The sequence below is a fragment of the Bradyrhizobium huanghuaihaiense genome, from assembly GCF_007830635.1.
Classification (GTDB): Bacteria; Pseudomonadota; Alphaproteobacteria; order Rhizobiales; family Xanthobacteraceae; genus Bradyrhizobium; species Bradyrhizobium huanghuaihaiense.
This window is the reverse complement of sequence record NZ_VLLA01000019.1, coordinates 111442-168683: the sequence shown is the minus strand read 5'-3', so window position 1 is coordinate 168683 and position 57242 is coordinate 111442. Positions and strand designations below refer to the sequence as shown.

49 protein-coding genes (1 of these 49 running past the window's edge) are annotated in these 57242 nt (G+C 65.6%); 27 read left to right on the top strand and 22 right to left on the bottom strand.

The window, feature by feature from the left end; genetic code table 11:
* Positions 1-448 carry the 5' portion of a cupin domain-containing protein gene (locus tag IQ16_RS31135; protein WP_018646206.1) on the bottom strand. 101 nt of this gene lie to the left of the window's left edge, so only the first 448 of its 549 coding nucleotides appear in the window; it begins with the start codon at positions 446-448; its stop codon lies beyond the left edge, outside the window.
* 148 nt (positions 449-596) lie between these two features.
* Here IQ16_RS31135 and aptA point away from each other — a divergent pair, with 148 nt between their 5' ends.
* Positions 597-1925 carry an omega-aminotransferase AptA gene (gene aptA / locus IQ16_RS31130; RefSeq protein ID WP_035667457.1) on the top strand — a complete coding sequence of 443 codons (1329 nt, stop codon included), beginning with the start codon at positions 597-599 and terminating at the stop codon, positions 1923-1925.
* A gap of 70 nt (positions 1926-1995) precedes the next feature.
* Positions 1996-3261: a D-amino acid dehydrogenase gene (locus IQ16_RS31125; RefSeq protein WP_018646204.1), complete on the top strand. Its 1266-nt coding sequence runs from the start codon at positions 1996-1998 to the stop codon at positions 3259-3261.
* Between the two features lie 335 nt (positions 3262-3596).
* Here the strand turns inward: IQ16_RS31125 and IQ16_RS31120 are convergent, their stop codons facing one another.
* Positions 3597-4253: a helix-turn-helix domain-containing protein gene (locus tag IQ16_RS31120; protein WP_035667454.1), complete on the bottom strand. Its 657-nt coding sequence runs from the start codon at positions 4251-4253 to the stop codon at positions 3597-3599.
* Between the two features lie 181 nt (positions 4254-4434).
* Between IQ16_RS31120 and IQ16_RS31115 the strand changes: the two genes are divergently transcribed.
* The 4 genes from IQ16_RS31115 to IQ16_RS31100 are packed head-to-tail and all read left to right on the top strand — an operon-like array spanning position 4435 to position 7906.
* Complete coding sequence (locus IQ16_RS31115) at positions 4435-5193, top strand: ABC transporter substrate-binding protein (RefSeq protein WP_018646201.1); 759 nt, start codon at positions 4435-4437, stop codon at positions 5191-5193.
* A 32-nt stretch (positions 5194-5225) separates the two neighbouring features.
* The gene (locus IQ16_RS31110) at positions 5226-5879 is read left to right on the top strand and encodes an amino acid ABC transporter permease (RefSeq protein WP_018646200.1); all 654 of its coding nucleotides are present in this window, start codon (positions 5226-5228) and stop codon (positions 5877-5879) included.
* Positions 5876-6607: an amino acid ABC transporter ATP-binding protein gene (locus IQ16_RS31105; protein WP_018646199.1), complete on the top strand. Its 732-nt coding sequence runs from the start codon at positions 5876-5878 to the stop codon at positions 6605-6607. Before IQ16_RS31110 ends, IQ16_RS31105 begins: the two co-directional genes overlap by 4 nt.
* A 12-nt stretch (positions 6608-6619) precedes the next feature.
* Positions 6620-7906, top strand: coding sequence for an NAD(P)/FAD-dependent oxidoreductase (locus IQ16_RS31100; protein ID WP_018646198.1), 1287 nt, complete (start codon positions 6620-6622; stop codon positions 7904-7906).
* A 50-nt stretch (positions 7907-7956) separates the two neighbouring features.
* Here IQ16_RS31100 and IQ16_RS45900 read toward each other — a convergent pair whose 3' ends face one another.
* Complete coding sequence (locus IQ16_RS45900; RefSeq protein WP_167526363.1) at positions 7957-8181, bottom strand: hypothetical protein; 225 nt, start codon at positions 8179-8181, stop codon at positions 7957-7959.
* A 193-nt stretch (positions 8182-8374) separates the two neighbouring features.
* A complete protein-coding gene (locus tag IQ16_RS31090; protein ID WP_026312488.1) occupies positions 8375-9964 on the bottom strand; it encodes a gamma-glutamyltransferase family protein in 1590 nt (529 codons plus the stop codon).
* Between the two features lie 124 nt (positions 9965-10088).
* Here IQ16_RS31090 and IQ16_RS31085 point away from each other — a divergent pair, with 124 nt between their 5' ends.
* Complete coding sequence (locus IQ16_RS31085; RefSeq protein WP_018646195.1) at positions 10089-10862, top strand: enoyl-CoA hydratase-related protein; 774 nt, start codon at positions 10089-10091, stop codon at positions 10860-10862.
* Positions 10863-10949: 87 nt separating this feature from the next.
* Here IQ16_RS31085 and IQ16_RS45895 read toward each other — a convergent pair whose 3' ends face one another.
* Together IQ16_RS45895 and IQ16_RS31080 are read right to left on the bottom strand one after the other, a co-directional pair.
* Complete coding sequence (locus IQ16_RS45895; protein ID WP_020608040.1) at positions 10950-11126, bottom strand: hypothetical protein; 177 nt, start codon at positions 11124-11126, stop codon at positions 10950-10952.
* A gap of 10 nt (positions 11127-11136) precedes the next feature.
* Positions 11137-11370: a DUF6894 family protein gene (locus IQ16_RS31080; RefSeq protein ID WP_018646193.1), complete on the bottom strand. Its 234-nt coding sequence runs from the start codon at positions 11368-11370 to the stop codon at positions 11137-11139.
* Between the two features lie 200 nt (positions 11371-11570).
* Between IQ16_RS31080 and IQ16_RS31075 the strand changes: the two genes are divergently transcribed.
* The 3 genes from IQ16_RS31075 (at position 11571) to IQ16_RS31065 (ending at position 15695) form a co-directional block, all read left to right on the top strand.
* Positions 11571-13643, top strand: a complete 2073-nt coding sequence (locus IQ16_RS31075; protein ID WP_018646192.1) for a PQQ-dependent sugar dehydrogenase — start codon at positions 11571-11573, stop codon at positions 13641-13643.
* On the top strand, positions 13600-14538 hold the full coding sequence (locus IQ16_RS31070; protein WP_026312487.1) for an SMP-30/gluconolactonase/LRE family protein: 939 nt from the start codon (positions 13600-13602) through the stop codon (positions 14536-14538). Before IQ16_RS31075 ends, IQ16_RS31070 begins: the two co-directional genes overlap by 44 nt.
* A gap of 131 nt (positions 14539-14669) precedes the next feature.
* Positions 14670-15695 (top strand): histone deacetylase family protein, encoded by a 1026-nt coding sequence (locus IQ16_RS31065; RefSeq protein ID WP_018646190.1) that lies wholly within the window; start codon positions 14670-14672, stop codon positions 15693-15695.
* Between the two features lie 137 nt (positions 15696-15832).
* Here the strand turns inward: IQ16_RS31065 and IQ16_RS31060 are convergent, their stop codons facing one another.
* The 4 genes from IQ16_RS31060 to IQ16_RS31050 all read right to left on the bottom strand — a co-directional run bounded on the left by IQ16_RS31060 (position 15833) and on the right by IQ16_RS31050 (position 24543).
* Positions 15833-16813 (bottom strand): LLM class flavin-dependent oxidoreductase, encoded by a 981-nt coding sequence (locus tag IQ16_RS31060; protein ID WP_018646189.1) that lies wholly within the window; start codon positions 16811-16813, stop codon positions 15833-15835.
* On the bottom strand, positions 16810-17541 hold the full coding sequence (locus IQ16_RS31055; RefSeq protein WP_018646187.1) for a 4'-phosphopantetheinyl transferase family protein: 732 nt from the start codon (positions 17539-17541) through the stop codon (positions 16810-16812). The genes IQ16_RS31060 and IQ16_RS31055 overlap by 4 nt, the downstream gene beginning before the upstream one ends.
* Positions 17542-17786: 245 nt before the next feature.
* Positions 17787-17954 carry a hypothetical protein gene (locus IQ16_RS45890; RefSeq protein ID WP_018646185.1) on the bottom strand — a complete coding sequence of 56 codons (168 nt, stop codon included), beginning with the start codon at positions 17952-17954 and terminating at the stop codon, positions 17787-17789.
* A gap of 142 nt (positions 17955-18096) precedes the next feature.
* On the bottom strand, positions 18097-24543 hold the full coding sequence (locus IQ16_RS31050; protein WP_018646183.1) for a non-ribosomal peptide synthetase: 6447 nt from the start codon (positions 24541-24543) through the stop codon (positions 18097-18099).
* A gap of 136 nt (positions 24544-24679) precedes the next feature.
* Between IQ16_RS31050 and IQ16_RS31045 the strand changes: the two genes are divergently transcribed.
* The 3 genes from IQ16_RS31045 (at position 24680) to IQ16_RS31035 (ending at position 29986) form a co-directional block, all read left to right on the top strand.
* Positions 24680-28150 carry an ATP-binding protein gene (locus IQ16_RS31045; RefSeq protein WP_018646182.1) on the top strand — a complete coding sequence of 1157 codons (3471 nt, stop codon included), beginning with the start codon at positions 24680-24682 and terminating at the stop codon, positions 28148-28150.
* Positions 28147-28941, top strand: coding sequence for a protein-L-isoaspartate O-methyltransferase family protein (locus IQ16_RS31040; RefSeq protein ID WP_018646181.1), 795 nt, complete (start codon positions 28147-28149; stop codon positions 28939-28941). Before IQ16_RS31045 ends, IQ16_RS31040 begins: the two co-directional genes overlap by 4 nt.
* 94 nt (positions 28942-29035) lie before the next feature.
* Positions 29036-29986 (top strand): DUF6492 family protein, encoded by a 951-nt coding sequence (locus IQ16_RS31035; protein WP_018646179.1) that lies wholly within the window; start codon positions 29036-29038, stop codon positions 29984-29986.
* Between the two features lie 20 nt (positions 29987-30006).
* Here IQ16_RS31035 and IQ16_RS31030 read toward each other — a convergent pair whose 3' ends face one another.
* Positions 30007-31074: an endo-1,4-beta-xylanase gene (locus IQ16_RS31030; protein WP_018645942.1), complete on the bottom strand. Its 1068-nt coding sequence runs from the start codon at positions 31072-31074 to the stop codon at positions 30007-30009.
* The gene (locus IQ16_RS31025) at positions 31071-32159 is read right to left on the bottom strand and encodes a glycosyltransferase (RefSeq protein WP_018645943.1); all 1089 of its coding nucleotides are present in this window, start codon (positions 32157-32159) and stop codon (positions 31071-31073) included. Before IQ16_RS31025 ends, IQ16_RS31030 begins: the two co-directional genes overlap by 4 nt.
* Positions 32160-32421: 262 nt before the next feature.
* On the opposite strand from IQ16_RS31025, the gene IQ16_RS31020 reads away from it, so the two are divergent.
* Together IQ16_RS31020 and IQ16_RS31015 are read left to right on the top strand one after the other, a co-directional pair.
* On the top strand, positions 32422-33858 hold the full coding sequence (locus IQ16_RS31020; protein WP_018645944.1) for an oligosaccharide flippase family protein: 1437 nt from the start codon (positions 32422-32424) through the stop codon (positions 33856-33858).
* A gap of 276 nt (positions 33859-34134) precedes the next feature.
* On the top strand, positions 34135-35697 hold the full coding sequence (locus IQ16_RS31015; protein ID WP_018645945.1) for a L,D-transpeptidase: 1563 nt from the start codon (positions 34135-34137) through the stop codon (positions 35695-35697).
* A gap of 37 nt (positions 35698-35734) precedes the next feature.
* Here IQ16_RS31015 and IQ16_RS31010 read toward each other — a convergent pair whose 3' ends face one another.
* The 5 genes from IQ16_RS31010 to IQ16_RS30990 all read right to left on the bottom strand — a co-directional run bounded on the left by IQ16_RS31010 (position 35735) and on the right by IQ16_RS30990 (position 40424).
* Positions 35735-36547: a class I SAM-dependent methyltransferase gene (locus IQ16_RS31010; RefSeq protein ID WP_018645946.1), complete on the bottom strand. Its 813-nt coding sequence runs from the start codon at positions 36545-36547 to the stop codon at positions 35735-35737.
* 139 nt (positions 36548-36686) lie between these two features.
* The gene (locus IQ16_RS31005) at positions 36687-37226 is read right to left on the bottom strand and encodes a VOC family protein (RefSeq protein WP_018645947.1); all 540 of its coding nucleotides are present in this window, start codon (positions 37224-37226) and stop codon (positions 36687-36689) included.
* 110 nt (positions 37227-37336) lie between these two features.
* A complete protein-coding gene (locus IQ16_RS31000) occupies positions 37337-38305 on the bottom strand; it encodes a Bug family tripartite tricarboxylate transporter substrate binding protein (RefSeq protein ID WP_018645949.1) in 969 nt (322 codons plus the stop codon).
* A gap of 11 nt (positions 38306-38316) precedes the next feature.
* The gene (locus IQ16_RS30995; RefSeq protein ID WP_018645950.1) at positions 38317-39210 is read right to left on the bottom strand and encodes an MBL fold metallo-hydrolase; all 894 of its coding nucleotides are present in this window, start codon (positions 39208-39210) and stop codon (positions 38317-38319) included.
* 2 nt (positions 39211-39212) lie between these two features.
* Positions 39213-40424, bottom strand: a complete 1212-nt coding sequence (locus IQ16_RS30990) for an ABC transporter substrate-binding protein (protein WP_018645951.1) — start codon at positions 40422-40424, stop codon at positions 39213-39215.
* Between the two features lie 167 nt (positions 40425-40591).
* On the opposite strand from IQ16_RS30990, the gene IQ16_RS30985 reads away from it, so the two are divergent.
* Genes IQ16_RS30985 through IQ16_RS30975 form a run of 3 tightly spaced genes read left to right on the top strand, consistent with a single transcriptional unit; the run spans position 40592 to position 42675 of the window.
* Positions 40592-41290 (top strand): TetR/AcrR family transcriptional regulator, encoded by a 699-nt coding sequence (locus IQ16_RS30985; protein ID WP_018645952.1) that lies wholly within the window; start codon positions 40592-40594, stop codon positions 41288-41290.
* Positions 41268-41828: a carboxymuconolactone decarboxylase family protein gene (locus IQ16_RS30980; protein ID WP_018645953.1), complete on the top strand. Its 561-nt coding sequence runs from the start codon at positions 41268-41270 to the stop codon at positions 41826-41828. Before IQ16_RS30985 ends, IQ16_RS30980 begins: the two co-directional genes overlap by 23 nt.
* Position 41829: 1 nt before the next feature.
* Positions 41830-42675: an SDR family NAD(P)-dependent oxidoreductase gene (locus IQ16_RS30975; RefSeq protein ID WP_020608025.1), complete on the top strand. Its 846-nt coding sequence runs from the start codon at positions 41830-41832 to the stop codon at positions 42673-42675.
* A gap of 271 nt (positions 42676-42946) precedes the next feature.
* On the opposite strand, the gene IQ16_RS30970 is transcribed toward IQ16_RS30975, so the two are convergent.
* From IQ16_RS30970 to IQ16_RS30955, 4 genes are read right to left on the bottom strand one after another with little or no spacing between them, the layout of a single operon-like run.
* Positions 42947-43456, bottom strand: coding sequence for a DoxX family protein (locus tag IQ16_RS30970; protein ID WP_018645956.1), 510 nt, complete (start codon positions 43454-43456; stop codon positions 42947-42949).
* Positions 43453-44235 carry an HvfC/BufC N-terminal domain-containing protein gene (locus IQ16_RS30965; protein WP_018645957.1) on the bottom strand — a complete coding sequence of 261 codons (783 nt, stop codon included), beginning with the start codon at positions 44233-44235 and terminating at the stop codon, positions 43453-43455. Before IQ16_RS30965 ends, IQ16_RS30970 begins: the two co-directional genes overlap by 4 nt.
* Entirely contained in the window at positions 44225-45133 is a 909-nt protein-coding gene (gene bufB / locus IQ16_RS30960; RefSeq protein WP_145831937.1) for an MNIO family bufferin maturase, read from the bottom strand. The genes IQ16_RS30965 and bufB overlap by 11 nt, the downstream gene beginning before the upstream one ends.
* A 50-nt stretch (positions 45134-45183) precedes the next feature.
* Positions 45184-45489, bottom strand: a complete 306-nt coding sequence (locus IQ16_RS30955; protein WP_018645959.1) for a BufA1 family periplasmic bufferin-type metallophore — start codon at positions 45487-45489, stop codon at positions 45184-45186.
* Between the two features lie 311 nt (positions 45490-45800).
* Between IQ16_RS30955 and IQ16_RS30950 the strand changes: the two genes are divergently transcribed.
* Positions 45801-47888 (top strand): adenylate/guanylate cyclase domain-containing protein, encoded by a 2088-nt coding sequence (locus IQ16_RS30950; RefSeq protein WP_026312453.1) that lies wholly within the window; start codon positions 45801-45803, stop codon positions 47886-47888.
* A 54-nt stretch (positions 47889-47942) separates the two neighbouring features.
* On the opposite strand, the gene IQ16_RS30945 is transcribed toward IQ16_RS30950, so the two are convergent.
* Positions 47943-48467, bottom strand: a complete 525-nt coding sequence (locus IQ16_RS30945; protein WP_167526362.1) for a MarR family winged helix-turn-helix transcriptional regulator — start codon at positions 48465-48467, stop codon at positions 47943-47945.
* Between the two features lie 94 nt (positions 48468-48561).
* Between IQ16_RS30945 and IQ16_RS30940 the strand changes: the two genes are divergently transcribed.
* From IQ16_RS30940 to IQ16_RS45265, 8 genes are all read left to right on the top strand, one after another.
* A complete protein-coding gene (locus IQ16_RS30940; RefSeq protein WP_018645962.1) occupies positions 48562-49509 on the top strand; it encodes an alpha/beta fold hydrolase in 948 nt (315 codons plus the stop codon).
* 37 nt (positions 49510-49546) lie between these two features.
* Positions 49547-50755, top strand: coding sequence for an ABC transporter substrate-binding protein (locus tag IQ16_RS30935; protein ID WP_208751649.1), 1209 nt, complete (start codon positions 49547-49549; stop codon positions 50753-50755).
* Positions 50756-50855: 100 nt separating this feature from the next.
* Complete coding sequence (locus tag IQ16_RS30930; RefSeq protein ID WP_018645964.1) at positions 50856-51440, top strand: HutD/Ves family protein; 585 nt, start codon at positions 50856-50858, stop codon at positions 51438-51440.
* A 108-nt stretch (positions 51441-51548) separates the two neighbouring features.
* Positions 51549-52739: an adenylate/guanylate cyclase domain-containing protein gene (locus IQ16_RS30925; RefSeq protein WP_026312455.1), complete on the top strand. Its 1191-nt coding sequence runs from the start codon at positions 51549-51551 to the stop codon at positions 52737-52739.
* 615 nt (positions 52740-53354) lie between these two features.
* Positions 53355-53579, top strand: a complete 225-nt coding sequence (locus tag IQ16_RS30915) for a hypothetical protein (protein WP_035667371.1) — start codon at positions 53355-53357, stop codon at positions 53577-53579.
* A 1-nt stretch (position 53580) separates the two neighbouring features.
* Entirely contained in the window at positions 53581-53793 is a 213-nt protein-coding gene (locus tag IQ16_RS30910; protein ID WP_018645967.1) for a hypothetical protein, read from the top strand.
* A 110-nt stretch (positions 53794-53903) separates the two neighbouring features.
* Entirely contained in the window at positions 53904-54701 is a 798-nt protein-coding gene (locus IQ16_RS30905) for an adenylate/guanylate cyclase domain-containing protein (RefSeq protein ID WP_018645968.1), read from the top strand.
* Between the two features lie 580 nt (positions 54702-55281).
* A partial coding sequence (locus tag IQ16_RS45265; RefSeq protein WP_244635926.1) for a DUF5801 repeats-in-toxin domain-containing protein occupies positions 55282-57242 on the top strand: 1961 nt, incomplete at its 3' end.

Here is a 57242-nt window from a genome sequence, read left to right as displayed (position 1 = left end):
CTGGATTGAGAATGCGGCGCTCGTCCTCGACGGTGACTTCGAGCTTGCCTGATATCACGATGCCGCCTTCCTCGCCGTCATGGACGAGATGCACGCGTCCGGTGTCGCTGCCGGGCTCGTAGCGCTCCTTCAAGATCTGCAGGCTGCGGCCGAACAGATTGTCGCCGACCTGCCGATACGAGATCGGCTTCTTGCCGACCTCCGTCAGCTCCTCCGCGCGGTAGAAGATCTTGCGCCTGGACTCCGGCTCCAGGGCGAAGAACTCGGCGAGCCCCATCGGGATGCCGTCGAGGATGCGCTTGAGCGCGCCGACCGACGGGTTCATCTGGTTGGACTCGATCAGCGAGATCGTCGAGTTGGTGACGCCGGCGCGCTTGGCAAGCTCGCGCTGCGACAGCTTGTGGCGCGCCCGGATGAATCGCAGCCGTCCACCGATGTCGACGCTCATAGCCTAATCCCGTGTTGCAGGTGTTGCGGATCGAGCAAATATGGACCGGCTGCCCCAGCAAAATCAATGGCTTGCAGGTCACCAGAAAAGGACTTGTTGCGCTTTCCAAGCCGTGGCTCTGCTAGTGGGTCAGCAAAGGAGCGCGGCCGTGACCCTTCATCAGATTCCGAACACTATCAAGACCGACTCGTTCTGGATGCCGTTCACGGCCAACCGGCAGTTCAAGAAGGCGCCGCGCCTGTTCTCCTCGGCCGAGGGCATGCACTACACCACCGTCGACGGCCGCAAGGTGATCGACGGCTCCGCCGGCCTCTGGTGCGTCAATGCCGGCCACGGCCGCAAGCAGATCGCCGCCGCGGTCGAGCGGCAGCTGATGACGCTGGACTTCGCGCCCACGTTCCAGATGGGTCATCCGCTGGCATTCGACTTCGCCGAGCGCCTTGCCGAGATCGCGCCCAAGGGCCTCGATCGCATCTTCTTCACCAACTCCGGCTCCGAGTCGGTCGATACCGCGCTGAAGATCGCGCTCGCCTATCATCGCGCCAACGGCCAGTCGAGCCGCACCCGCCTGATCGGCCGCGAGCGCGGCTATCACGGCGTCGGCTTCGGCGGCACCTCGGTCGGCGGCATGGTCGCCAACCGCCGCGCCTTCGCGACCCTGCTGCCGGGCGTCGACCACATCCGCCACACCCACGATCTCACCCGTAACGCCTTCGCCAAGGACCAGCCCGAGCACGGCGTCGAGCTCGCCGACGATCTCGAGCGTCTGGTCGGCCTGCACGGCGCCGAGACCATCGCCGCCGTCATCGTCGAGCCGGTCCCCGGCTCGACCGCGGTGCTGCCGCCGCCGAAGGGCTATCTGCAGCGCCTGCGCGAGATCTGCGACAAGCACGGCATCCTCCTGATCTTCGACGAGGTCATCACCGGCTTCGGCCGCCTCGGCACGCCGTTCGCCGCCAACTTCTTCGGCGTCACGCCGGACCTGATGACGACGGCCAAGGGCATCACCAACGGCACCATTCCCTGCGGCGCCGTGTTCGCGAGCCGCAAGGTGCATGACGGCATGATGGTCGGCCCCGAGAACCAGATGGAGCTGTTCCACGGCTACACCTATTCGGCGCATCCGACCGCCTGCGCCGCGGGCATCGCGACGCTCGACATCTACAAGGACGAAGGCCTGCTCACGCGCGGTGCGTCGATCGCCGAATACTGGCGCGATGCGCTGCATTCGCTCAAGGGTCTGCCCAACGTCGTCGACATCCGCAATTGCGGCCTGATGGGCGCGGTCGAGCTGGCGCCGCGTGACGGCGTCGTCGGCGCGCGCGGCTATGACGTCATGGTCGACTGCTTCAACACCGGCCTCTATCTGCGCATGAGCGGCGACAGCTTCGCGATGTCGCCCCCGCTCATCGTCGAGAAGAGCCACATCGACCAGATGGTCTCGATCCTCGGCGACGCCATCAAGAAGGTGGCCTGATAATTGCTACCGCCGTTGCGAGTTGTTCCCTTGCAGCGGCGAGCGTGATGCCGCGGGAGTTTGACGAAGCGTGAAAGTTCTGATCCTCGGCAGCGGTGTCATCGGTGTCACCTCTGCCTACTACCTCGCACGTGCCGGCCACGACGTGACGGTCGTCGACCGTCAGCCCGAGCCGGCACTGGAGACCTCTTTCGCCAATGCCGGCGAGGTGTCGCCCGGCTATTCCTCGCCCTGGGCCGGCCCCGGCGTGCCGGTGAAGGCGGTCAAGTGGCTCTTGATGAAGCACGGCCCGCTGGTGATCCGGCCGAAGCTCGACCCCGTCATGTGGGTCTGGCTGCTCAAGATGCTGCGCAACTGCACCAGCGAACGCTATGCGATCAACAAGAGCCGGATGATTCCGATCGCGGAATACAGCCGCGATGCCTTGCGCGATCTGCGCCGCGACATCGGCATCCAGTATGACGAGCGCTCGCAGGGCACGCTGCAGCTGTTCCGTTACCAGTCCCAGCTCGACGGCACCGGCGAAGACATCGCCGTGCTCAAGCAATATGGCGTGCCCTTCGAAGTGCTGAGCCGCGAAGGCTGCATCGCGGTCGAGCCGGCGCTCGCCGGCGTGAAGGAGAAGTTCGCCGGCGGGCTCCGCCTGCCGCAGGACGAGACCGGCGACTGCCACATGTTCACGCAGGCGCTGGCCAAGCATGCCCAGGCGCTCGGCGTGCGTTTCATGTTCAACACCGGCATCGATCGCATCGTCACCGACGGCGCGCGTGTCAGCGGTGTCGCGACCAGTGCCGGCCTGTTGCAGGCAGATAGTTACGTGCTCGCGCTCGGCAGCTGGTCGCCGCGGCTCGTCGCGCCGCTCGGCATCTCGCTGCCGGTCTATCCGGTGAAGGGCTATTCGATCACGGTGCCGATCAAGGACGCTTCCGGCGCGCCGGAATCGACCGTGATGGACGAGAGCTACAAGGTCGCGATCACCCGCCTCGGCAATCGCATTCGCGTCGGCGGGACCGCCGAAATCTCGGGCTATTCGAGCAAGCTGTACGACGCGCGCCGCGCCACGCTCGATCATTCCCTGACCGACCTGTTCCCGCGCGGCGGCGACCTGTCCAAAGCGACCTTCTGGAGTGGCCTGCGTCCGATGACGCCGGACGGCCCGCCCGTGATCGGCCCGACCCACTTCGCCAACCTGCACCTCAACACCGGCCACGGCACGCTCGGCTGGACCATGTCCTGCGGCTCGGGGCGCGTGCTCGCCGACATGCTGTCGGGAAAGAGGCCGGACATCGATGTGAGTGCGCTGTCGGTGGAGCGGTACAAGTACCGGTTTGGGTGAGACTCTATCTCCTCGTCATTGCGAGGAGCCCTTGCGACGAAGCAATCCAGGCTGTCTCCGCGGCAAGACTCTGGATTGCTTCGCTGCGCTCGCAATGACGGTGCGCGGAGGCGTGGCGTACCTGCTCCATCACCGTCACCCTGAGGCGTGAGCTGCGCGGCGCAACGCGCCGTGCGGCGAGCCTCGAAGGGCGACGGCCCGGCTGTGGCCGTGCATCCTTCGAGGCTCGACTTGTGATGCGATCGCATCGCAAGTCTCGCACCTCCAGCGACAACGGCTTCGCCGTTGCGCGGGGATGACGGGGATGGAGTTGCGTTCGCGGTCCGACGAGTGAGCTACCCGGCCCCCGTCACGCAATTCACCCACAGCACCACGGCCTTCGCATCGTTCGCCGGGTTCGAAAACCGGTGCGGCCGCCGGCTCGCAAATCGAAAGCTGTCGCCGGTCTTCAGCGACCACGTCTCGCTGTCCACGGTCAGCATCATCCCGCCCTCGAGCACGAGGCCGGCTTCTTCGCCGTCATGGGTGTAGAGCTCGTCGCCGGTCGAGCCGCCGGGCTCCAGATGCACCAGGAACAGGTTGAGCCGGTTGTCGGCGCTCGCCGGGCTCAGCAGCTGCTTCGACACACCAGTGCGCCAGAGCTTCAGCTCGGGGCGCTGCAGGCCGCGCGTCACCACCTGGTCGGATGCGCCGTCAGCACTTGGGCTCGCGCCGAACAGCGCGGCGATGCCGACGCCGAGCACGTCGGCGAGCGTCGCCAGCACGCGCAGCGACGGCGACGACAGGCCGCGCTCGATCTGGCTGAGGAAGCCGATCGAGAGCTCCGTCCGGGCCGCGACTGTCTCCAGCGAGAACTGCCTGACGCGTCTGAGATCCCGGATACGGCGGCCGACCGCGATGTCCATCGCGGGTTCGGCCGGCTTGGTGACAGGCTTGGCGACGGCCTTGGCTTTCACCTTCCTGGCCGGCTTCGCGGCGGCCGGTTTGCGCATTCTTTTGCCACCGCTCACGTCAAACCGCTTCCTTCATGTGCATGAAAACCGCTTGCATCATCAGCGAAAGTGTGACCAGATTTTCATATTGGTGAAAATAGGCCGAAACGGCTTGGCCCGCAACGTCTGCGATCGAGACATCTGCGAGCGCCGGCACCGGTCGGACCCAAAGGGGGATGCGATGAAGCGTTTTGTTCAGGCCGCAGTTGCGGCGCTCGCGCTGTTTGCCGCCGCGCCAGGGTCGGCGCAGCAGGTGCTGAAGGTCGGCTCGACGCCGACGGGCATCCCCTTCACCTTCCTCGACACCAAGACCAACACCATCCAGGGCATCATGGTCGATATCATCACCGAGGTCGGAAAGGACGCCGGCCTCAACGTGCAGATCGAGCCGATGGCGTTCTCGGCGCTGATCCCGTCGCTGACCTCGAGCAAGATCGACATCATTGCCGCCGCGATGTTCATCACCGCGCCGCGCAAGGAGGTCGTCGACTTCTCCGACCCGATCTACAGCTACGGCGAAGGCCTCGTGGTGCCGAAGACCGACACCAAGGCTTACACCACGCAGGAAGACCTGAAGGGCGAGACCGTCGGCGCGCAAGTCGGCACCGCCTTCGTCGACGCGCTGAAGAAGACCGGCCTGTTTGCCGACGTGAAAGCTTACGACACCATTCCCGACATCCTGCGCGACGTGAACACCGGCCGCCTCAAGGCCGGCTATGCGGACTATCCGATCCTTGCCTACAATCTGAAGCAGGGTGGCTTCCCCGAGGTGCGTCTCGTCGACGGTTACAAGCCCGTCACCGTCGGCTCGGTCGGCATCGGCGTCCGCAAGGGCGAGACCGCGCTGCTCGGCAAGATCAATGCCTCGCTGGCAAAGCTGAAGGCCAACGGCACCATCGACAAGATCCTCGAGAAGTGGGGCCAGAAGGCGCAAGGTTGATTGGCAAGACCTGATCGATCGAAGGCTGCCCGATGAAAGGCTTCTTGCACGACGCCGCCGAGTTCTTCCCGATCCTGATGAACGGCGTCGCGCTGACGATCGTCGTCACCATCGGCTCGCTGCTGCTCTCGACGGTACTTGGTCTGATCTGGGCGATGATGCGGGTCTCCGGCATCAAGGCGCTGTCGATGCTCAGCGCCAGCCTGATCAACGTGATCCGCGGCATCCCGATCATCGTGCTGTTGTTCTACCTCTACTTCGTGATGCCGGATCTCGGCGTCACGCTGTCGGCCCTGCAGGCCGCCATCCTCGGTCTCGGCATCGCCTATTCGGCCTATCAGGCGGAGAACTTCCGCGCTGGCATCGAGGCGATCGACAAGGGGCAGATCGAGGCAGCGCAGTCGATCGGCATGGGGTGGTGGCTCACCATGCGCCGCGTGGTGCTGCCGCAGGCGGTGCGTATCGTGCTGCCGCCCTACGGCAACGTCATGATCATGATGCTGAAGGACTCCTCGCAAGCCTCGACCATCACAGTCGCCGAGCTTGCGCTGCAGGGTAAGCTGATCGCGTCCTCGACCTTCAAGAACACCAACGTGTTCACGCTGGTTGCGCTGATGTATCTCACCATGAGCATCCCGCTGATCCTGCTGGTCCGTCACTTCGAGAAGCGGGCCGGCAAGCGATGATCGAGCTGAGCGACGTCCACAAGAGTTTTGGCAAGGTCGAGGTGCTCAAGGGCATCACGGCTTCCGTCGAGAAGGGCGAGGTGGTCTGCATCATCGGCCCCTCGGGCTCGGGCAAGTCCACCATCCTGCGCTGCATCAATGGCCTCGAAAGCTACGACCGCGGCGAGATCAGCGTCGAAGGATTGAAGGTCGATCGCGACGCGCCGTCGATCGTGAACATCCGCACCCAGGTCTCGATGGTGTTTCAGCGCTTCAACCTGTTCCCGCATCGCACCGCGCTGGAGAATGTGGTCGAAGGTCCGCTCTTCGTGAAGAAGGAGCCGCGTGCCCAGGTGCTCGAGCGCGGCCGCGCGCTGCTCGCCCAGGTCGGGCTCGCCGAGAAGGCCGATGCCCATCCGCCGCAGCTCTCCGGCGGCCAGCAGCAGCGCGTCGCGATCGCGCGGGCGCTGGCGATGCAGCCCAAGGCCATCCTGTTCGACGAGCCGACCTCGGCGCTCGATCCCGAGCTGGTCGGCGACGTCCTCGGCGTGATGCGCAAGCTCGCCGACGACGGCATGACCATGGTGGTCGTCACCCACGAGATGGGCTTTGCCCGCGACGTTGCCGACCGCGTGCTGTTCATCGACGGCGGTGTCATTGTCGAGCAAGGTCCGGCGAAATCGGTGCTCAATCAACCGCAGCACGCGCGCACGCAGGACTTCTTGCGACGCGTGCTGCATCCGCTCTGATCGGTTCTCGCCATGAATGCGCGCCTGCCTCTGCCGCCCTCGCTCTATGCCGACACCGCCGTCGCGCCGGTTGCGACGCCGCCGCTCGATACAGACACAAGCGTTTCCGTCGCAATCGTCGGCGGCGGCTATACCGGCCTGTCCACTGCGCTGCATCTGGCCGAGCAGGGCGTCGAGGCGCTGGTGCTGGAAGCGCAGGAGCCGGGCTGGGGCGCATCCGGCAACAATGGCGGCCACACCAATCCCGGATTGAAGCACGACCCCGATCAGATCGAGGCGGATTTCGGCGCGGAGCTTGGCCGCCGCATGATCGAGTTCTCCTACGGCACCACGAACTTCACGCACGATTTGATCCGCCGCTACCAGATCCCCTGCGAAGCGCGGCAGAACGGCACGCTGCGCGCGGCCTATCATTTGGCCAGCGCTGCTGCGATCGAAAACACCGCGCAGCAATGCATCCGCCGCGGCATGCCCGTGACGTATCTGAACCGCGAGCAACTGCGCGAGATGACCGGCACCGACCGCTACGTCGGCGCGATGCTGGACACACGCGGCGGCGATCTGCATCCCCTCAGCTACGCCCGCGGTCTCGCGCGCGCCGCGATATCGGCGGGCGCTAAAGTCCATGGCGAAACGCCGGCGCTATCGCTTCGCCGCGACGGCAGTCGCTGGCGTATCGAGACGCCGCGCGCGGTCGTGCATGCGGACAAGGTTCTGCTTGCGACCAACGGCTTCACCGACGATCTCTGGCCGGCGCTCCGCCGCACCATCGTGCCGGTGTTTTCCTCGATCGCCGCCACCGCGCCGCTGTCGGACGAGGTCGCCCGCTCGATCATGCCGACGCGGCCCGTGCTCTACGAGAGCGGACACATCACCGTTTACTATCGCATCGACCAGCAGAACCGCCTGCTGATGGGGGGCCGCGGCCCGATGCGCTGGATCAACTCACCGCACGACGTCGCCTATCTCATGCGTTATGCGGAGAGGCTGTGGCCCCAAATCAAGGGCGTCGCCTGGACCCATGGCTGGAATAGCCGGCTCGCCATTACCGGGGATCATTATCCGCACGTGCATGAGCCGGCGGAAGGCATCCTGATCTCGCTCGGCTGCAACGGCCGCGGCGTCGCGCTCTCGACCGCAATGGGCGCGCAGCTTACTCGCCGGCTGATCGGCGGCGCCAAGGCCGAGCTCGACATGCCTGTCACGGGCATCAAGCCGATCCCGATGCACGCGTTCTGGCCGGTCGGCGTCGCGACCGCCGTGATCGCGGGCCGCGTGCGGGACCGGCTGGGCATTTAAAAAGGCGCCGCCTTGTTACGGGCAGCGCCTTGCAGGAATGGCAGATCGCGTCAGCAGCGGCCCTGCTTCCACAGTCCGGGCGGGCACCCGTGACCGCGCCAGCCGACCTTGCGCCCATGGTACCATCCGTACGGCGCGCCATGGTGATGATGGCCCATCGCATGGCCATGACCATGACCGTGCCCGCCGCCATGGCCGCCTTTGGCCATCACGGGACTGGTGAGTGTGAGGCCAGCTGCAACGATCAGCGACGCGGCGAGCGCAAGTTTCTTCATCGTGTCCTCCAGTGGGGCGAGCGCACTTGTCCGTTCGATGAACGAACGACGCGCAGCTAAGTTCCCCGTAAATGTGGAGGAGTCGTGACGCTCGCAGAGATGCGCAATCGCGCATCGGCTCAACGCGCGCTGGCACATTCGCGCTTGCGACGTGCCCGCGGTTCACCGCTGGCACGCTCTCTCGTCAGCCGGCTCAGACCTCCGCCACCGCATCGGCCCAGGGCTGGAAGATCTCGACCGCGCCGGAATTGATCTCGCCCTCGCGCATCACCACGCTCGGGCAGGCGAATTTCTGCGGCAAAGCCTGCACGCGGCTCTCTTCATAGTCGAAGCGCGCGGCGAGAGCTTGACGCACCTCGGCCGACAGGCGGGAATCGCCGATCACCACCGCGCCTTCGCTGGCATCGATGCGCGGCTGGTGGATGGCGGCATCGAGGTCCATGCCGAAATCCATCGCAAAGGACACGAGCTGCATCACCGAGGGCAGGATGCGGCGGCCGCCGGAGGCGCCGACTGCGAGACGCTTGCCGTCCGCGGTTTCGGCGATGACGGGCGTGTAATTACAGAGACAGCGCTTGCCTGATACGAGCGAGTTGGTGGTGCCGGGCGTCGGGTCGAACCACATGATGCCGTTGTTCATGGCGATGCCGCTGTGCGGCGTCACGTATTTCGAGCCGAACGACGAGAGCAGCGTCTGCGTCACCGCCGCGATATTGCCGTGGCGGTCGACCACGGAGAAATGAGTGGTGCAGGCGGGTGCAAGATATTCGGCGCCGAGCGAGCGCTTGCCGTCGGCATCACCCATGTCCTTGAGCCGCTCGCGGAAGGCCGCCTGCAGGGCCAGCGCATATTCGATATAGGCGGCCGCGTCCGGCGCGCTGGCGGGCTTCAGGCTTTGCTGCAGCAGGCGCAGCGCATGCGCCATGGTCGGCCCGGCCGTGAGCTCCGGGGTCGCAAACACCTTGCCGCCGCGATAGGGGATCGCCAGCGGTTCGCGAAGATGGCTGCGGAACGCGGCGAGGTCCTCCACCGACAGCGAGCCGCCGTCGGCCTTGATGTCGGAGGCGATGCTCCTGGCGAGATCGCCCTGGTAGAAATCGCGCGGGCCGGCGTCGGCGAGATGCGACAGCGTCGCCTTCAGATTGTTCAGCGGCAGCCGCGTCTCGGACTTGATGCCCCACGGCGCGCTCGGCGGCAGGCCGTCCTTCAGGAATGTCGCTGCGCTTGCGGGATAGCGCCGGAGGTCGGCCGCCGAGTTCGCGATCGTCAGCGTGGTCCACCAATCGACCAGCAGGCCTTCGCCGGCGAGTGCGACAGCCGGTGCGACCAGATCCTTCCACGGCAGCTTCGCGTAGCGGCGATACGCCTCCTCCATGCCGGCGACGACGCCAGGCACTGCGACCGCGCCGGGGCCGTGGATGTTGCGGTCGTCCTTCACCCGCGGCCATGGAAACAGATCGGAGGCCGCGCCCTGGCCGCTGAGCGGATAGTCGGCGACGCGCAGGCTTTGCGGCGCACACATGCCGTAGTCGATCACCTCATAGCGATTTTCCTTGGCGCGGTAGAGCACCATCGCGCCGCCGCCGCCGATGCCGCTGTTCCATGGCTCCAGCACGTTGAGCGCCATGGTGGTTGCCACGATCGCATCCACGCAGTCGCCGCCCGCCGCCAGTACCTCGGCGCCCACTTCGGCCGCCCGCCGCGACTGCGCGGCGACGATGCCGCCCTTGGATGTGACGGCGGGTTTGCGGACGGTCTGGGCGAGGCTGAACTGATGAGGCATGGTGTCGTTTTGTTCTGTGTCTTGTTGTCTTGGCTTCGTTGCGGTGACGTCGAGCTCCGGATTGGCGGAGCGCGCGGACAATGGCACATTGCCGCCAACGAGAACATCCAAAGGGAGACGCGACATGGCAGGTGTGAAACAGGCGCGGGATGGTGCGGTCGGGATTCTGACCCTCGACGAGCCCGCGAGCCTGAACGCGATGACGCCGGACCTGCTCGGCGCACTCGCCACCGCCATCGCCGAGATGACGCAGGACGAGGGTGTGCGTGCCCTGGTCCTCACCGGCGCCGGGCGCGGTTTTTGCTCAGGGCAGAATTTGAAGGCGTCCGAGTCGCTCGGCGAGGACATCGCCGCCGGCGTGATGCGGTTCTACTGGCCGGCCTTCCGGGCGCTGCGCGAATGTCGCGTGCCCGTCGTCGTCGCCGTCAACGGGGTGGCGGCCGGCGGCGGCTTCAGCCTTGCGATGGCTGGCGACATCATCGTCGCGGCGCGGTCGGCGAGTTTTATTCAAGTGTTCAGCCGCATTGCGCTGGTGCCCGATCTCGGCTCGACCTGGCTGCTGCCGCGCCTCGTCGGCCGGCAGCGCGCACTCGAGCTGATGCTGCTCAACGAGCCGCTGACTGCCGAACGCGCCCAGGAGATCGGCCTGGTGCGGCAGGTCGTCGACGATGCGAAGCTGATGGACGAGGCGCTGGTGCTGGCGCGCCGCCTGGCGGAGGGCCCGACGCGCGCTTTGGTCGCAACCCGCGCGCTGGTCGAGGAGAGCGAACACGCGACCTATGAAGCGCAGTTCCGCCGCGAGATCGAGCTTCAGGCCACGATCCGCAGGAGCGCGGATGCCATCGAAGGGCGCACCGCTTTTGTCGAGAAGCGCAAGGCGAGGTTTACAGGACGGTGAAGGGCCGTTCCCAAACGCGTCATGGCCGGGAAACCCGGCCATGATGATGAAGAGACGGAAATCAGCTGGAAAGCGAAGCCGGTGCGCTCAGAGCGAGCGGTCGAGCCGGCTGGCCTGATATTTGGCGCGCCATTTCGGGCCGGGCCCGCGCATATAGTGAAGCTCGGGGCGGTAGGGGTTGCCGGCGACCTTCACCAGCGTCTGCCATTTGCTGGCGACGAAAGTCAGGGGTTGGCGGAGCAGGCTGAGTGAAGCGAGCAGCATGGCATTGACCTCAGTGCGGCTTGCCAAGCATGGCGGTGAAGGGAAGATCGAAGATCTCCTCGCCATCGTCATCGCTGACATGGATCACCCAGTCGCGCCAGTCTTCGGCACCGGGCGTCTGGATCATCGAGTGCATGATCTGGGTGGCGCGGTCGCGCGCCTCGGTCAGACTGGCAACGGCGGCGCCGTAGCGGTCGATCAGCGTGCCCTCGGTGTTGGAGCAGTGAAAGTAGACCTGGACCATAAGCGCCTCCTGTAGAAAGCGATTGGGACGGCAAACCGATACCACCCCAAGCATTCGCGAAACATTCGGGTCGAGCCCGGTAAGGGAATTTACGGAGATTGGTCGGCACCAAGGTCGTTACAGGTTTAATCACAGGCGAGTGATGACTGGACGGCGCGCGGGTGCCATGGAACAAGCGTCCCCGGGAAGTCGGGGGCACCGTGAACCAGTTCACATTCGGGAGCGAACGGCGAAATCTGCGCCTGCTGGCAGCGGTCCTGGCCGCCGCGCTGCTCGGCTTCGCCCCGGCTTCGTCCGAGCCGGTCAGGAAGAGCGGCTACGCAATCGGTTCGGATAGCTGCGGCAGCGGTGACCTCGCGTTTCCCCGGATCCAGCTCGACATGAAGGCAGGATTTTGCGCCGGCCTCGTTGCCAGCGAGGAGGACCGCCTCAAATTCCCGCGTTCGATCGTCCAGGTGCCCGGCCGTGACCTGTTCGTGGTTGCCGACATGGGCGGCTGGGGTCACACCGACGGGCGGTTGCTGCTGCTCGATCCGCGCGCTGGAGAGGGCAAGCGGTTCAAGGAGCTGCTGACGGGGCTCGAATACCCGTTCGGCCTCGTGATTGGCCCGGACAAGAGACTCTATGCCTCGACCGCGGAGACGATCTTCCGGTTCGACCCGCTGGCGGACAACCCTCGCAGCACGGTCGAGACCATCGTCCGGCACATGCCCGGGCGCCGGATCACCTTGCCTGACGGCACGAGGCTCGACGAGAGCGCGCACCCGCTGAAGCAGTTCGTCTTCGATCGCGACGGGCGGCTGTTCGTCAATGTCGGCTCGCACAGCGACGACTGCATCACGCCGGCGCCGATCACAAAGCCCTGCGCCGCGGCCGAAGGGGGCGCGGCGATGGCCGCGATCTGGCTGTTCACGCCGCCCGCAGGCGGCGTCTTCCCGGCGTTGAAGCCTGGCGATCCCGATCCGCCGCACACCGTCTATGCGCGTGGTTTGCGCAACTCGATGGCACTGGCGCTGCACCCGATGTTTCCGGATGACGGCTACGCCTTCCTGCAAGGCGAGAACGGCCGCGACCTGCCCGATATCTTCAAGCCGAACGAGGAGATCAACGCGATCGAGCCGGGCAGGCACTATGGCTGGCCCTATTGCTACGACCTGTCGACGCCGAGCTCCGAATTCAGGCTCGTGCTGCAATCGGGAATCTACAAATCGTTCTGCTCAGCCAATCCCCTCTACAAGCCGCCGCTCTCGCTGATGCCGCCGCATGGTGCGCCGCTCGCCATGCTCTATTACCACGGCGCGAAATTCCCCGAGCTGGAAGGCAAGCTGCTTGTCGGCCTGCACGGCTATCGTCCGACCGGCAGCCGCGTTCTCGTCTACGACGTTGACGATCATGGCTTTCCCAGGCCGAGCCCTCCGCCGGTGCGATACCACGTCAGCTGCGCGGCCGATCCGACGCGCAGTTTCCAGACCGACACTGGCGAGGTCGCCGCCGCGCCGTTCGACGAGCTGATCGCCGGCTGGCATCGCGTCAACGGCGCGCGGCCGCAAGGCGCCCCCGTCGGCATGACGGTCGCGGAGGACGGCGCCATCTGGTTGGTCGAGGACAAGAACCAGACCGTGATCCGGATCGATCGCGCCGCAGGCGATCCGCCGCCGCCGCTACCCTGCGACGCGCGCAGCCAGGCGATGATCGACCAGCTCGCAGCCTTCGTCGCCAGGGATGCACAGAACAGCATTCGCCTCACCACCTTGCGCAAGGGCCTTGTCGAGAAGCACTGCGTCGGCTGCCATTCCGATTTCGGCCTGAGGGCAGGCCAAACGGACGCAGAGAAGGACGCAACTGCGCTGCGCTTCATGCTGTCGCAGGACGGCTGGATCTATCCCGGCGATCCCGATGCCGGCAAGCTGCGCACGCGCCTGCGCGGCCTCGGCGCCGAGAAGCTGATGCCGCCGGGCGGCGAGAGCCTGCCCAAGACCGAGCCCGGTTACACGCGCCTGCTCGATACCGCGGACCTGCTCGTCGCCAAAATGGTTCCGGGCACGCGGATGCGGATCAAGCCCGGTCCGCCGCAGCGCAAGTTTTTCAGCAAAACCAACAAGGAATGCGGCGAAATACCGGCCGCCAAGGTCGTCGTCGTGACACAAAGGAGCGCTGTAGACAGACCCGGCTTCAGCCGATTCTTCCGGCCGGCCGATCCCTATCTGAACGGCGAGTGCACCGACGACGATGGCTATTACATCCGGCAGGAATTTCTGGTGCCTGTGCAGTAGCATCCTGCTTGTCGCGACGCCGCCGGCCGCTGCCGAAACAAAACTGTTCGACAGCGTGCAGGTGACGCCAGCCAGCGAATACACCTTCGGCATCGAAGGGCCCGCCGCCGATCTCGACGGCAATCTGTTCGTCGTCAATTTCGGCAAGCCCGGCACCATCGGCAAATTGCCCGCGGGCGCCGCCGCTTCGGAGCTGTTCACGACGCTGCCCGAAGGCAGCGTCGGCAACGCGATCCGCTTCGATCGCAGCGGCACCATGTTCATCGCCGACTACAAGAAGCACAACATCTTCGCGATGGCGAAGGGAGCGACCGAACCTGCCGTCTGGTTTCACTCCGACGAGATGAGCCAGCCCAACGACATCACCATCGCGCGCGACGGCACGATCTATGCGAGCGATCCGAACTGGAAGGGGCGCGAAGGCCACATCTGGCGCATCGCGAAAGCCGCGGACGGATCGGTGCAGGGGCAGGTGATGTCGGCGCCGCGCGCGATGGGCACCACCAACGGCATCGATCTCAGTCCCGACGGCAAGACGCTCTATGTCGGTGAATCCAGCAGCGGCCAGATCTGGTCCTATGCGATCAACGGCAACGAGCTCACCGCGGCAAGACTGGTCAAGGCGTTTCAGCCCGACACCATCGACGGCCTGCGCACGGACGTTGCAGGCCGTCTCTACGTCGCGCGCATTCTCAAGGGCACGATCGCGCTGATGAAGCCGACCGGCGCGGTCGAGCGCGAGATCCCGCTGAGGGCCAAGGAGCCGACCAACCTTGCCTTCGGCGGCAGCGACGGCAAGACCGTCTTCGTCACCCAGCGCCAGGGCGGCTTCATCGAGGCCTTCCGCACCGACCAGCAGGGCCGCGAGCACTGCCTCCAGCGCGGCCGCTGCTAGAGCCCACCGCTTAAAGCCGGTCTGCTTCCCGTGCAGAACAGTGGCGCGAGGGCGGCATTCTTCTTGCTTGCATCCGGCCGCCGCAGGCATCAAGACATCTGTGGCACCCCTCGCGACCACGGAGTGTTTGAGTGAAAGCCGTCCATACCGAACTGCACCGGAGCCACGATCCGCAATTCTTCCTTGTTCGCGGCGTCGTCAAGCGCACCACCGAGCAGCCCGAGCGCGCCGACCGCCTGCTCAAGGGCCTGAAGGACGGCAAGCATCAACTGGTCGAGCCGACCAAGTTCGGGCAGGGGCCGCGGGCACGCATTCACAGTCCGGAATACCTGACGTTCCTGAGCGAAGCCTGGGATGCCTGGACCGCGCTTGGCGATTCCGGTCCGGAGATGATCGGCAATATCCATCCCGTGCGCCACGCCGCGACCTATCCCACCCACATCGTCGGCAAGCTCGGCTGGCACACCGCCGACACCGCGGCGCCGATCGGTCCGGGCACCTGGGCGGCGGCCTGTGCCGCAACGGACGTTGCGGTGACGGCGGCGCAAATGGTGATGGACGGCGAGGATGCGACCTACGCGCTCTGCCGTCCGCCCGGCCATCACGCCTATCGCGACATGGCCGGCGGCTTCTGCTTCCTCAACAACAGCGCGATCGCGGCGGCGCATCTGCGGCTCAAGCACGAGCGCGTCGTGATCCTCGACGTCGACGTCCATCACGGCAACGGCACGCAAGGCATCTTCTACGCGCGGCCTGACGTCTACACGATCTCGATCCATGCCGATCCCATCGCGTACTATCCCTATGTGTGGGGCTATGCGCATGAGCGCGGCGAGGGCCCGGGCCTGGGCGCCAATCTCAACATTCCCCTCGCCATCGGCACCGGCGACGACGGCTACATGCAGGCGATGGACGTCGCGCGCAAGGCGATCGAGTCCTTTGCGCCCGGCGCCCTCGTCATCGCGCTCGGCCTCGATGCCTCCGAACACGATCCGCTGAAGGGCCTTGCCGTTACCACGCCCGGCTTCCGCCGCATCGGCCAGGCCATCGCCAAGCTGGGCCTGCCGACCGTATTCGTGCAGGAAGGCGGCTATCTCTCGGATATCCTCGGCGCGAATTTGACTTCGGTGCTGGCGGGGTTTGAAGAGGCAAGGTGAGTTTCGCTGAATAGACCGTCATTCTCCGTCATTGCGAGCGAAGCGAAGCAATCCAGCATCTTTCCCCGGCATCAGCCTGGATTGCTTCGTCGCAAGGGCTCCTCGCAATGACGATGCGGATGCAGTGTGGTCAGTAGTTAAAACATCCCGCTTGCCGCCAGCGCCTTGCAGACGTGCTGCATCTCGGTCTCGTCCGCGACCATGTCGAGCATGATCGTGGTCAGTCCCTTCGCCGCAAACGCCCTCAGCTTGGCGCCGATCTCCTCGTAGCTGCCGACGAGATAGGGGCAGTCGGCCTGGAAGGTCAGGAATGGCAGCAGCCAGTAGCCGTTGGGCTGAAGCTCGCCGCTTTGCCCCTCATATAGCCGCCGCTTCCACACGGAGTCGCTGTTCTCCACGGTGAGCGCGAGCAGCTCGCGATCGTCGGGGTTGTCGCGGAAGCGTGCCTTCGCCGCCTGCCGCGCCTCGTCGCTTCTCTCGCGTGCGAAGATGCCGAAGTTCATGCCGGGTGCCGCGAAGCCATCATCGAGATCGGGCGGCAGCATCTGCATCTTGATGCAGCCGGTCTCCTTCGCCACACGCTGCGCCGCTTCCGACTGGCCCGCGATCAGGAATTCAGGCATCAACTCCGCCGGCAGACGCGGCCGCAGTTGCAGATTGCTGGCGCGATAGAACCGGCCCTCGATAGTCACGGGCCGCGGGCTCGAGAGCAGCTGGCGCATCAGCGCGACGAACTCGCCGAGCCTGACATAGCGGTCGGCATGGGTCTGCTCGTCGCCGAGGCCCTGCAAGTCGCTGACCGCGGTCCCCGTGATCATGTTGAGATAGACCTTGCGACCGTAGAGCTGCGCAAAAGACGAGACGAATTTCGCCGCCGTGAACGGGTGCATGTAGACCGGGTTGACCGCGATCAGCGGCGAGCTTCGGGTCGTCTCCGCCATGATGTGCTGGGCCATGGCCCAGGGCTCGACGAACACGTCGTTGCCTTCGAACAGCAGAATGCCTTCGAAGCCGTTGCGGTCGGCGAACTCTGCCACCCGCATCAGCTCACCGACATATTGCTTGGGATCGCGGTTGCGCGAGATCGCGGGAAAGACGCGCAGCCGCGAGGCCGTCATTCAGCCGCTTCCTGGAGCGGCCAGGCATTGCGGCTGATGGGAAGGCCGCCGTGCGCCCGGGAGCCGTCGGCGATCGCGAGGCGATGCGAGGGGGAGGGAGAGCACAGCGAGAAGCGCCATCCCGAGGGATCGTCGACGATATCGGGCTTGAAGCTGATCTCGATGGCCTCGCGCGAGACCTGCATCGCGAAGGCGTCGAGCGGCAGGTTGAGCCCGAAGCCCCTGGCCTTCAGATAGGCCTCCTTGAGCGTCCAATAGTCGAAAAAGCGCTCGATCGCCGCCGGCTCCGGCAGCCTGCGCAGCGTTTCGACCTCCTCCGGCGCAAAGAAGCGATTCGCGGTGGAAAGCGGGGCGACGCGCCGTGACACTGTTTCGACGTCGACGCCGACCGCCTCATGCCCGGATACGACACAGGCAACGCAGCCGTCGGCGTGCGACAGGCTGAAATGCAGCGCGGTCGAGGTTTTGGGCGATGCGACGAACGGGCGCCCATAACGGCCGGCCCCAAAGGACCAGTCGGTGGGAGCGACGTTCGGCGCGACCTGGGACAGCGCCAGGCGCAGCATGGCGTGCGCGAATATATATTGCCGCCGATGCCGCTCGAACTTGAAGCGGTCGGCGCGGATCCGTTCGTCGACCGAGAGCAGCCGTCGGCACGCATCGGCTGCGCCCGGCGCGTCAATGGTCGCGATCAGTCCGACAAACAGTTCAATTCTGTCGTCTGCCATCAATTGGGCCTTTGGCGTCAGGCAGAGGACAAATCCCCGGCCCTGACGGAAGAATCAACTGAGCAAGAATCAACCAGTGGACCGGTCTTAGCGGTCCACCCAGGCAAATTCTTGTCGATTTGCAGGCCGGTTTACAGGCGCAAGCTTGTGCGAGACCCCAACTCGACGAGCGAGCGGCCCAATTTGAAAACCGGAGGCCGAAAAATGAAGCCTGAAGATTGGTGCGGCGTCCCTGCCGACTAGTCTTACTTTTTCTTCTTGGCCTTCTTCGACCCGCCCAGCATCGAAAGGCTGGCGTCGACGTCCTTCATCGCGGCCTGGAGCTTCTTCTTCTCGTTGGTCAGCAGCTTCTGCAGGGCCTTGCGGTCCTTGTCGCTCAACGAGGTGCCCTTGGTAAATTTGATGAAACCCATAACGCACTCCCCCGGTTGAAAATAATCGTCCAAATCAAAATGGCGGGAATAATCTTGCGCGATGGCGCCAAATAATCAAGATGCAACTTGATCATGCACAGCTTTGACGAGTGAACCTGTATTCGCCCTCGTGTACGGCCGGTCATGCCGCCTTGCGCGCGAGCAGCTGGCCGAGTGGTGTGCCGGATTGGTCGACGGCCGCCGCCAGCAGCGCGACGAGATCCGCCATCCATGTGCGGACCGTGCCGCCGTCGAGGAGCTCGTGCTTGTAATTGCATGAACCGGTGATTCCGGTCGGGCGCTCCTTCAGCATCAGCGACAGCCAGGTCTGGTCGATCGGCAGCACCGGCTGGCCCTCGCGCGCGACATTTCCGATCGATTGCACTGCAATCTCCGGCAGATCGAGCGGCTGGCGCAGCGGATTCTGCAGCGTGAAATAGACCTGGAGCAGCGCGGCCGGGTCGATCCCCTCCCGCTCCAGATGGTCGGCCAGCATGTTGAACGGCAGCTCCTGCCGCGCATGCGCATCGAGCACGCTCTGGCGCACCCGGCTCAGGGCCTGCGCGAACGACAGATCCGGCGTGATTGTCGTTCGGACGATCACCGTGTTCTCGAACGGGCCGACGATGCGGTCGGTGTCCGGCTGGGCGCGATTGGCCATGGCGGTGGCGACCGAGATGTCGGTGCGGCCGGTCCGCGCCAGCAGCAGGGCTTTCAGGCCAGTCAGCAGACACATGAACAGCGTGGCGTTGTGCTGGCCCGCGAATGCGGTGAGTCGCGCGATCAGATCGGGCTCGAGCCAGAGCGGATGGTGCCCGGTGGACGCGCCCGGGTCCGCTTCGCCCTCGAAGATCGGAGCCGCGCCGCGTAAATTCTCCGTCCAGTCGGCGGCCTGGCGACGGGCGGCGTCGGTGCCACACCACCAGCGCTGCCAGCGCGCGACGTCCGAAAAGGCCGGCGGCGGCCTCAGTAGCGGTGCTGCGGGGCGCCCGGCCAACGCCGCATAGCGGCTGGACAATTCCTCGAACAGCACCCCGATCGACCAGCCGTCGGCAATGACATGATGCAGCGTCAGCAGCAGCACGTGGTCGTCGGCATGGAGCTGCAACAACCGCGCCCGCAATAGCGGCGGCCGCGCGATGTCGAACGGGGCGTAGGTCTCCTGCTCGATCAGCAGATCGATCTTTCGGAGCTCGAGCGCCTTGCGCCGCTTGTTGTTGTGCCGCCGCCCGTCGCCGATGACCTCGACGGTGAGGACGGGCCCGAGCTCGCTCGGAGTGGCGATGCGGCTGACGGGCTCTTTGCCGCTCCAGCCGAAACCGGTCCGCAGCGATTCGTGGCGGCGTACGATGTCGCCGAATGCTTGCGCGAGGATGGCCGGATCGAGCGGGCCCTGGAGACGGAAGGCAAAGGGCAGGTTGAACAGCGGCAGGCCCGGCAGGTTCTGCTCGATCCGAATCATCTGGTCCTGCGCGATCGAGAGCGTCGGCGGACCGCTGTCGATCAGCCGCGATACGCTTGCGGCAGGCTTGTGCGGTTTCGCTGCTACGGCCTCGTCGACCCGACGGGCAAGCTCTTCGACCGTCGGCGCCTCGAAAATGGTCTTGATCGGCAGTGACACGCCGAGCGCCCGGGCGACGCGCGCCATCGCCTGGCCGGCCAGCAGCGAATGGCCGCCGAGATCGAAGAAATTGTCTGTCACCCCGAGGCTCTCGACCTTCAGCAGGTCGATCCAGATGTCGGAGAGCACCTTTTCGGTAAAATGCCGCGCTGGCACGGCGGCAGCATCTGGCGTGGAGGTTTCCTGTTGTGCGGGTGCCAGCAGCGCGGAGCGATCGATCTTGCCATGGGCGTTGAGCGGCACCTGGTCCAGGAACAGGAAGGCGGACGGGATGGCATGGCCGGGCAGCCGGCTCTTCAGGAATTCGCGCAGCTCGCTGGCGCTGACCCGGCTGTCGGGCCTGGCGACGATATGGGCGATCAGTCTGACATCGCCGCCGGCTTCGGGGCGAGGCTCGACGACGCCGGTGCGCACGTCAGGATGATCGGCAAGCGCGTTCTCGATCTCCTTGAGCTCGATGCGATAGCCGCGGACCTTGACCTGATGGTCGGCGCGGCCGAGGCATTCGATCGTGCCATCAGCGCGGCGGCGGGCGAGGTCGCCGGTGCGGTAGAGGCGGCCGCCGGCCTGGCGCGAAAACGGATCGGGCAGGAAACGTTGCCGGCTCTGCGCGGGATCGTTGACATAGAAGCGGCCGACTCCGGCGCCGCCGATGCAGAGCTCGCCGGTCACGCTGGCCGGCTGCGGCTGGAGGTGTGCGTCGAGCACGTAGAGCTGGGTGTTCGGCAGCGGCGCGCCGATTGGAACGTTGCCCGTCGCTATCGCCGGCGCCTTGGTCAGACGATGTAGCGACACGTCGTCGGAACATTCCGACGCCCCATAGGCATTGATCAGCGGCACTTTCGGGCAGCGGGCGAACCAGGCGCGGCAGAGATCGACCGGCAGCGGCTCGCCGGTCGAGATCAGGACCCGCAACTTCGCGAAGGCGCGCCGGACCTGCGCCTCGTCCATGCGGTCGAGGATCACGCGGAGCAGTGAGGGCACGATCTCGATCACCGAAATGTGCTCGCGCTCGATCTCCCGGGCGAGCAGGATCGGGTCCTGCACGGTCGCCGTGCCGCAGACATGCACGCGCGCGCCGACCATGGGGCCTGCGAGGAATTGCCAGACAGAAATGACAAAACTCTGCGGCGCGGTCTGCGCGATCACGTCCTTAGGCGACAGCTTCAGCTCGGCAATCAGCGAGGCCAGATGGTTCGACAGGCCGCGCTGCTCGATCATGACGCCCTTCGGCGCGCCGGAGGAGCCGGACGTATAGATGAGATAGGCAAGGCTCGAGGCTGCGCGCCCCGCGGCGCGGGCCGGCTTGGTCATCCCTGGCGCGATGGTGTCGTCGAGTTCGGCCACCTGGATGCGCTCGACCAGCGGCTCGAGCAGCCCCTCGACCACGGCCGATTGGGCGCGCCCGGTCAGCAGCACGCCGGCGCAGCTCGATCCGAGGATGGTCGTGAGCCGTGCGGTCGGCTGGTCCGGATCGAGGTTCAGGAAGGCCGCGCCCACGCGCTGTACCGCGATCATGGCGGCGAGCAGATCGGGGCCGCGCTCGGCGAGCAAGGCGACCACCGTCTCGGCCCCCACGCCCTCGCGCAGGAGCCAGCGCGCGATCGCCTGGCTGCGGCGCGCCAGCTCGCGATAGCTCAGGGATGCGCGACCGTCCGACACCGCGATCGCGTTCGGCGTCTTCTTCGCTTGGCGTTCGAAGCGTTCGTTCAGATTGCCGCGTGCGGCGAAGTTGGCCGGCACGCCGTGGCCTTTCGCCAGCAACTGCCGGCGTTCGGCCTCGGTCAGCAGCGGCAGGCGCGAGATGCGCTGTTCCGGATCGACGATGACGGCCTTGAGCAGGGTCTTGAACTGCGCGGCCATGCCTTCGATCGTTACCGCGTCGAACAGATCCGTGGCGTATTCGAAGAAGCCGGTGAAGCGCCCGTCGGCCTCGACCAGTTCGAGCGTGATGTCGAAGCGTGCCACCTTCGGGTCTACCTCCAGCCGCCGGGTCGACAGGCCGGTGAAGCGCGCCGCCTCGATCGAGGCGTTCTGGAGGATGAACATGATCCGGAACAGCGGATTGCCGTCCGTCCTTCGCGCGACCTGCAGCGCGCGCAGCACCTCCTCGATCGCAAGATCCTGATTGCGGTAGGCGTCCAGCGTCACCTGACGCACCCTCCGCAACATCTCGCCGAAGCTCGGATCGCCGCCAAAATCGTTGCGCAGGATCAGGGTGTTGGCGAAGAGCCCGATCAGGCGCTCGCTCTCGATCTGGTTGCGGTTGGCGATCAGCGATCCCGTCGCGACGTCCTCGTGTCCAGTGTGCCGGAACAGCAGGCACTGGAAGGCGGCGAGCAGGGTCATGAAGGGCGTGACGCCCTGGGCCTGGCTCAGCGCGCGGACGTCGCCCGAGAGAATCCTGGAGAACTCGAAATAGTGCCGGGCGCCATGACCGCTCCAGACTTCCGGTCGTGGCCGATCGGTCCGCAGCGGCAGCGTGGTGACACCGTCGAGCTGCGCCCGCCAGTAATCGAGCTGCTCCTTCGCGGCCGGCGTCTGCGTCCAGCCCTGCTGCCAGAGCGCGAAGTCGCAATACTGGAAAGCAGGCGAGGGCAGCGCCGTCACGTCCTTCTTGTGTGCTGCGGCATAGTGGGCGGCGAGCTCCTCCCAGAACAACCGCTGCGACCAGCCGTCGGTGACGAGGTGATGGACGTTGACGACCAGCGCGTGGCTGGATTTGTCGAACGACAGCAGCGTGACTTTCAGCGGCGGCTCGTGCGCTAGGTCGAACTTGTATTGCGCGAGCTTGAGCGCCTCACGCCGGATGATTGCCACCCGCTTGTCCGCGGGGCAGGGCTTGAGCTTGATCCGCTCGAACCGCGGCGGGGACTGCAGCACGCGCTGTGCCGGCTCGCCCTGCCGTTCGATGAAGATCGAGCGCAGCGCCTCATGACGCGCGCAGATCGCGGCGAGGCTCGCAGAGAGTGCGGCGACGTCGACCAGGCCCTTGAGCATCGCGACTTCGACGACATTGTAATTGTAGCGCGTCGGATCGAGCCGCGACAGCAGATACATCCGCTGCTGCTGGAACGACAGCGGCACGTCAGCTGTCACGGCAGCGGCCTGACGCCAGGCCGGCAGCGCCACGTCGCGATGCGTTGCTGCCGTCTCGATCCGGGCCGCAAGCGCCGTGACCGTGGCGCAATCAAAGATGTCCTCGAACGAGAAATCGACGCTGAAGCGTTCGCGCAGGCGGGAGCGCATCTGCGTCACCGCGAGCGAGTCCGCGCCGAGTGCGAAGACGTCCTGGTCGATGCCGACCTGCGGCAGCTCCAGGAGGCCGGCCCAGATCTCCGCGAGCTGGGTCTCCAGCGCATTGCGCGGCAGGCGTGTCTCGCCGGCATCCGCGGTCTCCGTGATCAACCCTACCAGCGCGTTGCGCTTGACCTTGCCGCTGGCGCCCTTCGGCAGCGCGGCCACGCTGCGGATCAGGCTCGGCACCTTGTACGCCGCAAGACGCTTTCGCGCGAACTGGCGCAGCTGGTCCGAGTTCGCCTCGGAATTCGGCCGCAGCACCACGACGGCAGCGACGTTCTCGCCGAGCTTCGGATGCGGGACGGCAAACACGCCGGCTTCCAGCACTGCTGGATGGCCGAGCAGTACGTCTTCCACCTCGATCGGCGAGACCTTCTGTCCACCGCGGTTGATGACGTCCTTGATGCGGCCGACAATGAAGAGATAGCCGTCGGCGTCGAGATAGCCGAGATCGCCGGTCCGGAACCAGCCGTTGCGGAACGCGGCCTCTGTCGCAGCCTCGTCATTATAGTAGCCACGCGTCATATTCGCGCCGCGCAGCACGATCTCGCCATGCTCGCCGCTTGCGAGCGCGCGGCCCGCCTCGTCCATGATCGCGATCTCGGGGCCCGCGGCGCGGCCGACCGATCCGACCTTGCGCAGCTCGAACGGATTGGCCGCGATCTGCGAGGCCGCCTCCGTCATGCCGTAGGTTTCGAGCACGGGAACGCCGAACGTCGCCTCCAGCCCGGCAAGGATGGCGGGCGCCAGCGAGGCCGAGGCCGAGCGGATCACGCGCAGCGACGAGGCTCGGACGCGGTCGGGGTTCGCTTCCGCCGCCGTCAGCAGCGCGCGATGGATGGTCGGCACCGCCGTGTACCAGGTCGGTTGCAGCTCCCGCATCCAGCCGAAGAAGGACGCGGCGTCGAAGCCGTCGGTGCAGATCACGCTGGAGCCCGCGGCGAGCGCGGTCAGAAGGCCGGAGATCAAGCCATGGGCATGAAACAGCGGCAGGACGTTGAGCAGGCGATCATGCGACGTGAGCGACAGCACGCGGCCGGCATTGTAGGCAGAGAGGCACACGTTGCGATGCGTCAGCGGCACCATTTTCGGCCGCGCGGCCGTGCCCGACGTCAGCAGGATGAAGGCGTCGTCGTCGCCGCGCGAGACGCCGCTCGCACTTGCAGGCCCGACGCCCGGCCCCATGAATATACAGCCGCCGAGATCGTCTTTCGGCCCCGGCACGACATCGATCACCGCGATACCGAGCGCCTTGGCGACGTCGCGACTGGGCGAGTTCATGTCGGCGCGGGTGACGAGCGCCGTCAGCTTCAATTCGCTGAAATAGCGTTGCAGCTCGTCCGCGGTCAGGTCGGGATTGACGGGGATGCAGGCGCAGCTTGAGGCGACCGCGATCAGGGCCAGCGCGCTGTCGGCGCCGCGCGGCAGCGCGACGGCGACCCGGTCCGCAGGCGCGATGCCGAGCCCACGCAGCGTGTGCACGAGATCGTGCGTCCGCTCGCCAAGCGCGCCATAGGTGAGGGCCGGCCGTCCAGGGGCGAGGATAGCGGGCGCCGCAGGACTCCTGCGGGCGTAGAAGTCAAGCAGGCCGCCGATATGGGAAAAGATCTTCGTTTCCAGGCTCGCGCCGACCGATCCCGCTCCGGATGCAATGTCCGACAATGCCATTCCCTTTTGATCTGATTGAGCTATTCTTCTCAAGAGTTAGGGAACGCGTCCAGTCTGAGGTGAAGTTCGGGCCCCAAAATCTGTGGTTGAGGGGCCCCAAAGCCCTTCGACGGAGTGAAGGTCGGGCAGAATCACCATGCTGGAGAATGAGCCGGGCACGGCAACGGAAGGCGGGCTGAAGCGCTGGCTTGAGGGCGTCGGCCTCGGCCACTACTCCGACCTTTTCGCACAGCACCGCCTCGATCTCGACGTCTTGGGGGATCTCACGGAATCCGACTTGGTCGAGCTCGGATTGCCGCTTGGCGATCGCAAGCGGCTCCAGCGGGCGATGGCGGCTCTATTCCAGGCTGAAACGGCAGAGCCGCCGGCCGCGGCGGCACGCCCGCAGACCCGGACGGAGGTCGGGGCCGAACGGCGCCAGCTCACCACCATGTTCTGCGACATGGTCGATTCCACCTCTCTCTCGGTGCAGTTCGATCCGGAAGACGTGCGCGACATGATCGCGAGCTTCCGCGAGACCTGCGTCCGCGTGGTCAAGCATTACGAGGGCTTTGCCGCCCGTTTCGTCGGCGACGGTATCCTCGTCTATTTCGGCTATCCGACCGCACATGAGGACGACGCCGAGCGTGCAGTGCGTGCGGGTCTCGAGATCGTGCGGGTGCTGTCGACCGCGCGGGCGATCGAGCCGCGCGGCGCGCTCACCCATTCGCCGGCCGTCCGCATCGGGATCGCGACCGGTCTCGTGGTGGTCGGCGATCTCGTCGGGCAGGGCACCGAAGAACGCGACTCCGCGGTTGGTGAAACCGTCAACCTTGCCGCGCGCCTGCAAGCCCTGGCGCCGCCCAATGGCGTCGTGATCTCCGCCTCGACGCAGTCGCTGCTGAAGGGCAAGTTCGACTACCGCAGTCTCGGTGTCCATGCGCTGAAGGGCATCTCGGAGAAGGTGCAGGCCTGGCATGTGGTGCGCGCCTCGCGGGTGGAAACCCGCTTCGCCGCCGCGATGGGCGCGCGGTTGACGCCGCTCGTCAACCGCGAGGAGGAGATTGCGCTGTTGATGGGCCGCTGGCAGCAGGCCAAGGGGGGCGACGGCCAGGTCGTGGTCAAGTTCGGCGAACCCGGCATCGGCAAGTCGCGCATCATCCAGGAAATCTTCGAGCGGATATCGGGCGACCGGCATGCGCAGGTCTCGTTCCAGTGCTCGCCCTACTACACCTCCACCGCGTTCTATCCGTTCGCCGAGCAGCTCAAATTCTCCCTCGGCCTCGACCGCGAGGATGCCTCCGCGCTGTCGCTGGCGAGCCTGGAGACTGCGATCGCCGCCGCGCATGGCGACATCGAGCAGGTCACGCCGCTGTTTGCCGGGCTGTTGTCGATACCGACCGGAGACCGCTATCCGCCGCTCGATCTGTCGCCCCAGCAGCAGAAGGATGCGACCGTCGCGGCGCTGGTCAATCACTTCCTCGGCCTCGCGCGCGAGATGCCGCTGGTGATCGCGTTCGAGGATCTGCACTGGATCGATCCGACCTCCCGCGAGGTGATCGACCTGCTCGTCGACCGGGTGCAGAACCGGCCGATCCTGGTCATCATCACCGCTCGCTCCGAATTCCAGCCGAGCTGGAACGCGCATTCGCACATCACCACCCTGGTGCTCAACCGCCTGAGCCGGCAGCTGCGCACGACGCTGGTCGAGCGCGTTGCCGGAAGGGAGCTGCCGAAGGAGGTCGTCGAAGAGATCATCGTCAAGACCGACGGCGTGCCGCTGTTCCTGGAAGAGCTCACCAAGACCGTTCTGGAATCCAATCTCCTGACCGAGCGGCACGGGCGCTACGTGCTGTCAGGCCCGTGGCGGCAGCTGGCGATCCCGGCGACGCTGACGGACTCGCTGATGGCGCGGCTCGACCGGATGGGCCCGTTCAAGCGGATCGCGCAGATTGGCGCCACCATCGGCCGCGAGTTCTCCTACGAGACGCTCCAGGCCGTCGCCAATACGCCGGCGGAGCAGATCGAGGCCGCGCTCAATCATCTGGAGGAGGCCGGGCTGGTCATGCGGCGCGGCCATCCGCCGGACGCGCTCTACTCCTTCAAGCACGTGATGATCCAGAACGCCGCGCATGCGAGCCTCCTGCACAGCGAGCGCCGCAAGCTGCATGCGCGCATCGCGCAGGTGCTCGCCGAGATGTATCCGGAGAAGACCGATCGCGAGCCGGAGCTGCTGGCCCATCACCTCACCGAATCAGGCCAGAGCGAGGGTGCCGCGAGCTTCTGGCTCAAGGCCGGCAAGCAGGCGGCCAGGAGCGGCGCCAATCTGGAGGCGATCGGCCATCTGCGCCGCGGCTTGAGCGTCGTGCAGGCCAATGCGCGCATGCAGGGCGGCGACGAGATGGAGCTCGAGCTGCGCATCGCGCTCGGCAACGCGCTGATCGCCGCCAAGGGCTACGCGGTGCAGGAGGTCGAGGAGAACTACACCCGCGCGCTCGAGCTCGGCCAGCAGCTCGACGACGACGAGAAGGCCTTCGCCGCGACCCGCGGCCTCTGGGTCTGCCACTTCATCCGCGCAGATCTCACCCGCGCGCATGATCTCAGCGTCGAGCTGTTGAAATTCGCCAAGCGCGAGCGGCTGAACGAGCGGTCGCAGCCGGCGCAGCAGACCGGCTATCTGATCGAGGCGCACCGTTCGATCGCGATGACCATGCTCTATCGCGGCCGCTTTGCCGCCTCGCAGCATCATCTGCATCGCTGCATCAACCTCTACAGCCCCGACCTGCATTCCGATCTGATGGAGCGGCACGGCACCGATCCCGGCGTCGTCTCGCTGTCCTATCTCGGCTATCTGCTCTGGTTCCTCGGCCGGCCCGACGCGGCGCGCCAGCACAGCGAGCAGGCGATCGCCAATGCCGAGAAGATCCGCCATCCGTTCACGCTCGCCTTCGCACTCGTGTTCGGCGCGTATCTCTGCCAGCATTTGCGCGACGTCGAGGGCACGCGCGACCACGCCAACCGCGCCATGATCATCGCCACCGAACACGGTTTCCTGCACTGGAAGCAGCAGGCCGCGATCCTGCGCGGATGGGCACTGACGCAGCTCGGCGAGGCCGACGAGGGTCTCAGCCAGATGCGCTTCGGCCTCGACGAATACGAGGCGATGGATTCCTGGCTCGCCGGCTGCTGGTTCCGCTGCCTGTTGGCTGAAGCCTATGCCAAGGTCGGGATGCGCGATGCCGCCTTGCGCGCGCTGGACGGCGCGCTCGCGACCGCCAGACGGACCGGCGATCATTCCTACCTCGCCGAAGTCTATCGCCTGCAAGGCGAGATCACGCTGTCGGACGGCGACCCGGCCTCGGTACAGGAGGCCGAGGAGCTGTTCGGCCTGTCGCTGGATGTCGCACGCAAGCAGGGCGCGCTGTCCTGGGAGCTTCGTACCGCCGTCAGCCTGGCACGCCTGTCGCACCAGGCCGGCAAGCGTGAGCACGCGCGTCTCCTGCTCGTGCCGATCGTCAACAGGTTCAGTGAGGGTTTTTACACCCCGGACCTGAAGCAGGCGATGCAGCTGGTCAACGAGCTCGATGCGGATGTGCCGGTCCGTGAACAGGCCGATGCGGCGAGATGAGCGATCTTGCCGCCGCGCGTGCGCGCTATGCCGGGATGATTGCGAAGCGCGAGAGGATTTCCTCGCCGCGCCTGCTCGAAGCGCTCGCTGCCGTTCCGCGCGAAGATTTTCTGCCCAGAGGCCGTTGGCGCATCAAGAGCGAGGCGGCGCGCAGCTACCGGCTGACGCCGGACGCCGACCCGGTTCATCTCTATGACAATGTGCTGGTCGCGATCGACGCGCGCCGCAGGCTCGACACGGGCCTGCCGAGCCTGTGGGCGCATCTGATCGACGTGCTCGACATCAAGGAGCGCGACCGTGTCGTGCAGATCGGCTGCGGCCTCGGCTATTTCACCGCGATCCTGTCGAAGCTGGTCGGCCCGAAAGGCTGGGTGCAGGCTGTCGATTGCGACCAGCGCCTGGCGTACCGTGCCGCCAACTACCTTCGCCCCTATCGCAACGTCGAGGTGTTCCATGGCGATGGGTGTGAGGAGATTCCAGAGCCTGCCGACGTGATCATCGTGCACGCCGGCTTTCCGCATCCGCATCCGCTCTGGCTCCAGTCGCTCCGCCCGCGCGGCCGCCTCCTGGTGCCGCTGACGCAGCGGGACCGCGAGGGCGCGGTGATCAAGATCACGCGGAGGGGCAAGGGGTTCGAGGCCGAGGCGGTGCAGCAGATCCGGATCTTCCCCGGCCAGGGCCGCGGTGTGACCGCACTCGACGACCGCGTCGCCGACTGGTGGCAGCGCGCCTCAGCCCTCGCGCCGCTGCGCTTTCGCGGGCTCGAGCAGGGGCTGCCGTCGGATGGCTAATTCTTCGTTTCATTTTACCTTGATTCCGTTTGTGAGTTTCCAGCACCTCGCGGTGCGGCTATGAGTGCGGCCTGATCGCCATTCGAGCGCGCCCATGCATTCCGTTGCCCTGCTGACCGCCAGCTACGCCAAGGATATCGAGCGTTTTTCGCTGCTCAGCGAGAGCATCGACACCTGGCTGACGGGATATACGCGGCATTATGTTCTCGTTAACGATGAGGACGTGCCGCTGTTCGCGCGGTTTGCGTCCGACAAGCGCGTCATCGTTCCGGCCTCGCGTTACCTGCCGAAATGGCTGTTCGCGCTGCCGCCGGCGCTGCAGTTCATCAGCAAACGACGCGTCTGGCTGTCGCTGCTGTCGTCGCCCGTGCACGGCTGGCACATCCAGCAGATCCTGAAGATCGCCGGCGTCCTCAACGCGCCCGAGCAGCGCGTCTGCATCCTCGACTCGGACAATCTGTTCTTCCGCGAGTTCGACGTCGGCCAGTATGCCGGCGGCGAGAAGACGCCGCTCTTCGTTACGCGCAAGGGCATCGACGCCGGCCACCCCTTGCATGTGCTGTGGCTGCGCACCGTCGATCAGCTTCTCGGTGTCACGGAGCGCGCGTTCCCGGCCGACGATTATGTCGGCAACGCGCTGGTCTGGGACAAGGACACCGCGCGCGCGATGACCGACGCCATCAAATCGGCAACGGGCCTGAGCTGGGCTCTGGCGCTGTGCCGGAAGAAGAAATTCTCGGAGTATCTGCTTTACGGAAACTTCGTCGCCAGTTCGCCGAATCATCTGGCAGGGCATCGGGTGACGGAAGACAGCATCGCGGTGTCGCATTGGGACGACACCCGGCTCGACCGCCCGGCGATCGAAGCGATGATTCGCGCCGCTTCCCCCGAGCAGGTCGCGCTCTGTATCCAGTCCTATTCGTCGACTTCGATCGAGGACATCCGCGACGTCTTCAGGCTGAACTCGGCTGACAGGCGCAGTCCGAGTCTGGCTCCCGATCAGATCGGGGACACACAAGCGTTCGAGACGCCCAAGACACGCTAGCCTTTCAAGACACGCTAGCTTCAGACGTCCTTCGTGAACTTGCTTATGACGTCCATGAACGGTTTTGGCTTGAACTCGCCGTCGAGCGGCAAGGGGCGGTTCGGCTGCTTGTCCTTGCGGGCGAAGGTGCCGTTGATCCAGCTGTAGCGATCGGAGATGCCCCAGGTCAGGATCGAGCGCACCGGGCCGCTGGCAGAGACGGCCGTCAGCAGATCGTCGACGCGCTTGGCGACGATGGCGTCGCGCTCCGCGGGACCGCCCGTCAGCTTCTGATCGTCAACGTCGAGCTCGGTGACGAGAACCTCGAGGCCCCAGGAGCGCAGCTCGGTGACGAATTCGGCGAGCCCATGCGTGTCGATCTCGAGCTCGGCATGCAGATGCGATTGCAGCCCGACGGCGTGCAGCGGAACGCCCTGGTCGAGCAGCTCCATGATGAGGTTGCGGTAGGCCGCGCGCTTGGCGATGAAGGAGTCCTTCACCAACTCGATGTCGTACTCGTTGATCGCGAGCTTTACATATGGATCGGCCGCGGCCGCCGTGCGGAACGCCAGCGGAATCCAGCTCTTGCCCAGATGCTGCGTCCAGAACGTATCGCGCCGGTCGGTGATCCCCTTTGGATTGTCCGGGATCGGCTCGTTGACGACGTCCCACGAGGTCAGCTTGTCTTTGTAATACGAGACCACGGTGCCGATGTGGTCGCGATAGGTGCGCTCGACGCCCTTGGCGTCCTTGATCTGCCTGGTCCAGTCCGGAATGTCGTGATACCAGGCGAGCGTGTGTCCGCGCATCGTCAGGTCGTTCGCCTGCGCGAAGTCCAGGATGGCATCGGCACGCTCGAAGGCAAAGGTGTGCGCGTCCGGCCGCAGCATCGGCCATTTCAGCTCGAGCACAGGCACCACCTGCGTGCAATAGGTGCTGATGGCCTCGCCGAGCCTGGGGTCGGCCTGCAGGTCCCAGAGTGTGGCCGCCGCACCAAAGCCCTGACGGCGCTGGGCGAGCTTCGAAGCCGGTAACGCTGACGCAGAGACGCCCGCCGCGAGCGTCGCGGCGCTGCCGAGGAGAAACTGGCGTCTGTCGAGCCTGGTCACGCGTGGTTCTGCATCACGGCTTCGGCGATCTGGTAATAGTGAAGCGCGCCCTTCTCGAGCGTCAGATTCTCGGTCACGTAGTCGCGCGGCGCGAAGTCGCCGGCGCTCACATGCGACCAGAACTCGCTCCAGCCGGAGACGAAACCGGCCGCGTCGATGAAGGTCATGCCGCAGCGCGCGTCGAAATAAGGCACCGAGGATACGCCGCCCTCGTACCGCACCTTGTGCGGAAAATACTTCGGATCCTGCCACGGCCCGCCGCGATCCCACGCAAAGACGGGAACGCCGCTCGACAGCGCCTGCTGGCAGGCGATGCCCTGGCTCTCATGCTCGCACAGGAAGATCATGCTGCGGCAACGCGCCAGCGCCGCCTTGTAGTCGTCTTCCTTGTAGTGACCGTAGCGGATCACCTCGACCGTGCGGCCGCTGGCCTCGAGATGTCTGCGGATCGGCTCAATCAGGTCGGACTCGTATCGCCCGTAGTCCCAGCGAACCTTGTCATAGAGCAGCACGTCCACGCTCTTGCGGTCGGCCGGCGTCGGTGTCCACAGGTCGGTGTCGATGCCGACGGGCCAGGCGTCGACATGGGGCCAGTGCGGACGGAACATGTCGGCGTACCATTTGCACGGCACCAGCACGCGCTTGACCTGCAGGTCGTTCAGGCGCTCCGGTGCATCGACCGGGTGGTCATACATGGCGACGCCGAGCAGGAGCGGGTTCTTCCACTTGAACCAGTCGAGCACGAACGGCCGCCCGATGACGCAGGCGAGCTCCTCCGGGTGCTTCTGGATGTAGCGATAGTCGTTGACGCGGTAGCGGATGCCGAGCCGGTCGAGGCCCGCGCACAGATTGAGAAGGACGCGCCGCTGTCCGCTAATGAAGGACTCGCCCTTGACCAGGCGCCGCAGCAGCGGCCGGATGTGACGGTCACCGGGAAACCAGCGGTCGTCCCGCTCTTCAAAGAAAAGATTGAGGACCATCCTGTCGCGCTTTTGCATGCCGAAATCCGCCGGAACGAGCGGCGCGTCGGTGCCGCCATGCGGCCGGGAGGTCGGGTGCGCCCGTGTTCGTTCGGCAACGTCCATGTCAGTCACGTCCACGCATCGGATGGGTCGGGCGACCTTTTGATATTATTGCTTCTTTTCTGTGATCCCGCCGGTTCCTACAAGGACAGGGCAAATTTAACGCTAACGCGCGATAACCGCTGAGACGTTTCATTCGCGATCCGATTTGCAGGCTGATGCGACTATCTTGGTCGGTGCTGGCGGCGCAGTGCGATGGCCGCAGCAAAGGCCAACTGTTTTAACGCTTCGTTAATCCTCAAGGCGCCTCCGGTCCCGTGCTCGCATGCTGAATCGCCATTTCTCGATTTACCTCGTGGCCTACATCCTGCCGGCGGCGGTGGGCTTCTTCGCGGTCACGGCGTACACGCGGCTGCTGAGCCCGGCGGAATACGGCGTCTATGTCGTCGGCATCAGCCTTGCCGGCATTCTCGGCGCTATCTTCTTTGCCTGGATCAAGCTGTCGGTGTCGCGCTATCAGGCGATGTCGGCGGAGGTGGATTTTCGCGGCACGGCGATGGTCGCCTTCGGGCTCACGGTTGCGGTGCTCTGCGCCACCACGCCGCTCGTGTTCCTGTTCCGCAGCGATGTCAGTGTCGAGCTGCTGCTTGCCAGCATGTTCGTTGCGATCATGGCCAATGCGGTCGATGTCGGACAGGAATTCGAGCGCGCCAAGCTGCGTCCGTATCGTTTCGCCGCGATCTCGATCGTGCGCAGCGTGGCGAGCGTCGGCTTCGGGCTCGCCGGCATCTGGCTCGGCTGGGGCGGCCTCGGCCTGCTGGCGGCGTTTGGCCTGGGATCACTCACCGGCATCATCCTCAATCTCGTCGGTGACCGCAGCAGGATCTCGCGTTTCCAGCACAGCCAGTTCATGCAGCTCGCGCGCTATGGCCTTCCGCTGACGCTGGCCGGGCTTTCGGTCGCGCTGTACTCGAGCTGCGACCGTCTCATCGTCGCCTATCTCCTCGGCAAGGACGCCGCCGGCATCTTCGGCGTCGCCGCCGACCTGCCGCGCCAGTTCATGGTGATGATCGCGTCCAGCGTCGCCGCGGCGACCGTGCCTCTGGTGTTCCGGTCGCTGTCGGAGAACAACAAGGAGACGACGCGCGCGCGGTTGACCGAGAGCCTCGAGCTGCTGCTCGTCGTCGTCGCGCCAGTCGCGATCTGGCTGGCGCTCGCAACCGACGAGGTTGCGGGCACGCTCGTGGGCGTCGATTTCCGCGCCGGCGTGTCGGCACTGCTGCCGACCCTGGTGCTCGCGCGCTTGTTCGGCATCGCCAACCAGTTCTATGTCCAAATCAGCTTTCAGCTCGCCGAGCGTCCCTTCATGCTGGCGGCGCAGTCCTTCCTCACGCTGGTGATGAGCGTGGCGCTGATGTTCGCGCTGGTGGCGGGCTACGGGATCTATGGCGCCGCGCTGGCGACGCTCGCGACCGAGGTGATCGGCTTCGTCGTTGCGGTCGTCCTGATGCACCGCGCCCATCCCGTGCCGTTCGACGCGAGCCGCCTTGCCGGCGTGGCCGTCTCCGCAGCGGCGATGGCGGCTGCGATCCTCCTCGCGCGCACGCAGGCCAGCGGCACCGGCTTCGTGGCGCTGACCATGGTGAGCCTTGCCGGCGGGCTCGCTTACGCGGCAGTGGCCTGGGTGCTCAACGTCGCGAATGTGCGCACGCTGTCGCTTCGTGTCCTGCGGACCTTCAACCGGAAGGCGCTGGGCGTCTAGCGTGCCCCTGTCTGGCGTGGTCCCGCCGCCCGTCAGGCCAGGCCAACCACCGCCCGACCCCGGACATTCTGCCGCAGCGGTGGACCGCCAGCTCCGGACCAGCCTCGGCCGAAGCGCCCTTCCGCCCGTTCGGGCCCTCGTATATGAGAGATTTGCCGCCGGATCGTGCCGAATCTCGCCACAGACGGAACGTATGGCGGCTGTGATTTCTTAATTTAGAGATCGCAAACTGACATTTGACGGCACGCGCGGATTGGCATTTCGACCGAGGATGGCATGAAAAACCTGATGACAACGGCGCAATCCACCGTGGCGATGCGGCGTTGGGGGCCTCCCGGAATTGTGACGCTGGCGGCGATGGTCGCGTTCGCGACCCTCGGCCCGGCGACCGCAGCCAAGCAGGCGCGCCAGGCGGCAGAGGCGGTGGCGCAGCGCGAAGCGGGCGAGCCGATCATGGCGATCGTGTCGATCAAGAGCCAGCAGGTCACCTTCTACGACGCCGACGGCTGGATCCTGCGTGCGCCGGTCTCGACCGGCACCACCGGGCGCGAGACGCCGGCCGGCATCTTCGCCATCGTCGAGAAGGACAAGGACCACCGCTCGACCATGTATGACGATGCCTGGATGCCGAACATGCAGCGCATCACCTGGAACGGTATCGCGCTGCATGGCGGGCCGCTGCCCGGCTATGCCGCCTCGCACGGCTGCGTGCGCATGCCGTTCGGCTTTGCCGAGAACCTGTTCGACAAGACCAACATCGGCATGCGCGTGATCATCTCGCCGAACGACGCAGCGCCGGTCGATTTCTCGCACCCGTCGCTGTTCGTGCCGAAGCGGGAGGCTATTGCCGCGGTGCCGAGCCGGGCCGACAAGCTCTCGTTCGAAGCCGAGGAAGCCACACGGGCCGCCGACGAGACCAAGAAGGCTGCGGCCGCGGCCGCGAAAGAGGCGGCCTCGCTCCCGGCATCGCTGCGCAAGCTGGAGCAGCAGAAGGCCCGCGCCGATGCCGAGCTCGCCTTCGCTGACAAAACGCTTGCAAATGCAAAGACCGATCAGGCCCGCGCCAAGGCCGAGGAGCTGAAGCAGAAAGCCGCGGCCAAGGCCGCCGATGCCACGACGCAGCTCGACACCGCCAAGGCCGCCGCGCAGCCGAAGCGTGACGCCGTCGCCGCCACGAAAGAGGCCGCGAAGATTGCAGCCACCAAAAAGGCCGACGCGGTGAAGGCCGCGACCGACGCAAAACTCGCGCTTGAGCCGGTCTCGGTCTATATCAGCCGCGCGACGCAGAAGCTCTATGTGCGGCGGAACACGCACAAGCCGGCGCCGGACGGCGGCGGCGAGGTGTTCGACACCAGCATCGAGGTCCCCGTCACAATCCGCAATCCCGACCAGCCGCTCGGCACGCACATCTTCACGGCGATGGCGAAGACCGACACGGGCCTGCGCTGGAGCGTGGTCACGATCGAAAGCGGCGACGACGCCAAGAACGCGCTCGATCGCATCACCATCCCGCAGGAGGTGTGGGATCGCGTCGGACCGACCGCGTTGCCGCGCTCCTCGATCATCATCTCGGACGAGCCGCTGAGCAGCGAGACCAACTACCGCACCGAGTTCGTCGCGGTGCTGAGCAACCATCCCCAGGGCGGCTTCATCACGCGCAAGCCGACCGCGCCGTCGATGGACATTGCCAGCGATGACGGCTGGGACAATGGCGGCAACGGCTTCGGCTACTTCTTCCAGCAGCGCGATCCGTACGCGCAACCGGTCAATCCACGCCGGCAGCGCGGCGGGTACCAGTACTATCAATCGACGCAGCCGATGCAGCGGAACTGGTGGTAAGGCGCGCGGCCTCGGACTGCCAGACCGAAGCCCGCAACTACGGACGCGCCTCGATCACGATCGCCTGGATCTTGCCGTCGATCGCTCCGGAGCCATGGCGCGCCCGGAGCGCCTCGGCAACGATATCGGTTGCAGCCTGAAGCTTGCCGGCGTCCCTGGCTTCGATCTCGCTGCGCAGCGGCGTGCCCTGGCAAAGCGCGATCGCGACGTATTCGGCCGACGGTGCGCGGCTGATCTCGGATCGCGTCTCGATCGAGATGTCGCGGAAACCCGCACGTTCGAGATCGGTCCTGATGACGGCCTTGTCGTGATAGCCGTGCGGCGTCCGGATCATGAAACGGGGCGGATCGTCGGGAAACAGCTTTGCGAGCGCGACCGTCGCTTCGTGCGCGAGCACATTGTCCTCGATGCGATCCCAGACGTTGAACACGAACGTGCCGCCCGGCTTCAGGACCCGCTTCACCTCTCCGTAGGCCTTGACGCGGTCCGGAAAGAACATCGCGCCGAACTGGCAGCAGACCACATCGAACTCGGCATCGCCGAAGGGCAGGGCCATTCCGTCCGCCTGGCGCCAGGTGATGCGATCGTCATCCGTCTGGCGCTGCGCGGCGACCGCGAGCATCGGTTCGTTCAGGTCGGTCGCGACATAACGGATGCCGCGCGGCAGCGCCGCCGCGACCGCGCGCGTCACGGCGCCGGTGCCCGCGGCGATCTCGAGCAGCACGGAGGGAGAGCGTGCGGCGACTCGCCGTGCGATGTCCTCCGCATACACGGAGAAGATCAGCGGGACGAGATACTCGTCATAGATTTTCGGAATCGAGCCGGCGAAAACCTTGTCAGTGTCGGACATGCTTGCCTCGCTGAAGGTTCGGACACGAGGCTCAAGTTAGCATGGTTTTCTTCTCTGTCGTGCCAGCAACGACGTAAATCGCGCCGGTTCCTGCCGCGTCTTGCGCGCTCGGAGCAACATCGCCGGCCGGCGATCGGTTCTACGATCTCCCGCCGCCGACCTCGCGGATCGGACGCGTGCCGTCCCAGCTCAAGGCCGCCTGCCGGACCTTCTCGAAGAATGGCCCCTTGGTGCCGCTGATGTCCGATATCTCGATCACCGTTCCCGGATGCGCCTGCGTGTCGAAATAGGCAAAGCGTCCCTTGTCGCCGCCGATCTGGCCCTCATGGCCGATCCTGTAGCCGAGCCCGATCGCCTTGTCGTAGAGCGCCTGATAGTCGTGGCTCCAGTACGACATGTGCTGGAGCCCTTCGTGGCCGGCGTCCAGAAACTCCTTGTACAGCGAGGGGGCGTCGTTGCGCTGCTGGATCAGCTCGATCTGCAGATCGCCGGAATTGGCCAGCGCAATGCTCATCTCGACCGCCGAGTCCTGGCCGCGATGGCGGAACCAGTCGGTCTTCACCCGGTCCATGTAATACCAGGGGCCGACGCCCATCACCTCGATCCAGTGCTTCATCGCGGCGTGGATGTCCCGCACCACGTAACCATTCTGGCGTACCGCGCCGAAGATGCGGCTCATGCCCGCGCTCCTCTTCTCAATCTATTCACTGCTGGACCTCATCCTGAGGGCCCGCCGCAGGCGGGCGTCTCGAAGGATGGCCGCGTGCAAGCTTCCCGCCACGTTCCTGCTCACTTGACCTCGATCCCTGCGTCCTTGGCAACCTGTTTCCAGGCCGCGATGTCGCGGGCGTTGATGTCGCGCTGCTCCTCGCCCGGGACGAATTGCGGCGTGATGCCGAGCTTCAGCAGCTTCTCCTTGACCTCGGCATCGCCGAGCGCGTCCTGCAGCGCCGCCGACAGCTTCTTCGCGATGGGGCCGGCGAGACCCGCCGGCGCGTACATCGCCCAGGACAGGCTGCGGTCGAACGGCACGCCCTGCTCCTTGTAGCTGGCGACGTCAGGCAGGCTCGGCGAGCGCTCGCCGCAGGCGGCCAGCGCCTTGATCGAGCCGTCCTTTACCAGCGGCGTTGCGGTCGCAACGTCCAGCGTCGCCAGCGAGATGTGGCCGCCGAGCAGGTCGCCGGCAAGCTTGGCGATGCCGTTGAACGGCACGTGCTCCATCTTGATGCCGGTCTGCTGCATCAGGATCTCCGCACAGAACTGTCCGGTCGAGCCGATGCCCCAGCTGCCGTACTGGATCGGCTCGCCCTTCTTCGCCAGTGCAATCAGGCCCTTGATGTCGTTGGCGGCAAAATCCTTGGTCGCCACCAGGATGATCGAGGAGACGCCGACGCGCCCGATCGTCGTAAAATCCTTGATCGAATCGTAGGGCAGTTTTGGATAGATCGCCGGCGCCAGCACATGCGTGGTCATGCCGCCGACGGTGATGGTGTAGCCGTCGTTCGGCGAGGTCGCGACCATCTGTGTGCCGAGCGTGCCAGCTGCTCCCGTGTGGTTCTCGATATAGATGCTCTGTCCGAGCGTCTTGCCCATCCTGTCGGCGAGCAGCCGGCCGACCACGTCGCCCCCGCCGCCGGCCGCATAGGGCAGCAGCATCTTGATCTTGTGCGTGGGGTAGGCGGCGGGGTCTTCCGCTCGCGCCGGCAGTGCGGCCAATAGCAATGCGAGAAACGAAAGCGTGACAGTGCGCAGCATCATGATGGCATTCCTTAATCTTCGAAACGAAATCGATAGGCCTCGCCGTGCCGGATCACGCGGCCTGCGGTCGGCGCCGGAAAATGGCCGGTGAGCAGATAGCTCGGCGTGTCCGCGAGCTCCTCCAGCAGCGCCATCCGCGTTGCGACCGCCGCGGCCGGATCGATATCGGCGGCATTCGACAGCCACGGTGCCGCGCACTGGATCGGATGATGGATCACGTCGCCCGACATCACCGCGTGATCGTGGCCACCGTTGAGATGGATCTGCATGTTGCCGGCGGTGTGGCCCGGAGCCGGCGCGAAACGCAAGGCGGCTTTGCGATCGCCAAACAGGCGATGATCGGTCTCGACGAATTCGGCAAGGCCCGCGGCGACGACCGGCAGCACGGAATCCTCGAACGAGCCGTGGTTCACCGGGCTCTTCGGCGCCGCATTGTGCGCGGCCTCGAAATGCCGGTACTCCTCGCGCCCCATCAGATAGCGAGCGTTGGGGAAGGTCGGCACCCACCGGCCGTCGAGGAGCCGCGTGTTCCAGCCGACGTGATCGACATGCAGATGCGTGCACATCACGAAGTCGACCTGTTCGGGGGCAACACCCAGCGCCTGCAAATTTTCGAGATAAGGCCGATCTAGGTTATTCCATGCCGGCACGCGCGGCCGATGCTTGTGATTGCCGCAGCAGGTGTCGACGATGGCGGTCCAGCGCGGCGTGCGGACCAGATAGGAGTGGTGACTGAGAATGAAGCGGCCGGTCTCGGGCTCGATATAGCGGTGATCGAGCCAGCTGCGGTTCTCCGCGATCACTGCGTCGGTGACGTTGGCGAACAGCCAGGTCTTCTCAAAAGGAAGCGCGGGGATCTCGCTGACGAGATCGACCCGCATGCTGCCGATCTTCACCTGCCGCATGCTCAGTTCTTCAGGAGCTCGCCGAACGGCACCCAGCGCGTGCCGTCGAAACGGATGAGTTGAAGGCTCGTCATCGGCGTATAGCGCTCGGGCGAATTGTTCACCGCGGTGCCGTTGATCAGCATCGGCAGGCGCACGTCCTTCAGGCTGGTTGCCTGTTTCATCACATTGGCTCGGGTGAGGTCGTTGCCGGAGGCCTTCAGCACCGTCACCAGCGTCTGCGCAATGGTGTAGCCGTAGACGTTGAGCCAGTCGCTCTTGTTGGCGTCGGGCAGGTACTTGTCCATGAAGGCGAGCCATTCCTTGTAGCCGGCATCGTCCTTCAGCGCCGGATCGGTCGCGTCCTTCAGGTACTGGCTGGAGATGACGCCGGTGGAATTGTCTTTGCCGGCCGGCTCCAGCACGCCGCTGATCGAGGCCGAGACGTTGGAGATGATGGTGACCGGCTTCCAGCCGATCTCGCCGATTTTGCGGATCGCCTGCGCCGCAAACTTTGGCGTCGCCGCGACCAGCACGACGTCGGCGCCGGCAGTCTTCAGGTGCAGGATCTGGGTGTCGACGGTCGGTGCCGAAGTCTCGTAAGCGGCGCGCGCGACAATCGCTTCGCCGCTGCCGAGCCCTTCTTCCAACGCCTTCAGATAGTCCTTGCCGAGATCGTCGTTCTGGTAGAGCACGCCGACCTTGGCATTGGCGTGGCTTGCCTTGATGTACTTTGCGTAGGCGATCGCCTCGTCGCGATAGGTCGGCTGCCATCCGACTGTCCACGGAAAGTTCTTGGGATCGTCCCACTTCGCCGCGCCCGAGCCGAGGAACAGCTGCGGCACCTTGCGGTCGTTGAGGTATTTGTGCACGGCGCTGTTGGTCGGCGTGCCGACGCCGCCGAAGATCAGCAGCACGTCCTCGCTCTCGACCAGCCGCCGCGTCTGCTCCACCGTCTTCGGCGGGCTATAGGCATCGTCGGCGATGATCATCTGGATGCGCCGTCCGTTGACGCCGCCCTCGTCGTTCACCTTGCGGAATAAGGCTTCCGCCGATTTGGCGATCTGCGCGAAGGCGGAGACCGGGCCGCTCAGCGGCGCCGTGGTGCCGATCTTGATGGTCTTGTCGTCGGCGCCGGGATCGTATTTGGCGGTTTGGGCAGAGGCGGTGCCGGCAGCGAGCAACGGCAACAGGATGCAGGCCGCGGCAAAGCGAAGGCGGGCAAAGCGCGCCATGACGTCGTCTCCCAAAATTGCTCTCCGCCTCTCGATGGGCGGAGTTGAAACGCGAGAACAGTGCCGGCAAGCAGGCTTGCGGGCCGCGACCGTTGCCGCCAGACTAGCGAAACGAACGATCGTTCGTACGGTTGACTAGCGAACGATCGTTCGTTAGTCAAGTCGCCATGGCTGTCCACACCTCCAGCGCGGCGGAAGCGGCTGCGCCCACGACGCGCGAGCGCATCCTCACCGAAGCGCTCAATTTGTTTGCGCAGAGCGGCTATGGCGGCGCCTCGATGCGCGAGCTGGCGCGCCGCGTCGGCATCCGCGAGAGCAGCCTCTACAATCATTTCTCCGGCAAGGCCGCGATCCTGGAAGCGATCGTCAGCGAGCACGGCCCGGCGAGCTCTGCGAGCCGGCTGGAAGAAGTGCGCTACAAGCAGCTCGCGCGCCAGCCCGCCGCGTTCTGCCGCCAGTTCGCGCTCGACCTCGTCGAGCAATGGTCCGATCCGCGCGAGCATCAGTTCCAAAAGGTCATCACCGCCGAGCGCAACCGCGTGCCCGGCATCCGCGCCAAATTCGCCGACCACTTCTATGCGCGCGAGCAGAGCATGATGACGGACTATTTCCGCGGCTTCGCGCTCGCCGGCCTGATCTCGACCACTGATCCGCGCGAGACGGCGCGGCTGTTCGCCGCGGGTCTCATCTACATCCGCCTCGAGCATTACGTGATGGGCGCGGTGCCGTCGCCGCGGCCGAAGGTGATCGAGGCGATCGACCGTTATCTCGCCTTCTTCCTGTCGCTGATCGCGGCGGGCAATGACACCGACAACAAGAAACGAAAAGCCAAGGGAGAAACGCGTGGCAAGGCTGCCCCTGATTGATCCGGAGACGACGAGCGGCGACATCCGCGCCTCGTTCGACCGCATGCCGGTCAAGCTCAACATCTTCCGCATGATGGCGCACGCCGAGGCCAACATGATCCCGGCGATGCGGCTCGGCAATTCGATCCTGCACAAGCAGAAGCTCTCTGCCGTCAACCGCGAGCTCCTGATCCTCCAGGCCGCCCAGCTCGAAGGCGGCGCCTACGAATGGCGCCAGCACGTGCCGATCGCGCTCGGCGTCGGCTGCACGCAGGCGCAGGTCGATGCGGTGGAGCGTTCCGATTACGATGCCGTCGCGTTGAACGATGCTGAGCGCGCGCTGCTGAAGTTCGGCCGCGAGGTCGTCGAGAATGTCCGCGTCGGCGAAGCCACCTTCGCGGCTGCTCGCGCGCATTTCAGCGACCAGGAGATCGTCGAATCCATCGTCGCGCTCGGCTTCTATATGATGATGGCGCGCCTGACTGAAGCGACCGAAACCGATCTCGATCCCGCGGCCGGCATGACGGTCTATGACGGCGGCAAGAAGCAGGGCGGCTGAGATGACGGACACCGAGACCAAGCCGGAGCGCTACGTCCGTCCGCCCAGCGCGGAATCATTGGGCGAAGCGCCGGGCAGGGGACGCCTGAAAGGGCGTCGCATCCTCATTGTCGGCGGCGGCCAGCGCGTGTTCGATGCCTCAACCGACCCGATCGGCAACGGTCGCGCCATGAGCATTTTATGCGCGCGCGAAGGTGCGAAGGTTTCGGTCGCCGATCTCAACCGAACGTCCGCTCAGCAGACGGTGAAGCGCATCACCGATGAAGGCGGGGAGGGTTTTGCGATCGCGGCTGATGTCACGTCGGAGGCGGATGTCCAACGCATGATCGACGAAGCGCATCGCGCCATGGGCGGACTCGATGGCATGGTGCTGAACATCGGCACCTTCGGCAAGACCGGGCTCGATAACGTCAGCCCCGAGGAGTGGAACAGGATCTACGACGTCAACGTCCGCGGCCCCATGCTGTGCTGCCGAGCGGCAATGCCGAAGTTCGACAATGGCGGCGCCATCGTCTTCATCTCCTCGATCGCCGCGCTGAAGGCGGGCTCGCAGATGGCGGTCTATGATTCCTCGAAAGCCGCGCTCGGCGGCCTGATGCGCAACATCGCCCATCTCGGGTCGCGCCGGGGCATCCGCGCCAACCTCGTCTATCCCGGCCTTGTCGACACCCCCAACGGCCGCGAAGCCGGCGCCGGTCGCCCCTCGCGCGGCAAGGGCCACATCCCGTTCGGACGCCAGGCGACGGCATGGGAGATCGCCTATGCCGTGCTGTTCTTCCTGTCGGACGAAAGCGTCTACGTCACCGCGCAGACGCTGGCGGTGGATAGCGGCTTGAGCGGGATGTAGGACGTAGCTCGTAGCCCGGATGAGCGAAGCGATATCCGGGGCGACCGCTCCCGCATGTCGCTTCGCTCATGCGGGCTACGACTTCTGTGCTCCGGCTACTGCTGACCACACCCACAACCGTCATCCTGAGGTGCGAGCCTTGCGATGCACTTGCATCGCAAGGTGAGCCTCGAAGGATGGGTCACGGGCGTTCGCGGCCCATCCTTCGAGGTGCGCAAGGGCGCGCACCTCAGGATGACGGTCGTGCGTGTGGATACGCAGAATCGCGCGCTCATCGCCCGTGCGATCGTGCGCGACAGATGAGATGGTCGAGCGAGAGGTGTCCCGGCCCGTAAGCCATGATGCCGAGCGCCATGGCCGCCCAGGTGAGATGGATCGGCCAGCCGTCGGGGACCGTGAGCTCGACGATCGCTGTCATAAACAGCAATCCGAGCCCCGCAAACCGAGTGCCCAGTCCGAGCACCAGCAGGATCGGGAACAGGATCTCGCCCGAGCCCGACAGGAAGGCCATCACCGCCGGTGCCGGAAAATGGTAAGGCCCGCCCGGCAGATGCAGCATGAACTCGTCGCTGAACAACGTCACGGCGGTGTCGTTGAGCCGCAGGAAGCCGGCCCATTTGAGCATGCCCGAGCGCCAGAACGGCACGGCCAGCGCAACGCGCAGTACGAGCTGGACCAGCGACGGCGTGGCAAGCGTCTGCACCAGTTGATTGGCCTTGTCGACGAGCAGCCCGAGGGGTGGAAGGCTGCCGTTTGCGGGCATGCGCTGGTCCGTAATCATGCTGGATCTCCAAAGGCAAATGAGATGAACGCGCCGGCTTCGATCAGGCCCGCGATGTTCGCGGCGATGTCGAAGTCGGCTGATGCGTCGAACGCCGCCATTGCGGCCGCGCCGAGCGGCTCACCGGACATCAGGCTGGTGGCAAAGACAGCGCCGCCGGGCGGAAGGTGGCGTACCTCGACGTCGAACTCGGCCCGGGTGATCAGGGCGTCTTCCGGCGTGGACGCGTCGATGCGCGCCACGGGCGCGCTGTCGCGGTTGGCGGCAAAGATCGTCACGGCCGCATAATGCGAGCGTACGATCCGTGTGGCCGGATGAGGCGTGAAGACGAGATCGTCAAGCAGTTCCGGCGCGATCGCGGACAGAAGCGCAGATGACAGCCGCAACGCGTCGGCGGCATGATAGGCATCGAGCCAGGCCCGCTCGATGCGCGCGACATCGGCCAGCCAGGGCATATCCTGCGCATGGGTGTAGTTCGCGACGAAGTCCGGGAAGTCGCGGCCGTAGTCGAACAGCAGCGGCGAGGTCGGCGGGCTATTGCGGACGTGGAAGCGCGCCATGGCGCGGAAGAAATCGGTGCCGGTGATGCGCTGCACGGCCGGATAGATCGCAGCCAGTGCATCGATCAGGCTGACCGTGACGTTGTTGCGGTAGACGTCATAGCGTCGGCCTGCCGGCTTGCCGTTTCGGCCGGTCACGGCCGTCGGCGCGTCACGTGCGGGGTCGAGCAGCGGCGGCGCGAAGGCCGCGGCAAATCCGGGGTCAGCTTCAGGCCGCACGGCGATCCTCCGTCTCTTCGGCCGTCTGGCAGCGATCGAGGATCGCCTGCGCGGCGGCGGCTTCGGCGCGCAGGATCGGCCATTCCGGGATCTTGCTGTCCCATTCGATCAGCGTGGGCACGGGGCCGCGCCGCGCGATGATGATCTCGAAAAGCTTCCACACGGCGTCCGCGACCGGGCCGTCATGGCTATCGATGAGGAGGAGGTTGCCGTCATCGTCGGTCTGCTCCGCGTGGCCGGCGAGATGAATTTCCCCGACGTGAGCCAGCGGGAAATCGGCGAGATAGTCGAGCGCGGAGTAGCCGTGATTGGTTGCGCTGACGAACACGTTGTTGATGTCGAGCAGCAGGCCGCAGCCGGTGCGCGCGGTGATGGCGCGAATGAAATCAGTCTCGCTCATCGTGGACTGGCGGAAGGTGACGTAAGTCGACGGGTTCTCCAGCAGCAGCGGACGGCGGATCGCCTCCTGCACCTCGTCGATGTGATCGCAGACGCTGGCCAATGTCGCCTCGGTATAAGGCAGCGGCAGGAGGTCGTTGAAGAAGCTGGTTTCATGCGTCGACCACGCCAGATGCTCGGAGATCAGCGCTGGCTGATAGCGCGCGACGAGGCCGCGGAAGCGCGCCAGATGGGTCTTGTCGAGCGGTTGCGGCCCGCCGATCGACATGCAGACGCCGTGCAGGGACAGTGCATGGTCGCGGCGGATGGCTTCCAGCGCGCGGTGCGGCGCCCCGCCCGCGCCCATGTAGTTCTCGGCATGCACCTCGAAAAAGCCGGCTTGCGGGCCGGTCCCGAGAATCGCGGGAAGGTGCTCGGGTTTGAAGCTGGTCCCGGCGACACCGCCGATCGGAAGTGAAAAGCGGAGCGGCACGGTGGCGGGCTTGGTAGCCGTGATCATGGTGCGTCTCCGCTTCCTTGGTGTTGGCGTGATGGATTGCCGGGGCCGCGTCAGACCGGCTTCAGCGAGCCCTTCTTGCCGCCGGGCAGGTCGATGCTGGTGCAGGTGCCGCCCTGGACGAATTTCCAGGCATTGCCCTGGAAGTCGACGGTCGAGGTGCCCTGGCAGGTCGTGCCCGGTCCGGCGGCGCAATCGTTCTGGCCCTTCAGCGCGACGCCGAAGCACTTTTCCTTCTTGGCGGCGACGGCGGCATCGGCCTCGGCCTTGGTCAGCGGACCGGCGGCGGCGAGGGTCGCGAGCGCGGTCGACATGGCGCCGGCGAGAGCAAGCGTGGTGACGACGTGTTTGGCAGACATCGAGGTTCTCCTTTTGCAGATGCATCGCCTGGCAGGCGAAGGCGCATGGTCTTCTTCGTTTCGCGGGCAGCCGGCGTTACCGCCGGAATGCTCACGAGTCCGTGAGACCGATTGGTCGGGGCGCCCGGTTGGTGCGCTTGGGCCGGGATTAGCAGGCAAGCGCCGGCGTAATTCCAATGCCTTGGCTCTATCGAGACGTTAGCCGCAGGGCATTGGCGGGGATGAGCCGCGCCTGCCAGACGTAACGAATGGCGGCCGGCGCCGTAGAGCGATGTCAGAGGATGCGCAGGTCCGCGAAGGCGAAAACGGCGATGAATGTTGACCCCGGACGGAGGCTTCAGGCAGTTGCAACGCTGACGGTCAGCATTCGCCTCGCGGTGTCCGCCCTGGTTCTGGCCGCGATCCTGCTCACGGCCGCCCTATCCAGCCTGTTGTGGTGGCGCACGGCGGAGGCAACCAGCCGCCAGCTCGCCTCCACCATCAACGAGCAGATCGTGGCGGCGGTGCGCAAGGAGGTCTCGGCCATCGTCGACGAGGCGCGCGCCGCACACACCGCCATCCGCACGCTGTTCCTCCAGAACGTGCTCGACACCCGCGAGGCCGACAAGCGCGAGTTCGTCTTTCTCTCGCAGTTGCAGTCGCAGGCCACGATCTCCTGGGTCGCCTTCGGCTGGCCCGACGGCTCGTTCTTCGCCGCGCACAAGCTCGGCGATCGCCAGCTGGAAATGATGGAGATCTCGCTGACCGATCATCCGGGGCAGCGCCGCGTCGATGAATATGACGTCGTGCCCGGCGACATCGAATTCGCGAGCCGCCGTTTCGAGCCGACTGATTTCCGCGTGGCCGATCAGGCCTGGTTCAAGGCCGGGCTCACCGCGGACGACCCGCAATGGTTCAGGGTGATGGACCACCCGACCGGCGCGCGGCCGTCGATTGCCTTTGCCGGCCCGATCGACGTCTATCAGGAGCGGCAGGGCGTTCTGGCCGTCGTCATCGAATATACGAGGCTCGCGCGCTTCCTGTCGCAGCTCGAGGTCGGGCGCACGGGAACCGCGTTCATCGTCGACGATAGCGGTGTGCTCGTCGCAGCCCCGGACAAGGAGGCCGACGAGCTGCACCCTGCGCGCAGCGACATCACGCTGCTGCCGCTGGCGCGCGCAGCGCTCGAACAGGCAGGCGAGGCCGGCCGCAAGGAGGCCTGGCGGACCCGGCTGACATCACGCGGCGCGGCATATGAGGTCGCGCTGACGCCGCTGCCGTTTCCCGGCTGGTCGCTCGCAACCGTGATCCCAGAGGCCGAATTTCTTGGGCCCGTCGAGACGACGCTTCACCGTCTGATCCTCGGCCTCGCGGTTGGCGCCGTGCTCGCGGCGCTGGCGTCGGCGGCGCTGGCGCGTTCCGTCATTGCTGCGCCGCTGTCCCGCGTCGTCGGCGAGCTTCGCCATGTCGAAGCGTTCGCGCTGGAGCAGGTTCGCCGGCATCCGTCGCGGCTCAAGGAGATCGCGAGCCTGTCGGGTGCCATCGCCGAGATGGCGTCCGGCCTGTCCGCCTTCCGCAAATTCATCCCCGCCGATCTCGTTCGCGGTTTGCTGCGTCAGGGTGTCGAGGCGAGGCCCGGCGGCAGCATCCAGGAGCTCAGTGTGATGTTCATCGACATCGCCGGCTTCACCGGACTGTCCGAGCGAATGGGCGATCGCGTCGTGCCGCTGCTGTCTCGCTACCTCGACCTCACTTCGGAAATCATCGTCGCCAATGGCGGCACCATCGATAAATTCATCGGCGACGCCGTCATGGCATTCTGGGGCGCGCCGCAGCCGCAAGGAGATCACGCCCTGCGCTGCTGCCGCGCGGCGCTGGCCTGCCGCAGGGCGATGGACGAGTCCGGCCTTGTCGACGATCTCGGCCAGCCGCTTCAGATCCGCATCGGCATCAATTCGGGCCGCATGCTGGTCGGCAATATCGGCTCGGAGCTGCGATTGAACTACACCGTGATCGGCGATGCCGTAAACGTTGCCAGCCGTCTCGAAGGCGCCAACAAATCCTATGGAACGCGCATCCTGATCGGCGAGGCGACTGAACGCCTGGCGCGCGGCGCCGTCCTCACGCGTGAGATCGAGAGCATCGCGGTTTACGGACGCGAGGAGGGGCTCTCCGTCCACGAACTGGTCGGAATCCTGGATGACGGCGTGACCGAAGCCGGCTGGATCGCAGATTACGAGCACGGTCTCGCCCACTATCGGGCGCGTCGGTTTGCCGTCGCGCTCGCCGATTTCGAGGCCGTGCTGGAGCAACGCGCCCACGACCGCCCCGCCGCGCTGATGCGTGACCGATGCCGGCAATTCATCGCGGCCGCGCCTGATGACGCTTGGCGTCCGATAGCGGCACTGACGTCGAAATGACGCGTTTGATGCCGGGGATTTTTACGCCAGGATCCCTGCTGCGTCGCTCTGGTCTCAGAGCTCGTCGAGCGCGGCCCATTGCGGCACGTGCGCGGCGAGCTTGTCGAGCAGGCGCTCGAATTCGTTGCGCTCGGCCCGCGTAAGGCACGCGAGCATGGCGCGCTCCCGCTCGCGCAGGGCCGGGATGTATCGTGCGTAGAGCGCACGGCCGGCCGCCGTCATGAACAATTGCTGGCGGCGGCTGTCGGTCTTGTCGGCGGCGCGCCGTATCAGCTTCTTCTTCTCCAGCGCGATGATGCCGCGACTGATGTTGGCCTTGAGATGGCCGGAGAATTCGCAGATCTCGCTCGCGGTCACGCCTTCGCGGAAGTTCAGGAAGATCAGGGTGACGATCTCCGGTCGCGTCAGACCGAGCTCCATCTCGATCCGCCGGAACGACGGCTCGCGGTAGAAGTTCAGCACGTAGCCCATCCGGTACGCGATCTGGAGCTCGGTTCCCCCGATCACCGTCGCGAGCGGCTCCCGCTCCGGTGGGAGGTCTTTGGTCGTGCCGTTCGGTGACTTTCGAGATGGTCTCATATGAGACTTTCTGGTTGATTTTCGATCGGGCATGATCTTAACATCGCCGCGCGACCCGCAAGAACGGCCGTCGTCGATAGTTGTGGAGGAACGGATGGAGGCGACGCCGGCCAGGCGCAGCGCTAAAGACCCGTCGTGCGAGCGCGAGGTTCGGTGCTTCTATGCGGGAACGGGCGCGCATCCGGTCTATGTCGATCATGTGCCATCACCGCGCGCGGCCACGGGCAGGGCGCCCGTCGTCATGGTTCACGGCGGCGGTCACACCGGGACCTGCTATCTGGCGACGCCGGATGGGCGGCCAGGCTGGGCGGTGCGGTTCGCCGCGGCTGGCCGGGATGTGTTCGTGCCGGACTGGCCCGGCCACGGCCGTTCGCCGCAGCCGGCGGATTTTCCGCGGCTGGGCACCGCCGATGTCGCCGCCTCGCTGCTGGCGCTGGTCGAGCAGATCGGCCCTGCCGTGCTGCTGGTGCATTCGGCGAGCGGGCCGATGGCATGGTGGATGGCGGAGCGGCGTCCCGATCTCGTCCGCGCTGTGATCGGCATCGCGCCGGGGCCGCCGGCCAATCTGCTGCGCGATCTGCCCGACGATCCTGCATTGATCCTCGCCTTGCGCGACGACGCCAGCGCCGGCCACCCGGTCTATTCGGATGAAACCATGCCGGTGCGGCTGACGGCGGAGTTTGCCGCGGCCTATTGGGCCAATGCGCCGCGCTTTCCGCAGGGCGCGTTCGAGAACTACTGCCGCTCATTCGCGCCGGAGAGCGCGCGCATCCTGAACGAGCGCTTCAACATCGCCGGCCGCGGACTCAGGATCGGCGATCCCAAGCGTCTGCGGTCCACGCCGATCATGATCGTGACCGGGGACCGCGATCCGCGCCATCCGCGCGAGATTGATGCGGCGACGGCCGGCTATCTCGGCGCAGAATTCGTCTGGCTTCCGGATCGCGGCATCGAGGGCAACGGTCACATGATGATGATCGAGAACAACAGCGACGATCTGGCCGCCATGATCCTGGCCTGGCTCGACGCCGTCAAATGCTGAGATATCGGTCATGCCAGCGCATCGAAAGGAACGGCAGATGAAATGGATTGCGCGCGCTCTGCTGCTGTTTGCGCTTCCCGTTGCCGCACAGGCGCAAGTCAGTGGCGACGTCGTCAAGCTCGGTGTGCTCACCGACATGGCCGGCGTCACCGCCGACATCACCGGCAAGGGCTCGCTGGTCGCCGCGGAAATGGCGGCCGATGAAATCGGCGGCCGGGTTCTGGGCAAGCCGATCCAGATCATTTCCGCCGATCACCAGCACAAGGCCGATGTCGGCTCCGCGATCGCCCGCCGCTGGTTCGACGTCGAGGACGTCGATGCGATCGTCGATGTGCCGAATTCGGGCGTTGCGCTTGCGGTCCAGGGCCTGGCCCGGGAAAAGAAGCGGATCGTCCTGTATTCGGGTCCCGGCACGACGGCGCTCACCAATGAGCAATGCTCGCCCTACGGCTTCCACTGGACTTACGACACCTACGCCGTCTCCCACGGCACCGCGTCTGCCGTGGTCAAGGCAGGCGGCCGCAGCTGGTTCATTCTGGCCTCGGACTATGCTTTCGGCCATCAGCTCCAGCAGGACGCGACCAGCGTGATCGCCGCATCGGGCGGCAAGGTGCTGGGTGCGGCCCGCCATCCGCTCAACACGCCGGACTTCTCTTCATTCCTGCTGAGCGCGCAATCCTCCGGCGCCAAGGTCATCGGCCTCGCCAATGCAGGCAACGACACAGTCAACGCGATGCGGCAGGCCGGCGAATTTGGCCTGACGCAAGGCGGCCAGAGTCTCGCCGCGCTGATCCTGTTCCTTCAGGACGTGCATGCCCTCGGTCTCAAGGACGCTCAGGGCACTTACCTGACCACGGCGTCCTACTGGGACATGAACGAGGCGACGCGCGCCTGGTCGAAGACGTTCTTTGCGAAAACCGGGATGATGCCGTCGATGCTGCATGCCGGCGTTTATGGCGCTGTGCGCCACTATCTCAAGGCCGTCGCCAGCGCCGGCACCGACGACGCCGACAAGGTCGCAGCGGCGATGAAAGCGCTCCCCGTCGGGGACGTCTTCTCGGAGGATGCGCACATTCGCGGGGATGGCCGGATTACGCGCACCATGTATCTGGTCCGCGTCAAGAAGCCGTCGGACTCGAAATACCCCTGGGACTATTTCGAGATCGTGCGCAAGATTCCGCCGGAGGAGACCGTCTGGCCGCTCGCGGAGAGCAAATGTCCGCTGGTCAAGGCCTCGAGCCGCTGAATCGGGGACGGCTGTCGAACGGGGTGGCAAAGCGAGCTCGCCACGCGCATGATGCGGGCGTGATATCTCGCCCTCTTGCGATCCCGGACGACCCCAACACATGAAAACCACGCTGCTGAAACCCGAAGACTACACCCGCTCGCCCTGGAAGAACGGCGGCGGCATATTCACCGATATCGCAGGCGCCCATCGTGCAGGCAGCCCGGTGAAGGACTGGAACAGCCTGCTCTGGCGTTTTGCCTCTACGCCGATCGTGGCGCCCGGTCCGTTCTCCCACATGCCCGGCATCGACCGCCTGCAGATGGTCGTCAAGGGGCGCGGGCTGGTGCTGAAGTCGCCGACGCAGGAATTCGACGAGCGTGAACCTTTTACGACGGTGCGCTTCACCGGCGAGCTCGAGATCGTGACCGCGCTGGAGGCAGGTCCCGTCGAGGTCGTGAACCTGATGGCGCGGCGGGGAGTTGCGGAGATCGAGCTCGTGGCGCTGAGGGAACCGGGCGAGCGGCCATTGTCCGCCGGCACGCATCTGGTCTACGCCGCGCATGGCGATTGCCGCATCCGTCTCGGCGGGGAGAATTTTGCGATTTCGCACGAATATACGCTGAAGGTCGAGCTGACCGAGGCGTCCAGTCTGGCGCTCGTTTCAGGCGTGGCGGTGTTAGCGTCGATCCAGCTCGTCGGCTAGGCTGCAACCGCCCTTGGGATTCGCACAATCCGTGCAACTGGCTAGGTTGACGCCGCGGCGCCGGCGCACGATATCTGCTCGATGCAGACCGCCGCGAAGGGGCCGGATATGAACGCGCCACACCAAAATCCCCCCACGCTGTCCGACGGCGTCGTCCACTGGCTCACCAACGGCACGCGCGACGAGCGCTTCATCGACAATATCTTCGCGGAGATGTGCATCCGTCTCCAGCAGGCGGACATTCCGCTCAAGCGGTCGACGATGCACGTCCGGATCCAGCATCCGCAATGGCTCGGCGCCGGCTTCATGTGGTCGGACGGCATGCGCGAGGCGAAGATAACGCGGGTCGACTTCGACGTGCTCGAGCGATCCGAGTTCATCGGCAGTCCTGCCAACGAAATGATGGACGGCGCGACCGAGCTCCGCGAAAAGCTCGAAGGCGATCCGTCGCTTGGCCGCAAGCACGCGCTCTATGATGAGATGCGCGCGAAAGGCCTGACCGACTACGTTGCCTGGCCGCTCCATCACACGCTCGGCAAGCGTCACTTCGTCACGTTCGCCACCGACCGGCCCGGCGGTTTCGAGGATGCACACATCGCGGCCCTGAAGAACGTGCTGCCGGTGCTGGCACTGGTCAGCGAGATCCGTATCAAGAACCGCCTGGCGCGAACGCTGTTGGAGACCTATGTCGGCGCCCATGCGGGCGAGCTGATCCTGGCCGGCGCCACCAGGCGCGGCACCGGCACCACGGTGCGCGCCGCGATCATGATCTGCGACCTGCGCGATTTCACGAAAATCTCCGACAACTGGCCGCGCGACGACGTCATCGATCTCCTCAACGATTATTTCGACGCGATGTCGGAGCCGATCGCGCGGCACGGCGGCGAGATCCTCAAGTTCATCGGCGACGGCCTGCTCGCGATCTTTCCGCTGAGCCAGCCCGATGCCTGCGCAAACCTGCTGCATGCCGTGAGCGAAGCGAGGGGAGCCATGGCCGCGCTGAACGAGCGCAACAGGAGCAGCGGCCGCGCGCCGCTGAACTATGGCATCGGCGTCCATGTCGGCGACGTCATGTACGGCAATATCGGATCGTCGAGCCGGCTCGACTTCACCGTGATCGGCCCCGCCGTCAACATGGCCTCGCGCCTCGAAGCGCTCACCAAGCAGCTCGGGCGTAACGTGCTGCTGTCGCGGGACTTCGCCGAGCTCGTACAGCCGAAATTCGAGCTGGAGCGCTTGGGCAAATACGAGGTCCGCGGCTTCAGCGATCCGATCGAGCTGTTTGCGTTTCCTGGCTGACGCGCGCGAGACCGGCGGTCGCGTCACCCGCCTCCATGTCGTCTTCCGGTCAGGGCCGGCTTGAATGCCTGCCCTAGCGCCATCGCGCCCGCGATCGCGCCTGCCTTCTCGTGACGTTTCCGAGATCGAACGATAATCCGGACCTTGCGGCCGGGCGTGTTCTGGCCAGGCCTGCCGGTTGCGCAAACGCACGTTTGCCGGCTCACCCTGCATCCGCGTAGCCGCGCGTCGTGCGGACGGGCAATCGAGCGCACCTTGTTGAAAGAGATTGGCGCGCGGGACTCCTAAGGTGAGTTCGTTGGCGGTGAATGCCGCCCGCTTCATCGGGAACCGAGACAACTCCCGGTGCAACAGAAGAGGTGATTGGCGGCATCTGGCGTGACAACAAGAGGAGGCTTCAATGCCAACCTGCTCCGGAAATCTTCATGGTCGAGCCGGGCGATGCGCGGTCTGCGACGGCAGATTCGGTCTCGTTCGGTACTACGCGTGGCGCAGGCCTCTCTGCTCGAAGAAGTGCGTCGAACGTTTCGCGACGCGCCGCCAGGACGACCGCGACTGGGTGGGCCGCTTTCCGGTCGCCTTCGATACGCTCGCAGAGAACCGCGTGAGGATCCCATGACGCTCCAGATGTCACGACGAGGTAAGGCCTACATGGAAACGGCGCAGAGCCTGCTCCGCGCGGCCCGAAGCATGACCGACGATGCGGTTGCGACGCGGCTGAAGATTCTGGCCGACGACTATCAGCGGCGCGCCGAAAAGGCCTCGAGCGCCGATGCAGACAGGTCGGTGGCGCGCCCGGCCGCCAGAGCCGGGTACGACTGGTCGAAGGAGCTTGTGTGAGATGATCCGGATCATTGCCGTGCTCTGTCGTCTTGCCTCTCCGACGGACTGTCATGAACAGATCGTCACGACCTCGGACTTCGCCGATGTGACGATGCAGTCCTGCCTGATGGGCGCGCCGCAGCTCGCCGAATGGATGGCGCAGCATCCGGCCGAGCGTCTGGCTGGGTGGCGCTGCACGATCGGCAAGCAGAGCAACGGCAGGGGAGCTTAGGATGCGGAGAACGGAGTAGCGGGCCGGGAAGCACCGTTGCCAACGCTGGAATGTCCGACTACCTTTTGGCCCGGGGCCTCCCAGACGGTCCTGCGATCAGCCACCCGTTCATGCCCAAATTCCTTCGCATCGGTGTCCATCAGTCGAACGTCTCCGGGTACACGTCGAAAGCGTGGTGCATCAGGCGTGCCGGCTCGACGATCTTCCTGAAGTGGGGCGCCGTGGAGGTGCATGGCGCGGGTGCCGTGCGCACGGTCTACTGGACGCGCGTGCCGCAGGAGAAGACGGTCCGCTGCCGCACGGCGCAGCGTGCCCAGGACTATGTCAGGGCAGCGATCGCGCGGCGACGCAATCACCGCTATGAGCCGCTGACCGGGGCCATCGCGAACCGGCGCCCGTCGGCTGCACGAAGCGCCGAGCTCAAGCAGGCGCTTGCCACCATCCTGATCGTCGACATCGTCGGCTCCACCGCAAAGGCTGCCAAGCTCGGCGACGCGCGCTGGACCAAGGTTGTGGGCCTCTATTACGCCGCCGTCCGCAAGGAGCTGAAGAGCTCGCGCGGCAAGGAGGTCGTGACCACCGGCGACGGCGTGCTGGCGACCTTCAAGGCGCCCGCCGCCGGCATCATTTGCGCGACCGCAATCCAGAAGGCCGTGCGCACGCTGGGCCTCGAGATCAGGGTGGGCCTGCACGCCGGCGAGTACACGATCAGCGGCGGCGAGATGGTCGGCCTCGCCTTCCACATCGGCACCCGCATCGCCGCCAAGGCGCGCGCAGGCGAGGTCCTGGTCTCGAGCGCGGTGAAGGAACTCTTGAAAGCGCAGTCCGCGATCAGCCTGAGGGATCACGGCGTGCACAGGCTCAAGGGCGTGCCGGAGCGCTGGCGGCTGTATCGGGTGGAGGGATGAGGGGATAGCGCTCCAGGCTGTGGGGTAGTGTCCAGTACTACCTGAGCGCGTGTACGGCGACGCCGCCCTTGTCCCGGTGATCGTGCGGCGATGCGACCCACCTCGAAGTTGGTACCACTTTTTCCCCCATTTACTGGGAACCTTCTTGCCTTCTACTAGGGAACTCAACGCGTAGGTCCTGCCTCGAATGTCTTCCGTGAGCACTGCGCGTCGACGATTGATGATTTTACATTTTGATCATGCGGGCGGGGCGCGCGGCGCAACGCGTTGATGTCGCGATTTCAGCGTCAGGGTTTCGTTTGCTCTCCCCTTGCGTTCGCGGCAGATCAAGGGAGCATAGCATGCAGCAATGTTTGATTGATTTCTTGCCGCTACTTCTCTCCCGCACCGATCCTTCAAGCAGGGTAGAAAGGGCGAACGCGAAATAGATCCAAGCCTCGCTACGCCCATTTCCCTTTGGCCTATCGTTCTCAAAAAGACGGCTCCTCGTGGCAGACGCGGTGGTTCGCCGAAGAGCCGGCGCATGGAATTTGTGGAGTGCAAGCTCACCATTGATTGATGTTTTTGGAGGAGATTTCTCATGGCGCTTACAGTCACTGTTACCGGCACGACCGTTACCCTCGACGAAACCGCCGGCCTGCAGAATGACGATACCAACACGGCCCTCCCGAGCGCGTTTTCAACTCGGCTGGCGGCACTGGGCGCTCCGAACACGGAGATCAACCATACGGTCAGCAGCGGCAACGTCATCACCATCAGCGGCGTCACGGGGTCGGTCGGCAATATCTCCTTCACGGACGGGAGCGGCGGTGCGCTGGACGGTGACACGAGCGGCCTCTTCACCAATGACGGCGAGGAGGTGTTTCTGTTCACGGACACCGTGAACGACAACATCGTGCTCGGAAAGACCGCGGCCGGCGTCATCGTCTTCGCGGTCTATCTCGAGGAGACCGGGAGCCCGGTGAGCGGCGGCAAGTTCTGGAGCGTCCAGTACGAGGCGCTGGAGCATCCGGATGCCACCAACCCCGATGACTCCATCGACCTCGGCACCCATCTCAAGGTCGCGGCCAGCGAGGTCATCAATTTCGGCTTCGCCGGTGCGCCGTCCGGCAGCAACCTCTTCATGACCTTCGGCGATCCGAACTCCACCCAGATCGTGGTGATCGGCAAGGATCCGCTCAATCAATCCCAGGGCGGAAACATCTCGTCCAAGGACGTGCTCAATATCAGCCAGGCCGGCAGCACCACCTCGTTCGGCGTCAACGGCAACGCCATCAACCCCGGTGAAGGTGCGTACATCACCTTCGTGACGGGTGCGAACACGAATTTCCTCGTGCCCAATCTGGACCAGAACGAGGCCGACGTCGAAGCCAACATCGACTTCCAGAACGTCTTCAATGCGAGCACTGCCTCCTTCACGGTCAACCAGACGAACCCGGGCGTCGGACCCGTCACCGTCAAGATCTCGGCCTTCGACACCGCCAAGGAAACTGGCGTGAATTTCGTCGACGGCCTCACCAACGACGCGCACGTCAATATCACGTCATTCTCGCTCACCGACTTCGTCGTCAAGTCAGGCAAGACGCAGTTTACTCCGGCCGCCTCGATCGACACCGACGGCAACTTGATCATCACCGGCCTCAGCACCGGCGACAAGGTGCAGTGGACCACGAGCGGAACGCACAACCGCGTCCTGATCGAGAACATCAGCGCCAACGACGGCATTGCCGGCAACGACAACAATACCTTCGACATCGGCGGCTTCAGCTTGAGCAGCGCCAACGCCACGAGCGCCGTGGTTGGCACGCAAGTCCATTTCGAAGATGACGGGCCGGCGGCGGGGATCGTGCAGGGCGCGCCGACGGTGGCGCATGACGAGACCGCGGGTATCCAAGGAGATGCCGATGACACCACCGCGGCAGGCGTGGTCGCGCTGTTTGCGGGCGTCAGCAATGTCAGCGGTGACCTCAGCCCGATCGGGTATGCGCAGGACGCGAGCGCTGTCGTGAGTTCGACCGGAAGCTCGCTTGGTACCGACTCGGTGGGCGGGACGATCGCGTTCTCGCTGGCGGTGTCCGCCGCAGGCGTGGACTCCGGCCTCGATACGACGAATGGCACCAGCATCTTCCTGTTCAAGGAGGGCGACCTGGTGGTCGGCCGGATCGGCAGTGCCGCCGGGGCTGCGGCCTTCGCGGTGGCGATCAACAGCTCGACCGGCGTCGTCAGCGTGGCGCAATACGCCTCGCTGAAGCACCCGAATGCCACGAACCCCGACGATTCGGTGTCGATCACCGACGGTGCGCTGCTGGCGGTGGTGACGGTCACCGATGGTGACGGCGATAAGGCAACGAGTTCGACCGGCATCGGCGATGCCGTGCAGTTCCAGGACGACGGCCCGACGGCGGGGATCGTCCAGGGCGCCACGACGGTGGCGCACGACGAGACCGCGGGTGTCCAGGCGGATGCAGACGACAGCACCGACGCCGCGGTGTCGGCGCTGTTCGCGGGCGTCAGCAACGTCAGCACCGACCTCAGCCCGGC

Excerpts from the sequence above, each read along its gene's own strand:
- IQ16_RS31120 (WP_035667454.1), bottom strand. The coding sequence starts at position 4,253 with ATGCGCAAACCGGCCGCCGCGAAGCCGGCCAGGAAGGTGAAAGCCAAG.
- IQ16_RS31115 (WP_018646201.1), top strand. The coding sequence starts at position 4,435 with ATGAAGCGTTTTGTTCAGGCCGCAGTTGCGGCGCTCGCGCTGTTTGCC.
- IQ16_RS31110 (WP_018646200.1), top strand. The coding sequence starts at position 5,226 with ATGAAAGGCTTCTTGCACGACGCCGCCGAGTTCTTCCCGATCCTGATG.
- IQ16_RS31105 (WP_018646199.1), top strand. The coding sequence starts at position 5,876 with ATGATCGAGCTGAGCGACGTCCACAAGAGTTTTGGCAAGGTCGAGGTG.
- IQ16_RS31100 (WP_018646198.1), top strand. The coding sequence starts at position 6,620 with ATGAATGCGCGCCTGCCTCTGCCGCCCTCGCTCTATGCCGACACCGCC.
- IQ16_RS45900 (WP_167526363.1), bottom strand. The coding sequence starts at position 8,181 with ATGAAGAAACTTGCGCTCGCCGCGTCGCTGATCGTTGCAGCTGGCCTC.
- IQ16_RS31090 (WP_026312488.1), bottom strand. The coding sequence starts at position 9,964 with ATGCCTCATCAGTTCAGCCTCGCCCAGACCGTCCGCAAACCCGCCGTC.
- IQ16_RS31085 (WP_018646195.1), top strand. The coding sequence starts at position 10,089 with ATGGCAGGTGTGAAACAGGCGCGGGATGGTGCGGTCGGGATTCTGACC.
- IQ16_RS45895 (WP_020608040.1), bottom strand. The coding sequence starts at position 11,126 with ATGCTGCTCGCTTCACTCAGCCTGCTCCGCCAACCCCTGACTTTCGTC.
- IQ16_RS31080 (WP_018646193.1), bottom strand. The coding sequence starts at position 11,370 with ATGGTCCAGGTCTACTTTCACTGCTCCAACACCGAGGGCACGCTGATC.
- IQ16_RS31070 (WP_026312487.1), top strand. The coding sequence starts at position 13,600 with ATGGCTATTACATCCGGCAGGAATTTCTGGTGCCTGTGCAGTAGCATC.
- IQ16_RS31060 (WP_018646189.1), bottom strand. The coding sequence starts at position 16,813 with ATGACGGCCTCGCGGCTGCGCGTCTTTCCCGCGATCTCGCGCAACCGC.
- IQ16_RS31055 (WP_018646187.1), bottom strand. The coding sequence starts at position 17,541 with ATGGCAGACGACAGAATTGAACTGTTTGTCGGACTGATCGCGACCATT.
- IQ16_RS45890 (WP_018646185.1), bottom strand. The coding sequence starts at position 17,954 with ATGGGTTTCATCAAATTTACCAAGGGCACCTCGTTGAGCGACAAGGAC.
- IQ16_RS31050 (WP_018646183.1), bottom strand. The coding sequence starts at position 24,543 with ATGGCATTGTCGGACATTGCATCCGGAGCGGGATCGGTCGGCGCGAGC.
- IQ16_RS31045 (WP_018646182.1), top strand. The coding sequence starts at position 24,680 with ATGCTGGAGAATGAGCCGGGCACGGCAACGGAAGGCGGGCTGAAGCGC.
- IQ16_RS31040 (WP_018646181.1), top strand. The coding sequence starts at position 28,147 with ATGAGCGATCTTGCCGCCGCGCGTGCGCGCTATGCCGGGATGATTGCG.
- IQ16_RS31035 (WP_018646179.1), top strand. The coding sequence starts at position 29,036 with ATGCATTCCGTTGCCCTGCTGACCGCCAGCTACGCCAAGGATATCGAG.
- IQ16_RS31025 (WP_018645943.1), bottom strand. The coding sequence starts at position 32,159 with ATGGACGTTGCCGAACGAACACGGGCGCACCCGACCTCCCGGCCGCAT.
- IQ16_RS31020 (WP_018645944.1), top strand. The coding sequence starts at position 32,422 with ATGCTGAATCGCCATTTCTCGATTTACCTCGTGGCCTACATCCTGCCG.
- IQ16_RS31015 (WP_018645945.1), top strand. The coding sequence starts at position 34,135 with ATGAAAAACCTGATGACAACGGCGCAATCCACCGTGGCGATGCGGCGT.
- IQ16_RS31010 (WP_018645946.1), bottom strand. The coding sequence starts at position 36,547 with ATGTCCGACACTGACAAGGTTTTCGCCGGCTCGATTCCGAAAATCTAT.
- IQ16_RS31005 (WP_018645947.1), bottom strand. The coding sequence starts at position 37,226 with ATGAGCCGCATCTTCGGCGCGGTACGCCAGAATGGTTACGTGGTGCGG.
- IQ16_RS31000 (WP_018645949.1), bottom strand. The coding sequence starts at position 38,305 with ATGATGCTGCGCACTGTCACGCTTTCGTTTCTCGCATTGCTATTGGCC.
- IQ16_RS30995 (WP_018645950.1), bottom strand. The coding sequence starts at position 39,210 with ATGCGGCAGGTGAAGATCGGCAGCATGCGGGTCGATCTCGTCAGCGAG.
- IQ16_RS30990 (WP_018645951.1), bottom strand. The coding sequence starts at position 40,424 with ATGGCGCGCTTTGCCCGCCTTCGCTTTGCCGCGGCCTGCATCCTGTTG.
- IQ16_RS30985 (WP_018645952.1), top strand. The coding sequence starts at position 40,592 with ATGGCTGTCCACACCTCCAGCGCGGCGGAAGCGGCTGCGCCCACGACG.
- IQ16_RS30975 (WP_020608025.1), top strand. The coding sequence starts at position 41,830 with ATGACGGACACCGAGACCAAGCCGGAGCGCTACGTCCGTCCGCCCAGC.
- IQ16_RS30970 (WP_018645956.1), bottom strand. The coding sequence starts at position 43,456 with ATGATTACGGACCAGCGCATGCCCGCAAACGGCAGCCTTCCACCCCTC.
- bufB (WP_145831937.1), bottom strand. The coding sequence starts at position 45,133 with ATGATCACGGCTACCAAGCCCGCCACCGTGCCGCTCCGCTTTTCACTT.
- IQ16_RS30955 (WP_018645959.1), bottom strand. The coding sequence starts at position 45,489 with ATGTCTGCCAAACACGTCGTCACCACGCTTGCTCTCGCCGGCGCCATG.
- IQ16_RS30950 (WP_026312453.1), top strand. The coding sequence starts at position 45,801 with ATGAATGTTGACCCCGGACGGAGGCTTCAGGCAGTTGCAACGCTGACG.
- IQ16_RS30945 (WP_167526362.1), bottom strand. The coding sequence starts at position 48,467 with ATGAGACCATCTCGAAAGTCACCGAACGGCACGACCAAAGACCTCCCA.
- IQ16_RS30940 (WP_018645962.1), top strand. The coding sequence starts at position 48,562 with ATGGAGGCGACGCCGGCCAGGCGCAGCGCTAAAGACCCGTCGTGCGAG.
- IQ16_RS30935 (WP_208751649.1), top strand. The coding sequence starts at position 49,547 with ATGAAATGGATTGCGCGCGCTCTGCTGCTGTTTGCGCTTCCCGTTGCC.
- IQ16_RS30930 (WP_018645964.1), top strand. The coding sequence starts at position 50,856 with ATGAAAACCACGCTGCTGAAACCCGAAGACTACACCCGCTCGCCCTGG.
- IQ16_RS30925 (WP_026312455.1), top strand. The coding sequence starts at position 51,549 with ATGAACGCGCCACACCAAAATCCCCCCACGCTGTCCGACGGCGTCGTC.
- IQ16_RS30915 (WP_035667371.1), top strand. The coding sequence starts at position 53,355 with ATGACGCTCCAGATGTCACGACGAGGTAAGGCCTACATGGAAACGGCG.
- IQ16_RS30910 (WP_018645967.1), top strand. The coding sequence starts at position 53,581 with ATGATCCGGATCATTGCCGTGCTCTGTCGTCTTGCCTCTCCGACGGAC.
- IQ16_RS30905 (WP_018645968.1), top strand. The coding sequence starts at position 53,904 with ATGCCCAAATTCCTTCGCATCGGTGTCCATCAGTCGAACGTCTCCGGG.